The sequence below is a fragment of the Streptomyces sp. NBC_00239 genome (genome assembly GCF_036194065.1).
Classification (GTDB): domain Bacteria; phylum Actinomycetota; class Actinomycetes; order Streptomycetales; family Streptomycetaceae; genus Streptomyces.
This window is the reverse complement of record NZ_CP108095.1, coordinates 627,871-684,924: the sequence shown is the minus strand read 5'-3', so window position 1 is coordinate 684,924 and position 57,054 is coordinate 627,871. Positions and strand designations below refer to the sequence as shown.

The window sequence follows — 57,054 nt, the reverse complement described above, 5'->3', positions numbered from 1 at the left end:
GTCCCGTGACGCCCACACCGGACCGGCCACCGACTCCGACGCCTCGGGCCGCGCGGAGGACCGCCGCACCGGGTGCACCTCCGCCAGACAGACGTGCGTGTGCGTTCCGATCAGCCCGGTGTCGGCGTGCAGCCTGCCGATGCTCCGCACCGAGACCGCAACCAGCCCCGACTCCTCCTCCAGTTCCCGGGCGGCCGCGGCCTCCGGGGCCTCCCCCGGGGCACAGCCGCCACGGGGGAACTCCAGGGACACCGCCCCCACCGGATACCGGTACATGGGCAGGAGAGCCATCCCCTGTGGTCCCACGGGTACGACGACGACCCCCTGCTGGCTCCACTGCCACCGCAGGTACCGGCCCTCGGTCCCGCCGGGGAAGACGACCTCGTCGTCGTACAGGTGGCCGAAGCGATTGGCGTAGACCTCGACGGCGCGGTCCTGTCGGATCGGTGCCGGCGTGCCGGGTGCCGGGTGTTCGATGGGCATGGCTCTCCTGGAAGTCGTCCGGGCGGGCGGACGGGCGATCCCCGTCCGCCCGCTGCGCATGTGGTGCCGCCGCCCGCGCTCTCACGGGCTGTCGTGCCAGATCATGGTGCCTGGTGCGTGAGGGACTCCAACTGCGTCACCCATGTGACGCGCTCGTGGGAGAACTCGGCCAGCTCGGTGCAGAGTTCGGCCAGTGCCCGGAGCGAGCGCAGCCGCGTCTCCCGGTGGAGCGATCCCTTGCCCGGGAGCCCTCCGAGCAGCACCGCGGCTTCCCGCAGTACCAGATAGGCCTCACGGTACGCACCCGCCCTGATCAGGCCGCGGGCGTGCCGGTAGAGCGCGGTCGGCAGCCTGTCGAGGTAGCGCTCCGGCTGGCGTTCGGCGAGGTCCCTCACGAGCACGACCGCCTCGCCCCCCGTGTGCACCGCCTCACCGACCATTCCCGTGCGCTGCCGGCATTCCGCGAGCACTTCGAGACAGGTGAGGAGGACGTCCTGCTGGCGCACGCCCGGCAACGCCGCCCGGCACAGGTCCACGCTCCGGTGCGCCTCGTCCGCGGCCGCGTGGACCTGACCGTCCGTCAGTCGCAGCAGGGCGAGCGTGCTGAGCGCGGCCGCGGTGTTCAAGAGGAACACCTGGCGTGCGGCGGCGACCTGGCCGGTTCCGGGCGGCGTCTGCCCGAGCAGCTGCTCGTACAACGTGACCGCCGTCCTGCTCTCGGCGAGTGCGGCCGCGGTGCTGCCGGCACGGTGCAGCAGCAGGCTCAGGTTGTTGAGCGCCGTCGCGTACTCGGCCAGGTGCCGTCCGGTCCGCTGGACGAGGTCACGGCTGAGGTCGACCGCCTCGCGGGCGGCCCCCAGAGCGGTGTCGCGGCTGCCGACGTCGTCGTTGCGGAGGCTGTACCGGACGAGCCTGCGCAGCCGCAGGAGCTGCCGGTCCTCGGTGAAGTCGGCGTCTGCCGAGGCCAGCAGGCGGCCGAGGACCGCCACGGCGACCCCCGACAGGCCGGAAGGATAGTCCGGGAGGTGGCCGTCCACCGACTCGAGGAGTTCCCGGCCGGCGTCCGCCACGAACGGCAGGGCGAGCGAGGCGAGCGGCTCGGCGTGGGGGACCAGCCCACCGGTGATCGTCAGGGCGGGCAGCAGCACGTCCGGCCGCGCGGCGATCGCCTCTCGCAGGGCGCTGTCCAGTGCCCCGTGCGACGGGTGGGACTCGATCCGGCCCACGGCCGTGCAGCCGCGGGCACGGGCCAGGGTTTCCATCGTGTCCGCCGCTGCCGAAATCCGCACGGCCTGGGAACCGGAGGTGCTCGCGTCCAGGAGCTCCCCGAGGTATGCCGAGGCCCGGCCCGAACTCTCCGGCCGGTGCAGCACCCGGCGCACCAGGATCTCGCCGATCCGGTCCGGCTCCAGCGGAGCGACGCGGCCGTCCGGGGCGGGGTACAGCGCCCGGAGGCATGCGTGGACCCCGACCATGTGGACGGGCGGCATGCCGGGAAAGGCGGCGGCGTGGACACGGTGGAGCAGGTCGACGAGCGCGGGGCCGGCGAGCCCCTGGGCCAGGGTGGGGACGAGCAACAGCCCCTCGGACAGACGCGCACCGGTCGGGCCCGCCAACGCCGCCTGCCCCGGAAGTTCCGCGGCGACCAGGGCGTGCCAGCCGCGCAGTTCGTGGTCGCAGACGCGCTCCAGCGGGTCTCCCCGGTCGGGCCAGGTGTGCCCCTCGCGCAGGGTGAGTACGGCGTCCAGGGCGAGCGCGAGCACGTCCAGAACGGAGTCCTGCCACTCGGCGCGTGCTCCCAGGCGTCCCGGTGGGGAAAGCCATCCGCAGCCGAGGCGGTCGGCGAACACGGCGAACGCCCGCCGGGCCAGGGAAGCGTTGCCTTCCGTGTCGATGGTTCTGGGCAGGGCGACCACACTGGTCTCGGGCAGTACCGGGTCGTCGACCCGGCTGCGCAGGGCCTCGAAGAGCGGTTCGTCGGAACGTGCGAGGAGGAGCAGCCGCAGGCGCATGCGTTCGGGGCCGTACCGGTCCACGTGCTCCAGCAGCGCGACGATCTCCTCGATCCTGGCCTGGGCGTAGTCGAACACGACGAGCGCACTCAGCCCGACGTCCAGGGCCTCGCCCAGCTCCTCCAGCCACTGCCGACGCACGGGAGCGTCCTTCTGGACGAACCCGGCGATCCACCCCCGCCCCGTGAGGGCGCCGCACACCTCCGCGGCGAGCCTCGTCTTGCCGGCCCCACCCGGTGCGTGGAGCAGACGGAGCCGGTGCTCCGCGTCGCCCTCGCACCACGCCAGCAGATCCGCCAGCTCGGGGCGGTCCACGAAGGGCATGGTGCCGTGCGCGAGCAATTGGGCCGGGGTCGCCTGCGCGGCAGTGCCGCGCGGGTTCCGCCGGGCCCCGCGCGACGCCCCGAAGAGCACGCTCTGCCGACGGGCGCGGCCGAGGGCCGCGTCACACCATGGCGTACCCGGCACGTGAGCTCGGCCGTTGCGTTCGGCGAGGTCGGGGAAGTGCTCTCGGACGGCTCCCACCGGAACCAGCCAGCCGCCCTGGGGGCTGCGCTCGTCGCGGGATGCCTTGAGGACGCCGCAGACCCGGCCGGTGCGCAGGTCCAGCACCGGACCCCCGCTGAAGCCCTGGACGACGACGTCCCATTGCAGCCGCACGAAACGACTGCTCTGTCCGGCGACGACCAGGTGCAGGGTGTCGGGCTGCTCACCCGGCTCCAGGGTGTGCCTGCTGAAGCCGTGCACCACCACCTCGTGGCCGGGAAGCGGGGTCTCGTCGCCGAGCCAGACCCCGATGCCGGGCGCAGGGGTCCGCAGGCGCAGACACGCGAGGTCGGGGAAGCCGTGCACGGCTCCGGTGCCACGGCTCTCCGGCGCGGTCGCGATCACCTCGGCCTCGAGCGTCTCCGCACCGGTCAGCACCTGCGCGGAGGTCTGCCCGTGGACGACGTGTGCACACGTCAGCACCGTGTCCCCGGACACGAGGAACCCGGTGCCGAACCCCCCGCCCTCCGTGCGCACCATGACCACCTGCTCGCCGATCAGCCGGATCAGCTCACGCCTCCGCTCCGGCTCCTCGTCGGTCCCCATACCCCCACCCGCGTTGTGACGACGTGAGGACCCATGGCCGCCGGGCACTTGGGGCCGCGATCGTGCCCGCCCCCACCCGCCCGGCAGGCCGGTCCCCGTACTCGTCCGACCCTGCCCAACTCCGCCGCGTCCGAACCGGCACGCACTGCGCCGCGGGGCGAGAAGAGAGGACGCGGCGCACCCGGCACGACGAAAGGGCCCGGATCCTTGAGGATCCGGGCCCTTCCGGTGAGTAGCGGGGACAGGATTTGAACCTGCGACCTCTGGGTTATGAGCCCAGCGAGCTACCGAGCTGCTCCACCCCGCGTCGGTGAACCCAACCTTACGGCACTGCGGGACCGCCCGTGACCAGCCGCGGTCCGCTAGGGCGCCCTGCCGGCCTCTTCGCCTCCCCACGAACGTATTGGGAGCGCTCCCAATCGGGCGCGATCCGGCGTATCCTGTCCGGCGTCGACGGGAAGGGCCCCGCCCCGTCCCGCCCGATCGGCCGCGACCGGACCGGTGCGGAACGAGGTGTCGCACGAGGGGAGTCCGAGCGTCGTGAGCGGACCGCGGAACGGCAGACCCACCCTGGACGAGGTCGCGGCCCTGGCCGGCGTCGGCCGGGGCACGGTCTCCCGGGCGATCAACGGCTCGCCGGGGGTGAGCGCGCGGGCCCGGGCCGCCGTCGCCCGAGCCGTGAGCGACCTGGGGTACGTACCCAACCAGGCGGCCAGGGCGCTGGCCGGCAGCCGGACCGACGCGGTCGCGCTCGTCATCCCGGAGACCGAGGCCAGGCTGTTCGCGGAGCCGTACTTCCTCGGCCTGATCCGCGGCGTCAGCGCCGAACTCGCCATGTCCGACAAGCAGTTGTTGCTCACGCTGGTGCGGAGCGACCAGGAGCGGCAGCGCTTCGAGCAGTACCTGGCCGCCCGCCGGGTCGACGGCGTGCTCCTGGCATCCGTCCACGGCGACGATCCGCTGCCCGATCGGATCAGGGAGCTCGGGTTGCCCGTGGTCATGAACGGCCGACGCTCGGAGGCGGAACCCGTCGCCTACGTCGACTCCGACAACATCGGTGCGGGGCGGTCCGCCGTCGCCCACCTGGTGGGGCGCGGCCGGACGAGGATCGCGACCATCAGCGGGCCGTCGGACATGTACGTGGCCCGCGCCCGGCTGGGCGGCTACTTCGCGGGCCTCGCCGAGGGCGGGCTCGCGCTCGACCAAGCTCTCGTGGCCACCGGGGACTTCACCGAGGAGGGCGGCAGGGCGGCGATGCGCGAACTGCTGGAGCGCAGCCCCGACGTGGACGCGGTGTTCGCCGCCTCCGACGTGATGGCCGCGGGCGCGCTCGGCGTGTTGCGCGAGGCCGGGCGGCGGGTGCCCGACGACGTCGCCGTCGTCGGGGTCGACGACTCGACGGTTGCCCGCCTGGCGGACCCGCCGCTGACGAGCGTGCGCCAGCCGATCGAGGAGATGGGGCGCACGATGACCCGGCTGCTGTTGCGGAAGATCGCGCGGACGTCCGGGGAGGACGGCTCCGCGGCGGCGCGGGAGCCGCGCCGGATCCTTCCGACGGAACTGATCGTGCGCGACTCCTCGTGAGGACCGGGCCGGCGTGAGGGCCGGCTCGCGTGAGGACCGGGCCGCGTGAGGACCGGGCCCGCGTGAGGATGGGGCGGAGGCGTGGTCGGCGGTGTCGTGGGCGGTGTCGTCGGGGGAGTGGTCGGGTCGGTGGCGCCGTGGCAGGTGACGCCCTTCAGCTTGAACGTCGCGGGCACGGCGTTCGTGCCGCTGCGCGAGCCGTTGAAGCCGAAGGACGTCGAACCGCCCGTGGCCAGCGACCCGTTGTACGAGACGCTTCTGGAGGTCACGTCCTTGCCCTGCGGCTCACCTGGTGGATGCCTTTCAGTTCAGGGAGCGCAGGCGGTCGCGCAGCCCGATGCCGAATGAGGTGGGGGTGCCGTCGTACGAGGTGATCAGAGCGGGACCGGAGTTGCAGTTCCAGGTGTTCCAGGTCCAGCCCAGATACGAGAGGGCCCGGGCGTCGAACCAGTTCATGACGCGGTCGATGAACCCGTGTCCGCAGGTGTTCTCGCCGATCTCGCCGGCCACCAGGGGGACCCGGGCGGCAATCGGGGCGAGGGTCGAGTCCCAACAGGCTTCGTTGGAACAGGCGTTGAAGTTGTAGACGTGCCAGGCCGCGGCCAGATTGCCCGTCGGGTCGGTGGGGGAGTGGGTGAGCCACTGGCTCAGGTCGTTGGAGTACGCGATGCCGGGGACCAGCACGAGGTTGCGGGCGCCGGTCGCGCGGACGGCGTCCACCAGGTCCTGCATGCCGGCGACCTCGTAGCCGATGCCCTGGCACGTGCCGCCGTCGCGCCAGCAGGCCCAGGCCTGGCCGGTGGTGGATGTCGCGCGGTCGGGATACGGCTCGTTGAACAGATCGAAGACGACCCGCCGGTCGTTCTTGAAGGTGTTCGCCACCGAGGTCCAGAACTGCGGGGCGTACCGGGCGTCGGGCATCGGTTTCTGGCAGGAGGCGTGGACGTCGGCGCACCCCGAGGAATTGCCGGTGTACTGGCCGTACGTCCAGTGCAGTTCGACGACCGGGGTCATGCCCCGGGCGAGGACCCGGCCGACCAGGCCCTTGACGGCTTCGGCGTAAGCGGCGCCCCGGTACTCGGGTTTGATGTTGTCGAGGCCGAGCCAGCACTCCTCGTTGAGGGGGATGCGGACGGTGTTGGCCTTCCAGTCCGCGATGGCACGCACCGAGGCGTCGTCGACGGGGCCGTCGAAGATGCCGTTTCCCTGGACGCACATGAACTCGCCGCCGGAGCGGTTGACTCCGAGCAGGCGGCGGGTCGCGCCGTTCTGGTCGGTGAGGCGGTTTCCGATGACGCTCAGTTCGGGCGCTCCGGGGACCGGGTCGGTGGGATCGGTCGGCCCGGTGGGTGTGGGCGTGGGTGTGGACGTGGGCGTGGGCGTGGGTGTGGGTGCGGGTGCGGTGGGTGTGGGGTCGGGGCCCGGGCCGGTGTCGCAGGGCGTTCCGTTGAGGGTGAAGCCGCGGGGTGCCGTGTTGGCGCCCGACCACGAGGCGATGAAACCGGCCGTCACGCTCGCGCCGGTGCCGAGCGTGGCGTTCCAGCTCTCGTTGGCGGCCGTGACGGCCGCCCCGGTCTGGGACCACTTGGCGCCCCAGCCCTGGGCGACGGTCTGACCCGCGGGGAAGTCGAAGCCGAGGCTCCAGCCGGTCAGCGCGGCACCGTTGTTGGTGACGGTGAGCGCACCCTGGAATCCGCCGGCCCACTGGCCGGCGACCGAGTACTGCACCGTGCACGAGGGCGCGGCGGCTCCTGAGGCCGTACCCATGGCGGCGAACGCACTGCTCGCCAGGACGAGCGCTGCCCCTGAGAGCAGCGCGAAAAGACGCGGGGGATGTCGCATGAGCGACTCCTTGCAGCGAGGGCGCGCTCTCACGGCGCGCCGACTGACGGAATCGCTCCCACTGGTTGGGCCCGACCGTAGCGGCAACCGGCGCCAAGGAAAAGAGGAGTTGGCGGATTCGGTCGTGGTATGCCTTCAACTCTTCGCGCATCTTGACGCGGGTCCGTCCCGTCTGCACAGTGGGAGCGCTCCCACTGGTTCAAGGATCGTGCTCAAGCTCTTCGCACGCCGCACGCCGCACGCCGCACGCCGCACGCCGCACGCCGCCGACCGAATCGAACGCGAGCGGGAACGTTTTAGCACGTCAAATTGGCCGTCGGGGCCCGGATGGTCCTGAGTTTCGAACGCGGAAGGCCGGAATCCTCCTCGCATGGGTGATCATTTGTGGGCCGCTCGGCCCTAATCCGACCGCCGCCGCTCGTCACGGTGCGTGAACGGTCGCTAAGGGTGGGCCATGACATACGCATCCCCCGTCCCTTCGCCCGGCCCCGGACGCCGTGCGGTCCTCGGCACCGCCGTCGGCGCGGCACTGGCCGGCACCGCCGCTCTGCCGGCCGCGAAGGCGGCCGTCGCCCGCGCCGCTCTCCCCGGCGCGGACCTGCCCGACGAGGTCGAGTACCTCGTGATCGGATCGGGCCCGGGAGGCGGCAGCGTCGCCGCGAACCTCGCCGAAGCCGGACACTCGGTCCTGGTCCTGGAAGCGGGCCCGCCCCAGGGCAACCAGACGTACTACGAGGTCCCTTCGTTCAACCTCAAGGCCGCCCGCGATCCCGAGGTCAGCTGGGACATGTGGGTGCGCCACTACACCGACGACGCCGCACACGGCAGCCAGTGGGTCCCGGGCAGGGGCGTCCTCTACCCGCGTGCCGCGACCCTCGGCGGCTGCACCGCACACAACGCCATGATCCTCATGTACCCCGAGCACTCGGACTGGGCGTACATCCGGGACCTGACCGGGGACCGGGGATGGGACCCGCAGACCATGTGGGACGTGCACTGGAAGAAGGTGCTGTCCTGGCAACACGTCGAACGGTCGAGCCCGTTGCTGGCCCTGCGCGACCCGTTCCTCGACGCCATGGCGCTGGGAGCGAACACCGAGCCGCTGCCCGCGGGGGCGGTGGCCTCCCCGTTCGACCCCGACGTGAACTCCAAGGCGAACGTCGACCGCAGCGCCCAAGGCGTGTTCGCGACCCCGATGACCGCGCTCGCCGGGCGTCGCCACGCCGTCCGAGAGCGCCTGCTCGACGTCCAGGCCCGCCATCCCACCCGCCTGACCCTGGCCACCGACGCCCTCGCCGAACGGATCGTGTGCGAGGACGCGGGCGGGGCCCTGCGGGCCACCGCGGTGGAGTTCCTGGTCGGCCGGCACCTCTACGGCGCGTTCGCGGACGCCCGACCGCTCGGCGAGGCCGAGCGCGCGTCCCTGCGCCGCACCGTGCGCGTCACCCGTGAAGTGGTGGTCGCGGGCGGCGCCTTCAACACCCCCCAGCTGCTGATGCTGTCGGGGATCGGCCCCCGCGACCACCTCACGGCCCGTGGCATCACACCCGTCCTCGACCTGCCCGGTGTGGGCGGCAACCTGCAGGACCGGTACGAGGTCTCCGTGGTCTCCGAGCTCCGGCACGACCTCGCGGCCATCGCCGCGTGCGAGTTCCGCGACCGGGACGATCCCTGCCTGACGGAGTGGCGCGACCCGCTGAGGCGGCGTGCCGCCCCGTACGCCTCCAACGGGATCGCCACCGGGATCAAGCGGCGGTACTCGCGCGGCTCGGCCCACCCGGAGCTGTTCGTCTTCGCCGCACCCGGCAACTTCGCCGGATACGTACCGGGCTTCGACACCAAGGCGGTCAAGGACAAGCGGCACGTCAGCTGGCTGGTCCTCAAGGGCTACGCGGCCAACCGCTCCGGGACCGTACGACTGGCCTCGGCCGACGCGACGGTCCAGCCGGACATCAACTTCCGCTCCATGGACGACGGCCGGGCCGGCGACGAGGACGTGGCGGCGATGATCGAAGCGGTCCGTTCGATCCGCAGCATGAACCGCAAGGTCGGCCTCGCCGATCCGATGACCGAGGTCGTCCCCGGCCCCCGCGTCGCGACGGACGCCCAGCTCGCCGCCTGGATCCGGCGTGAGGCCTGGGGCCACCACGCCTCGTGCACCACGGCCATCGGTCCGGCCGGCCGCGCCGGTTCGGTCCTGGACAGCCGGCTGCGCGTGCACGGCACGTCGAACCTCCGGGTCGTCGACGCCTCCGCCTTCCCCCGCATCCCGGGCCTGTTCCTGATGGCCTCCGTCCTCCTCCTGGCGGAGAAGGCCAGCCAGGACATCCTGACCGGCACCGCCTGAACCCGCCACCGCTCCGATCGAACCGGGGTACACGCTGCGGTGCGGTCGGTCACCGAGCGAAGGTCCCCTCCTGTCGGCATGCGGCGGACGCTCTCCCGGAGCACCCTGGTCGTGGAGCTGCCCGTCTCCTGACCGGTGGCCGGCAGGGAAGGACCGTCAGCCATGTTCGCGAGACTGAGCACCTACCAGGGATCACCCGTTCCTGCAGGGGGAGACATGACCGCGAATTCGGAAGCAGTGGTCGGTCAAGTCCGGGAGCTTCCGGGCTTCCGGGGCGTCTACTACCTGATCGACCGGGCTTCCGGCACGGCCGTATCGCTGACCCTGTGGGAGGACGAGCAGGCCATGCGGGCGAGCGAGGACCACGCCGCCCGCATCCGGGAGGAATCCGCACGGCGCGAAGGCCAGCAGATCGTCTCGGTCGAACACTTCGAGGTGGGGTTCAGCCACCTGGAGCCGTGACGGCGAAAGCGCGGCCGTCGGCTCCTTCCGGCACGGCCGGTCGTTGATGACGTCCCGGTCGGCCGACGCGCCGCGGCTGACGGGCGGCGGCCGACCGGGACATCGGGCTAGGGGTCGGGTCGGGTCGGGCTCAGGCGAGGTCGAACCGGTCGAGGTTCATCACCTTGTCCCACGCCCTGACGAAGTCGCGCACGAACTTCTCGCCCCCGTCCTTGGCGGCGTAGACCTCCGCGACGGCCCGGAGCTGGGAGTGCGCGCCGAAGACGAGGTCGACGGCGGTGGCGGTCCACTTGACCTCACCCGTGGCGCGGTCCCGGCCCTCGAAGACGTTCTCGGCCGAGGCCGACGCCTTCCACTCCGTGCCCATGTCGAGCAGGTTGACGAAGAAGTCGTTGGTCAGCGCCTGCGGCCGGTCGGTGAGGACGCCGTGCCGGGACTTCCCGTAGCCGGTGTCCAGGGCCCGCATGCCGCCGATCAGGACCGTCATCTCGGGCGCGGTCAGCGTCAGCAGGTTGGCCCGGTCGAGCAGGAGCGTCTCCGGCGACATCTTCTCGCCCGCCCGGAGGTAGTTGCGGAACCCGTCCGCCCGCGGTTCGAGTACCGCGAACGACTCCACGTCGGTCTGCTCCTGGGAGGCGTCCGTGCGCCCCGGCGCGAACGGCACCGTGATCGCGTGCCCGGCGTCCTTCGCGGCCTGCTCGACGGCCGCGCACCCGCCCAGGACGATCAGATCGGCGAGCGAAACCTTCGTGCCGCCGGCCTGCGACCCGTTGAAGTCCTGCCGGATCCGGTCGAGGACCTCCAGCGTCCCGGCCACTTCCGGCCCGTCGTTGACGGCCCAGTCCTTCTGCGGCGCGAGCCGGATCCGTGCCCCGTTGGCCCCGCCGCGCATGTCGGTGCCGCGGAAGCTCGCCGCCGCCGCCCACGCGGTGGTCACCAGCTGCGAGACGGGCAGCCCCGAGGCGAGGATCCGGTCCTTGAGGGCGGCGACGTCCGCGTCCGAGACGAGCGCGTGATCGACGTCGGGGACGGGGTCCTGCCACAGCTGAGGCTCGGGGATCCACGGGCCGAGGTAGCGCGAGATCGGCCCCATGTCGCGGTGCAACAGCTTGTACCACGCCTTGGCGAAGGCGTCCGCGAGCTTGTCCGGGTTCGCGTGGAAGTCCCTCGCGATGGGCCCGTAGACCGGATCCACCTTCAGCGCGAGGTCCGTCGTCAGCATCATGGGAGCGTGCCTCTTCGACGGATCGTGGGCGTCGGGCACGGTGCCCTCGGCCGCGGGATCCGTGGGAGTCCACTGCTGCGCCCCGGCCGGGCTCGTCGTCAGCTTCCAGTCGTAGCGGAACAGGTTGTCCAGGTAGCCGTTGTCCCACTTCGTCGGCTCGGAGGTCCACGCGCCCTCAAGCCCACTGGTGAGCGTGTCGGCGCCGCTTCCGGTGCCGTACGTGTTCCGCCATCCGAGGCCCTGCTGCTCGATCGGGCAGCCCTCGGGTTCCGGACCGATGTACTCGGAATCGACGGCGCCGTGGCATTTTCCGAACGTGTGACCGCCGATGATGAGCGCGGCCGTCTCCTCGTCGTTCATCGCCATGCGCCCGAACGTCTCGCGAATGTCCTTGGCCGCGGCCAAGGGGTCCGGATTGCCGTTGGGCCCCTCCGGATTGACGTAGATCAGGCCCATCTGGACTGCACCGAAAGGACCGGTGAGTTCCCTGTCGCCGCTGTAGCGCTCGTCTCCGAGCCAGGTGTCCTCGGGCCCCCAGAAGATTTCCTCCGGCTCCCAGATGTCCTCCCGACCGAAACCGAACCCGAACGTCTTGAAGCCCATGGATTCCATGGCGCAGTTTCCGGCGAAGACGAGAAGGTCGGCCCAGGAGATCTTCCGCCCGTACTTCTCCTTGACCGGCCACAGCAAACGGCGCGCCTTGTCGAGGCTCGCGTTGTCCGGCCAGCTGTTCAGCGGGGCGAAGCGCTGGGCGCCGGAGCCGCCACCGCCCCGGCCGTCGGCGATGCGGTACGTACCGGCCGCATGCCAGCTCATCCGGATGAAGAGCGGCCCGTAATGGCCGTAGTCGGCGGGCCACCAGTCCTGCGACGCCGTCATCACGGCGAAGACGTCCCGTTTCAGCGCATCGACGTCGAGGCCGGCGAATTCCGCCGCGTAGTCGAAGTCCTCATCCATCGGATTTGACCGCGGCGAGTGTTGATGGAGGACCTGGAGGTCGAGCTGATTCGGCCACCAGTCGCGATTGCTCCTGGGGCGAGTCGGCGCGACGGTCGGGGAGGGGATCGCTGGGTTCTCACTTTCGCTGCCGGACACGTCCGTCCTTCTTCCTGTCGCGGTGCTTCCGTCTTTTGGACGCTGGGGGCGCCGATAAACGCGCGTGCATCGGCGTCCGTATGGTCGCGCACCGCGGACGCCACTGCTACGCGAACACGCAGAGGTCAACGTCGTTCGGGTCCTGACCGAATGATCGATCCCTCTCCCGGCCCCCTGGTCCGGTCCCCTGGTCCGGCAGGCGGAGCCCTGAGACGGGTGAGTGGGAGCGGAGCCTCGTGACGTGTGAGTAATGCACACCCCATCGGTGACAGCCGTGACTGTCGCCGGATCCGCCGGGCGTGACACCTTCGAGTCTGCCGCCGACCGAGGGAGCAGGTGTGAACAAGGGGTACGCAGCATTCTGCGACGCCGACCGCTGGTTCTACGACGCGCCGTACCGGCGGGCGGGGCAGAGCTACCCGGAGGCCCTCGCCCCCGTCCCGTCCGGGTGGCGCTCGCACCGGGTCGGCGACTGGCTCGCACTGCGTCCCGCCGACGCCGAACTGCCCGCCCAGGGATGGAAGATCCACGTCTCGGCCACGCTCGACAACGCCGAGCAGCTGCTGACGACGGTGTACGCGTACTGCACCGCCCGGCGCATCGCCTTCAAGTTCATACCGAGCCGGTACCTGCTGCACCTGCGCAACGCCAAGTACGCCGACCGGGCCGCGAGCGGGAAGTTCATCACCGTGTACCCGGCCGACGAGCAGCAGTGCCGCCGCATCGCGGAAGACCTCGACGCCGCGCTGGCGGGGGCGGCCGGCCCGTACATCCTCAGCGACCTGCGATGGGGCGCCGGCCCCGTCCACCTGCGCTACGGCAGCTTCACCCTCCGGCACTGCTACGACGAGCACGGCGAGCTGGTCCCGGCGATCGAGACGCCGGACGGACGGCTCGTACCGGAGCGGCGCGGACCCGTCTTCCAGCCGCCCGAGTGGCTCGACCTGCCCGGATTCCTGGAGCCGCACCTCGCGGCGCGCTCCGCGGTCAACCTGACCGACGTCCCCTTCACGGTGGAGCGGGCGCTGCACTTCTCCAACGGCGGTGGCGTCTACGTCGGCAAGGACCGCCGCACCGGCGAGACCGTGGTCCTGAAGGAGGCCCGGCCGCACGCCGGGCTGGCGGCCGACGGCGCCGACGCCGTGACCCGGCTGCACCGCGAACAGGCGGCACTCGAAAGGCTGGCGGGCCTGGACTGCGTGCCCGCGGTGCGCGGCACGTTCGCCGTCGGCGACCACCGCTTCCTGGTACTCGAACACCTCGCCGGCAAGCCGCTCAACACCTACTTCGCCCGCCGCCACCCGCTGATCGAAGCGGACCCCGACCCCGCGGACCTCGCCTCGTACGCCCAGTGGGCCCTCACGATCCACCGGAAGGTCACCGAGGCCGTCGACGCCGTGCACGCCCGCGGCGTGGTCTTCAACGACCTGCACCTCTTCAACATCATGGTGGCGGAGGACGAGACGGGCGAACCGACCGTCGCACTGCTCGACTTCGAAGCAGCCGCGCACGTCGACGAAGGCCTGCGGCAGACCGTGGCCAACCCGGCCTTCGTCGCCCCGGCCGAGCGGCGCGGGTTCTCCGTGGACCGCTACGCCCTGGCCTGCCTGCGGCTCGCCCTGTTCCTCCCGCTGACCAGCCTGCTCGTCATGGACCGGGCCAAGGCCGTGCATCTGGCCGCCATCGCGGCCGAACAGTTCCCCGTACCGCGGCGGTTCTTCGACGAGGCCGTCGAGGAGATCCTGTCCGGAGTCCCGCAGGACGCACCGGGCGACCGCACGCCTCCGGCGGACGAGCCGTACCTGCCCGTCGAACCACGGCAATGGCCGGCCGCCCGTACGTCGATGTCCGCGGCGCTGCGCGCGAGCGCCACACCGGACCGCGAGGACCGCTTCGTCCCGGGCGACATCGCCCAGTTCGCGACCACCGGGGGAGGCATCGGCTTCGGCTACGGGATCTGCGGCGTACTCCACGCCCTGGCCGAAACCGGCGCCGGACCCTGGCCCGAGGCCGAGGAATGGCTGCTCGAACGGACCGGAGAACCGGCCTCGGGCACTCCGCTCGGCTTCTACGACGGCCTGGCCGGCACGGCCTGGACGCTGCACCGCCTCGGACACCACGACCGAGCCCTCGCCCTCGCCGACCGGCTGCTGCACCAGCCGTGGGAGAGCGCGGGCCCCGACCTGCACAGCGGACTCGCCGGCATCGGCCTGGCCCTGGACGCGCTCGGCACAGCGAGCGGCGACAGCACGCTGCACGCCGCGGCCCTGCGCTGCGCCGAACTGGTCGCCGCCCCCGAGCGGCAGCCCGCCCGCGCGGGACTGCTCCACGGCAACTCGGGCCCCGCCCTGCTCCTCGTGAGACTGTACGAGCGCACCGGCGACAAGGAACTCCTGGCCCAGGCCTCGCACGCGCTCCACCGCGACCTCGACCGCTGCGTCACCAGCGCCTACGGCACCCTCCAGGTGAACGAGGGCTGGCGCACGATGCCCTACCTCGGCGAGGGCAGCGTCGGCATCGGCATGGTGCTCGACGACTGGCTGGAGCACGGTCCGGACGACCGCTTCGAACAGGCCCGGCGCGAGATCGTACGGGCGGCGCAGGCCACCTTCTACGCCCAGCCCGGGCTGCTGCGCGGCGCCGCCGGGATGATCCTCCACCTGGCCCGGACCACCACACCCGGCCCCGGCACCGGGCCCGCGGCCATCGCCCGCCAGATCGACGCACTGGCCCGGCACGCCGTGCCCTACCAGGGGCATCTGGCCTTCCCCGGCGAGCAGATGATGCGGCTGTCCATGGACCTCGCCACGGGCACGGCCGGCGCTCTCCTCGCCCTCGGCAGCGCGGCGCCCGGCGGGCGCGCGCACCTGCCGTTCCTCCCGCCGCTGCGCGAGCGCGCGGCGGCCCCAGAGCCGGTCCCGTCCGGGGCCGTGACCCATCGCACCACTCGACAGAAGAAGAGGAATCAGACATGACGCTTCTTGACCTCCAGTCGATGGAGACCCCGAAGGAAGAGATCACCGAGGGCGCGATGTACGGCGGTGGCGGCGGCAGCCGGGCCAGCCTGCTGCTCTGCGGTGACAGCAGCCTGAGCATCACGACCTGTAACTGATCTAGGTCACCTCGGGCCCGGGCGCTCAGGCGCCCGGGCCCGCACCCCATCCCTGGAGGCATCCGCCGATGAGTCACCCCGAGGCGGCCGCCGACCCGGCGCGGGCAACGGCCGTGGCGCGCACCGCCGACCGGGCCCTGGTGGCGGCGGCCCGGCACAGCGCCGGGCGGACCGCCGCCGTCCTCGGATGCGCGGTGGCCGCCGCCGCGGCGGCGCTCGCCGAACCCGCGCTCCTCGGCCACACCCTGGACCTGCTGCTGCGCCGGGACCCGTCCGGCCCCGCCTGGACCCTGCTGTGCGCCGCGGTCATCGCGGCCGAAGTGGCGCTGGACGCGGCCGCCGCCCAGCTGACCGGAGTGGTGGACGGCCGCTCCACCGCCCTGCTGCGCAGGCTCGGGCTGTCCCGGCTGCTGCGGACGGCCCCGCACCACGCGGCCCGTCACGCCCCGGGCGAGACCGCCGCACGGCTGACCGCGCACGCCGCCGAGGCCGGGAAGGTGCCGGCCGCCGTCGCGCACGCCCTCGCCGCACTGCTGCCGCCCCTCGGTGCGGTCGCCGCGCTCTTCCTCATCGACCTGTGGACGGCGCTCGCCTTCCTCGCGGGCGTTCCGCTGCTGCTGCTCCTGCTCAGGGCCTTCGCCCGCGACACCCGCACCATCGTCGGCCGCTACCAACAGGTCCAGCTCGCGACCGCCGGCCGCCTCGTCGAGGCCCTGGCCGGGGCGCGCACGATCGCCGCCGCCGGTACCGCGGAGCGCGAACGCGCCCGGATCCTGGCCCGGTTGCCGGAGCTGGCGGCCGTGGGCAGGCGCATGTGGCAGGTCTACGGCGGCACCACGGCCCGGTCCGCCGTCCTCATGCCGACGCTCCTCTACGCGGTCCTCGCCGTCGGCGGCATCCGCCTGTCGGCCGGGGCCATCGGGGTCGGCGAACTCCTCGCCGTCGTGAGGTACGCGGGACTCGCGGCCGGAATCGGCGCCGTCACCGGCGGGCTGGCGGCCGTGGTGCGCGGCCGGGCCGCCGCCGGCCGCACCGCCGCCCTCATGGGACTGCCCGTACTCGCCCACGGCGCCGCGGAGTTCCCCGACGGCGGCCCCGGCACCCTGGAACTGCGCGGCGTGCGGGTGGTGCGCGGCGGATCGGCGGTGCTGCGGGACATCAGCCTGGTGATTCCCGGAGGCTCCACGGTGGCGGTGGTGGGGCGGTCCGGCGCCGGAAAGACGCTGTTCGCCGCCGCGGCAGGCCGGCTCACCGACCCGGACGCGGGCCAGGTGCTGCTGGACGGCGTGTCCCTGCGGGACGTGACCGCGCTGGCCCTGCGCCGCGAGGTCGGGTACGCCTTCGACCGGCCCGTGCTCTTCGGGGACACGGTCGACGACGCGATCGGCTTCGGCGCGGGCCCCGACCCCGGCCCGGACGCGGTACGTGCCGCGTCCCGTGCGGCCGGCGCCGACGTGTTCGTACGCCGCCTCCCCCACGGGTACGCGACCCGTCTCACCGACGCCCCCATGTCCGGGGGCGAGCTCCAACGCCTCGGTCTGGCCCGGGCGTTCTGCCGCGCCGGCCGACTGCTCGTGCTGGACGACGCCACTTCCAGCCTCGACACCGTCACCGCCCGCGAGGTCGAGCGGGCGCTCACCCACGAGGTCCGGCCCGGCACCCGGATCGTGGTCGCGCACCGCCTCTCGTCCGCGGCCCGCGCCGATCTCGTCGTATGGCTGGAGGACGGGCGGATACGGGCGGCCGGCGCCCACGACGAGCTGTGGCGGCACGACCCCGCCTACCGGGCGGTGTTCGCCGCGGACGCCCTGCCGGGAGCCGAAGACGCCCTCACCGGAACCGATGACGCCCTGACGGGAACCGAAGGCGTCCTGACGGGAGCCGAAGCGGAAGCCTCGGCCGGGACGGCCGACGCCCCGGCCGCGGACGATCGCGGAACGCCCCCAGGGAAACAGGAGGCGGCCCGGTGACCGAGGGCGAGACCTGGCGCCGGGTGGCCCCCGAGGCCCGGCGGTTCCTGCGCGGGCACAAGGGCGCCGTGGGACGCCTCGCGGCGTGGTCGCTCCTCGAATCCGCGCACACGTTCCTCGGCGGCTACGCGGTGGCCCGGGCCCTCGACGACGGTTTCCTCGCCGGCCGTACCGCCACCGGTCTCGCCTGGCTGACCGCCGCCGCGGTGGGCGCGCTGCTCGGCGGGTTCGCGCTGCGCGGCGTGTTCGCGGGACTCGCCGGCCTCGTGGAGCCGCTCCGGGACGGCCTGGTCCGGCGGGCCGTGCGGCAGGCACTGGACAGCGCGGTCGCCGCCCCGGCGCACGCCCCCGACACGGGGGCGGTGTCACGGCTGACCCAGCAGACGGAGATGGCCAGGGACTCGTTCGCGGGGCTGTTGCTGACGACCCGCTCGTTCGTGTTCACCGCCGTGGGCGCCTTCGCGGGCATGGCCGCCCTCGCCCCCGTCCTGCTGCTGATCGTGGTGCCCCCGCTGATGCTGGGCACGCTCGCCTTCCTGGCCACGCTCCGCCCCATGGCCTCCGTACAGCGCCGCTGCCTGGACACCGACGAAGCGCTGTCGGGCCGGGTGGGGGCGGTGGCGGAGGGCCTGCGCGACATCGTCGCCTGCGGGGGCGGGACGCAGGCGCGGGCGCGGGTGGAGCCCCTGATCGCCGCCCAGGAACGGTGGTCGCGCACGCTCGCGCGCTGGGCCGCCCTGCGCACCCTGTCCCTGGGCGCGGCCGGCCGGCTGCCGGTGATCGCACTGCTCGCCGCGACGCCCTGGCTGCTCGGTCGCGGCATCACCGCCGGCGCGCTCGCCGGCGGCTTCCTGTACGTGGTGCAGGCGCTGCTGCCCGCCGTCGACTCGCTGATGACGGCCTTGGGGTCGGCCGGCACCCGCCTGCTGGTGGTCGTCGAGCGCTTCTGCCGGCCGTTGCCGCCCGGCCCGGACGGGAGCCGGGCGACGGAGCCGCATGCGCTCGTCCAAGCGGGCCGACAGGACGCCGCGGCCGAGCTGCGGGGGGCCACCTTCGCCTACGGCCCCGGCGCGGTTCCCGTGATCGACGCCCTCGACCTGGTGGTGCGGCCGGGGGAGCACCTCGCCGTCGTCGGGCCCAGCGGCATCGGCAAGTCCACGCTCACCGCCCTGCTCGCCGGGATGCTGTCACCCGACGCGGGCGCCGTCCTCGTCGCCGGCACGGCCGCCCGCCGCACGAACGGTCCCACCGGACCGGACCCGCGACGGACCCTGCTGCCGCAGCAGGCCTACGTGTTCACCGGCACCGTGCGGGAGAACCTGACCCACCTGTCCCCGTCCCCGGGCGCCGGCACGCCGGGGGACGCCGAGGTGCGGCGGGCCGTCCGCGCCCTGGCGATGGAAGACCTCGTGGAGCGGCTCGGCGGCCTGGACGGCGAGGTGTCCCCCCGGCTGCTGTCCCGAGGAGAGAGCCAGCTCCTCGCGCTCGCCGCCGCCTACCTCTCGTCGGCACCGCTGCTGCTGCTCGACGAGGCCACCTGCCACCTGGACCCGCGAGCGGAGGAGCGTGCCGAACGGGCCCTCGCCGCCCGTCCCGGCACCCTCGTCGTCGTCGCCCACCGCGTGTCCTCGGCGGCCCGCGCCGACCGGGTCCTCGTCCTCGACGGGACCCGCGCCGTGTGCGGCACGCACGAGGAACTCACGACCCGGTCGGCCCTGTACCGCGACCTGGTGGGGAAGTGGAACCGGTCCGCGGACGGATGACGCGTCGCGCGCGCCGTCCGCGGCGGCGACCGCGGATCACACCCAGCCCGCCCGCCGGGAAATCCGGATCGCGTCGATGAGGTTGCGCGCGCCGGTCTTGCGGGTCGCGGCGGCCATGTAGTTGCGCACCGTTCCGCTCGCCAGGTGCAGGGCGCGGGCGATCTCGACGGTGGAGTCGCCCTCCGCGGCCCGTGCCAGCACGCTCAGTTCTCGCGGGCTGAGCGGTACCGGGTCGGCCTCCATGAAGGCGGTGGCCAGCGAGGCGTCGATGAACCGTTCTCCGGCGGCGACCTTCCGCACGGCCCGCACGAGGCGCCCCGGCGAGCCGGCCTTGTCGACGTACCCGCGGGCCTCGGCCCGGAAGGCCCGGTGCAGGGAACCGGGCGCGCCGGTCGACGCGAGCACCAGGACCGAGGACGGGGACCCGAGGACCTGGCGGTCCGGGCCCGCGCTGCCGGCCAGCACGGCCGTCGTCCCCGGACAGTCGAGGTCGACGACCGTCACGTCCGGTCGTAAGGACTCCGCCTGGCGGGCCGCGGTCCGCCAGCCCGCCGAGGTGACTTCGAACGACCCTTCGGATCTCAGCAGGGAGGCCAGTGCCGACCGGACCAGACGGGCGCTGTGCAGGACCAGGACCTTCGTCATCGTGCGCTCTCCTCGGTAGACGAACGAACAGCACCACGCGGCTGCCCCGGGCAGGGGATGATGGAACGTCACTTCGGGGGGCGCGCAGGGGCGCACGCGAAACTTGGCCGAGACCCCGGTAAATTCCGCTTTCGTTGGCGGGTAACCGCCTTGAAGAGCCGACGCGGCGGGACAACGCACGGTCGACCGTGCGGACGCGACCGGTCAGCGCAGCCCCGCGCCCGCCACCACGACGAGCGCCACATCGGCGCCCGCGATCACGAGCGTCGCGTGGAACGGAACCCGGCCCGCCGGCCGAGCGGCCGCGAACAGCCCCGCGCCGGTCGTGACCGCCAGCAGCCCCCAGCCGTACGGGCTCACCCGCCCCGGCGGTCCGGCCACGAGCGCCAGGGCAGAGCCGAGGACGAGGAACGCGGCCAGCGCCCCCGAACGGCGGGCCCCGAGCCGCTGCGGCAGCCCGCGAACCCCGGTGGCCAGGTCGTCCCCGATGTCGGGCAATACGTTGGCGACGTGCGCCCCCGCGCCGAGCAGGGCGGCGCCGGCCATCAGCCACAGCGGCGGCCACGGCGCGCCGGGCAGGGCGAGCGTGACGAACGCGGGCAGCAGGCCGAAGGCCAGGCAGTAGGGGAGCCACGAGGCCGCGGTGGCCTTCAGCCTGAGGTTGTACGCCCAGGCCGCCGCCACCCCGCACAGGTGCGCGGCCCCCGCGAGCGGCCCGCAGGCCAGCGAGAGCACCGTGCACAGCAGCAGCGCCCCGAGCGCGGCGGCGGTCACCGCGCCGGGCCGTACGAGGCCCGCGACCAGCGGCTTGTCAGACCGGCGCGTCGCGGTGTCGCGGTGCATGTCGACCCGGTCGTTGCACCAGCCCACCGAGAGCTGGCCGGCCGCCACCGCGCCGCCGGTGAGGGCCGCTCCGGCGGGGCCCCGGCCCACCGCCACGGCCAGCGCGATCGCCAACAGGGTCACCGCGGCGGCCGGAACCGGATGGCAGGCCGCCAGCAGCCCCGCCACGGCCCGCCCGCGCCGGCCGAACCGGGGGGCGATGGTCTCCTTCGTCGCGACGGACACGGCGCCACCCTAGGTCCGGCGGCGCGCCCGGCAGGCACCATTCCTCAAGCGGCGCCGGTTGTTCCCTATGTTGGGCCAATGACGCGTGTCCTGTCAGTGAGCAGCGTGTTCCCGCCCCACCGCCACCCGCAGTCGGAGATCACCGAAGCCCTCGCCCGCTGCCTGCCGCCGGGTTCGGACACCGGCCCGCTGCGCCGCATCCACGCCTCTGTCCGGGTCGACCACCGCAACCTGGCGCTGCCGCTGGACGGTTACGGGCCGTCGAGCGACTTCGGCGCCACGAACGCCGTCTTCGTCGAGACGGCTCTGGAACTCGGCGCGCACGCCGTCGCGGCGGCCCTCACCGAAGCCGGCTGCGCGCCGCACGACGTCGACCTCATCATGTCGACCACGGTCACGGGCCTCGCGACGCCCTCACTGGAGGCCCGGCTCGCCCACCGGGCAGGGCTGCGCCCCGACGTGAAGCGGATGCCGCTCTTCGGTCTCGGCTGTGCGGCGGGCGCCGCCGGCCTCGGCCACCTCCACGACCACCTGACCGGTCGACCCGGCCACGCCGCGCTCCTGCTGTCCACTGAGCTGTGCTCGCTCACCCTCCAGCCCACGGACACCTCGATGGCGAACCTGGTCGCGGGCGCCCTGTTCGGCGACGGCGCGGGAGCCCTGCTGGCGGTGGGGCCCGGGCACCCCCTGCACGACACGGGCACCGGACCGTCGGTGGTGGCCTCGCGCAGCCGGCTGTATCCGGGCACCGAGGGGCTCCTCGGATGGGACATCGGCCAGTGGGGCTTCCGGATGGTGCTGGGCCGCGAACTCCCGGAGCTGGTACGGCTGCACGTGGCCGAGGAGATCGAGACGTTCCTCGCCGGGCACGACCTCAAGCCCCTCGACGTCGACGCGTGGATCTGCCATCCGGGCGGGCCGAGGATCCTGGACGTGCTCGCGCAGTCCCTGGGCCTTCCCGACGCGGCGTTCGCGGCGAGCCGCCGCTCGCTGGCCGACGCGGGGAACCTCTCCTCCGCCTCGGTCCTGCACATCCTCGGCGGGATCCAGGCCGCCGGACCGCCCGCGCCCGGCTCGGTGGGGCTGATGGTCGCCTTCGGGCCGGGGTTCGCCTCCGAACTCGTCCTGCTGAGGTGGTGACTCCCATGTCCCTCTCCGTCTCCCTGTACCTGGTGTTGGTGGGCCTCGTCGCGGTCGAGCGGCTCGTGGAACTGGCCGTCGCCCGCCGCAATGCGGTCTGGAGCCTGGCCCGGGGCGGTCGGGAGTACGGCCGCGGTCACTACCCCGCCATGGTGGTGCTGCACACCGCGCTGCTCGTGGCCTGCGCGGTGGAACCCTGGGCCGCCGGCCGCCCGTTCCTGCCGCTGCTGGGCTGGACCGCGCTCGCCCTGGCGCTGGCCGCCCAGGGCCTGCGCTGGTGGTGCGTCGCGGCGCTCGGCCCGCGCTGGAACACCCGGGTGCTCGTCGTGCCCGGGCTGCCCCTGGTCACGGGCGGGCCGTACCGCTTCGTACGGCACCCGAACTACGTCGCGGTGGTCGTGGAGGGCGCCGCGCTGCCGCTGGTGCACTCGGCCTGGGTGACCGCGGCCTGCTTCACCGCGCTGAACGCGCTGCTGCTGCGCGTACGCGTCCGCTGCGAGGACGCCGCCCTGGCCGACGCGCCGGCCGACGGAGCCCCGGCCCGTGACGTCCCGCCCCACGGCACCGTCGCGCCGGCGCCGGCCGGACCCGCGTCGTGATCGACCTGCTGATCGTGGGCGGAGGGCCCGCCGGGCTGGCGACGGCCATCCGCGGCGCGCTGGCCGGCCTGGAGACCGTGGTGCTGGAACCCCGCCCCACGCCCGTCGACAAGGCGTGCGGCGAGGGCTTGATGCCGGGCGGGGTACGCCGCCTGCGGGAGCTGGGCGTGACGGTGCCCGGCCGGCCGTTCCACGGCATCCGCTACCTCGACGGCGTCACCGGCCGGAAGGCCGAGGGCCTCTTCCGCGCCGGCCCCGGCCTCGGCATCCCGCGCACCGACCTCCAGGCCGCCCTGGCCGAACGGGCGGCGCGGCTGGGCGTACGGGTGGTGCCGCGCCGCGTGACGGAGGTCCGGCAGGACGAACACGCGGTCACGGCGGCCGGGCTGACCGCCCGCCACCTGGTCGCGGCGGACGGCCTGCACTCCCCGCTCCGGCGCGCGCTCGGCCTGTCGGCGCCGCCCGCCCCGGGCCGGCCGGCGCGCTACGGCCTGCGCCGCCACTACACCGCCGAGCCCTGGAGCGACCTGGTGGAGGTGTACTGGTCCGCGCACGGCGAGGCGTACGTGACGCCGCTGGCGCCCGACCGGATCGGGGTGGCCGTACTGACCTCGGAGCGAGCCCCCTTCGACGTACAGCTCGCCCGGTTCCCGCAGCTGACCGCGCGGTTGCCGGCCGTGCCCGGCGGCGCGGTGCGCGGTGCGGGACCGCTGCGACAGGGGTCCCGCAGCCGGGTGGCGGGGCGGGTGCTGTTCGTCGGGGACGCCGCCGGATACGTCGACGCTCTGACCGGCGAGGGCCTCACGCTGGCCCTGACCGCGGCCGAGGCCCTCGTGCGGTGCGTGGCGGCGGGGCGGCCGCAGGCGTACGAGCAGGCCTGGCGGGACCTCTCCCGCGGCTACCGCACGCTCACCGGCTCCCTGCTCTGGGCCCGGGAACAGCGACGCCTCGCCGGACGGATCGTCCCCCTGGCCGCCCGCCTGCCCGCCCTGTTCACCCGTGCCGTCAACCTGCTCGCGTAGGGTGACGCGCCGTCACGGCGCGGTTCCGGCGCGACGCAGCGTGACGCCGGTGGAGCGTGCCCGGCCTGTGTCCGGACCCCCCGCCTACGGGTCCCGCGGTGTCAGCTGTAGTAGGTGTCGAAGGAGGCGACCCAAAGAGCCGACAGCGGCAGGACGGACAACTGGACGACCGCCGTGGTCCAGCACCGCGCGAGGAGCGCGGCGGAGGCGCTCCACCAGGCCGTCGTGCGCAGCAGGCTCACCGCGTCCGCCTGGTAGCCCCGGCCGCCGGGATCCATCATGCCGGGGTAGCCCATCCACTCTTCGGTGAAGATGCCGTCCGCGCCGAGCACGATGACCGCCGACACGAGCCACACGTCGGCCACCAGCACCGCCACGGCGAGGGCCCGGTCGAAGCGGAGGTACGCGGGGGCCGGGAGCAGCAGGCGTGCGAAGGGATGCCCGTGGCTGCGCAGCCATTGCTGCCCCCGGCTGCGCCACAGCACCGAGGACGCGTACCCCAGCCCACCCAGGGCGGCGACCCAGCCGACGATGGAGAACAGCCCGAAGAACAAGATCACGACGCCCATGCCCGACCAGATGCCCCGACTCCCCGGAGCGGTTCCCTCCGCCCCGACGGGCTCCCGGAACCCTCCGGCCGCGTCGGCGCGGTGGGGAACCGTCAGTTCCCGTTCGGCGACGGTCCGCAAGACGCCGCACGCCCGTGGCGCGGGGGTCCGCGGGGACGGTCGGTTCGGACGGGGGCGTCCCGCGCCCCGTAGAATACGGACCGCGGGTCCGCTTCGCTGGTACGGGCCCGCGGTCGCTTCGCCCAGGGGAGGAACCGGCGTGTCCGTGCCCGAACGCAAGCTGCGCAAGGACGCCGCGCGCAACCGGCGGGCGGTCCTCGAAGCCGCCGACGCCCTCTTCGCCCGCTGCGAGAGCCCCCGGGACCTCACCATGGCGGACATCGCGGCAGCGGCGGGCGTCGGCAAGGGGACGCTCTTCCGTGCCTTCGGCGACCGCGCCGGGCTGCTGCGCGCGCTGTACGAGGCGCGGCTCGAACCCGTCAGGCAGGCCGTGCTCGCGGGCCCGCCGCCGCTGGGGCCCGCCACCCCGCCGCAGCAGCGCGCAGCGGCCCTGCTCGACTCCGTCCTCTGCTTCAAGATCGACAACCGCCGGCTCGCGCTGGCCCTGGAGGAGAGCGGCGGCGGCCCCTACCGGGCCGAGCACTACGAGCGGTGGCACGGTCTGCTGCGGGCCGTCCTGGCGGAGATCCCCGGCCTGACCGACGGCGACTTCACCGCCCATGCCCTGCTCGCCGCCACCCGTGCCGACCTCGTCGAGCGGCTGACCGGTCAGGAGGGCGTACCGCGCGAGCGGCTGCGGGCCGAACTGGCGGGCTACGTCGCCAAAGTCGCCGCCGCCCGCCCGGGACCGGCCCCCGAGGCCTGACCGGCGCCCCGCGGGGCGGCCGGCTGTCCGGTGCTCCGGCTCCGGCCGCATCGCCGCCACGGGATGCGGGCCGGCCGGGACGGGGGGAGTGGCCGGGCCGGGGCCCCGCCGGTAGGGGACGCGGCGGGGCTCGGTCAGTCGGCTGCCAGGACTTCCACGCCCAGCGCCTCGAGCTGCTCGACGACCGCGTCGTGCGGGTCGGCATCGGTGATCAGGCCGGTGACCTTCGACCACGGCAGGACGCGGAACCGCGAAGCCGTGCCGATCTTCTCGGAGGAGGCGAGGACGTACGTGTCCGCGGCCCGCGCGGACAACGCGCGCTTCATCGCCGCCTCCTCGGCGTCCCCGGTGGTCAGTCCCGCCTCGGGGTGCACGCCGGTGACGCCGAGCAGGCAGAGGTCGGCGGAGACGTTCTGCGCCGCCTCGACCGCGGCGGCCCCGCAGGCCACCGCCGAATGCTTGAAGACGCGCCCCCCGAGCAGGAAGAGCTCCGCCCGCGGATGGTCGAGCATGGCCGCGGCGATCGTCGGACTGTGGGTGATCACCGTGCAGTCGAGATCCCGGGGGAGCGCACGGGCGACGGCGAGGGCGGTGGTGCCGCCGTCGAGGATCAGCGCACTGCCCGGCCGTACGAGGGCGGCGGCCACCGAAGCGACCTTCTGCTTGCCGTCCGGGGCGACCGTCTGGCGGGCCGCATAGTCGACCACCGCGGGCGAAACGGGCAGCGCGCCGCCGTAGACCCGCTGGCACAGCCCCTCGGCGGCGAGATCGCGCAGGTCCCGCCGGACGCTGTCCTCGGAGATCCCCAGTGCGGCGGCGACGTCCTTGGCGACGATCTTGCCCTGGCGGGCGAGCAGACCGAGCAGGTGGTCGCGCCGTTCAGCAGCCAGCATGCACGTTCTCTCCTGTTCTTGCACGTTCCTGCATGTACTGTAGCGGGCGTGACCGAGACCCCGCACCGCATCCAGCAGGAAGGCCGGGGCGCATGACGGCCCGCCCCGGCATCGACACCCCCGACCACCGCGGCCGCACCGGGCTCGACCGGGCCGGACGCGACCTGGACCGCAACCCCGGCGTCGTGGTCCGCGACGTCGAACTCACCTCCCAGGGCTGGCACGTCCTGCGGCGCACCACCTTCGACTACCGCCGCCGCGACGGACGCTGGGAGACCCAGCAGCGCGAGACGTACGACCGCGGCAACGGCGCCGTCGTCCTGCCCTACGACACCGCACGCGGCCGCGTGCTGCTCACCCGCCAGTTCCGCTACCCGGCCTACGTCAACGGCCACCCCGACGGCATGCTCGTCGAAGCGGCCGCAGGACTGCTCGACGCGGACGACCCGCAGACCGCCATCCGACGCGAGAGCGCCGAAGAGCTCGGCGTCACCCTCGGCCCCCTCACCCGCGTCCTCGACGCCTACATGAGCCCCGGCTCCGTCACCGAACGCCTCCACTTCTTCGCCGCCCCCTACACCCCGGCCGACCGGACCGGAAGCGGTGGCGGGCTCGCCGAGGAGGGCGAGGACATCGAGGTTCTCGAAATGCCGTTCGCCGAGGCCCTCGCCATGACCCGCGACGGGCGCATCACCGACGGCAAGACCGTCCTGCTCCTGCAATGGGCGGCCCTGGACGGCCCCTTCGCCCCCGCCGCGGGCAGCCGCTGACCGCGCCGCCCCTACCGGGTCCCGTCGCGCTGATCGGGGAAGTCCCCGTAGTGGGCGGCCATCGCGGCGGCACGGTCGCGCAAGGAGGCGCGCAACGACTGCGGGGCCAGGGCCTCCGCGTCCGTGCCGAGCTGCCACAGCGCCCATTCGGCGTGCCGGGCGTCCTGGAACGTCACCTCCAGCCGCAGCCGGCCGTCCGCGTCGGGTTCCTCCGTGCGGACCGCCAGCGCGCTGTCCAGCAGTTCCTCCCGCCGCGCCGGGTTCACCCGTACCAGCACGGCGATGTGGTCGTCGGCGAGGAACCGCGCGGACCGGTCCCGCCAGATCCGGTCCAGATCGACCCGGTTCGGCCGCTGTGCCGCCTCGGGGAGTTCCTCGGCGGCCAGCACCCGCGACAGCCGGTAGGTGCGGTCCGCGCCGTCCCTCGTGGCCAGCAGATAGCCCCGGTCCCGTACGGTGACCAGGCCGATCGGATCCACCGTGCGCCACGTCGGGGCCTGGCCCGTGGCCGCGTAGTGGATCCGCAGCTTGTGCCCGGCGAGCACCGCACGCCTGACCTCGATCATCGCGCTGTCGGGTACGTCCTCCACGGCCGGACGGCGTGAGAGCAGGTCCGACTCGGGGTCGACCAAGAACCGCTGGGCCGCGTCGCTCGCGGAGGCCCGGTGGCCTTCGGGCAGCGCGTCGACCACCTTCCGCATGGCCGAGGCGAGTGCCGAGCGGAGACCGAACACCTGCTCGCCGCGCCCCGATCCGGCGGCCAGCAAGGCGATGGCCTCGTCGTGGTTCAGCCCGATGAGCTCGGTCTGGAAACCGGGCAGGAGCGTGAAACCGCCGTGCCTGCCGCGTTCGGCGTAGACCGGGACGCCGGCCGCGGACAGTGCCTCGATGTCGCGCAGCACGGTGCGGGTCGACACCTCCAGCTCGCGGGCCAGCGTGTCCGCTGTCAGCCGCCCGCGCCGGCGCAGCAGCAGCACCAGTGAAACCAACCGGTCGGCACGCATGGCGAAAACTCTAACGGAATACATGACAGGAGGTGTCGTGATGTGTTGGCAGGGTCGTTGACGCGACGTCACAGCCGGCGGTTGCCGAGCCGAGGGACGGACGTACTACCGATGAATCGAATGGAGCTGACGTGGCAGTGGAACGAACAGCGGTCAACCCGGTGACGTGGTCGAAGGAGCTGGGATTCAACCAGGGCGAGGTCGTCTCCGGGCCCACACGGACCCTGTACATCTCCGGTCAGACCGCGATGAGCGGCGACGGCAAGCCCCGGCACGACGGGGACCTCGCGGCTCAGTTGGAGCTCAGCATCGACAACCTGGAGGCCGTGCTCGGCGAGGCCGGCATGTCTCTGGCCAACCTGGTCCGGCTCAACGTCTACACGACCGACGTCGACCTGCTCTTCCGGCACTACGGCGTACTGGCGGCCCGGCTCGGCGCCGCAGGCGTGGCGCCGACCTCGACGATGCTCGGCGTGACCCGGCTGGCGATCCCCGGCCAACTGGTGGAGCTGGAAGGCACCGCCGTCGCCTGACGCGCCCGTCGCTCCCTGCTCCCCGTGCCGGCCGAACCGGCACGAGGAGCAGGCGGCAGCCGACGGCGGGCGAGGGCTGACGGTGGGGAGGCCGATTGCCGAGACGGTGTCGTCGACTTGGCGCACGGCCCGGGCCGGGCGCTCACCTGCGGGAGCGGAGGGAGGGGGACGCCGAGGCGGCGATGAGCACGATCAATACGGGTACGGCCAGGCCGAGGGTGAGGCCGTAGGCGTCGGCGACGGCGCCGATCAGCGCGGGGCCGGTGAAGAACCCCAGGTAGCCGAGGATCGAGACAGTGGCGATCGCCCGCGTCGGAGACCGCCCCGGCGCCGAGCCGGTCGCGGCGAGGATCAGCGGCAGCGTGTAGGAAATGCCGAAGCCGAACAGGGCCAGTCCGAGCAGACCCGCCACCGTGCTGCCGGCGGGCAGGGCCGCGCCCAGGCAGACTCCTGCCGTGAGCGTGCCGGCCAGGAACGGCCGGATCGGCCCGAACCGGGCAACGAGCCGGTCGCCGACCAGGCGGCCCAGGAACATCGCCCCGGCGAAGACCGCGAAACCGGCCGCGGCCAGGGCGGCGGTGGCCCCCGTCTCGTCACGGAGGTAGACAGCGGCCCAGTCGTTGGCGGCGCCCTCGGCCAGAGCCACGCAGAAGGCCAGCAGACCCAGGACGACGAGTCTGGCCGTCGGGCGGGCGCCCGCGCCGCGCACGGTCCGTGCTCCGGGCGGTGCCGGGCGTTCCGCCGTCCATGCCGTCCGTTCCCCCCTTCCTGTTTCCGTCGGCGGTTCCCCCGCCCCCGCCGGGCGGACCGGGTCGGCCGGGGAGAGCGGGTCGGTCGGCTGCGGCAGCAGCCGCCGGGTGCCGCAGGCCGCCGCAGCGGCCACGAGCACGCTGACGACGGCGAAGTGCGCGGCGAGCGGCACCCCGTTGTGCTCGGCGACCGCGCCGATCAGCGAACCGCTGATCATCCCGAGGCTGTGGCGTGCGTGAATGCCGGACAGAAGGGCCCGCCCGGTCGTCCGCTCGACCGCCACCCCATGGGCGTTCATCGCCACGTCCACCACGCTGTTGGCCAAGGCGAAGGCCGCCACGGCGACCGTCAGCCCGGTGAGGTCGCCTGCGGTCAGGAGGCCGGACAGGGACACGGCGAACAGCGGCACCGTGACGCGCAGCGTCCGGCGGCTGCCGAAGACCGTCGTGACCAGGCCGCCGAGCAGCAGGCCGAGCACCGCACCGAGATTCAGTCCGCAGAAGGCGACCGCCAGGCCGGCGTCGTCCAGCTCGAGTTGGTCCTTGACCGTCGGGATCCTCGCGGCCCAGCTCGCGAACAGCGTGCCGGTGAGGAAGAACACCAGCCGCACCGACCGCAGGGCTCCGCGATGAGTCGCGTGCAGTCCGGAGACGGGCGAGAAGGTCGTCAGCGGCATGGCTTCCCCTGGTGTGTCTGTCCGTGGGTGATCCCGGGTGCTGGACCACCCTCAGGCGTCGTGGTCCGGGGAGAAGCCCGGCCACCACGTGCCGATGCTCCGCAGGGTGGCGCCGAAGGCCCGTCGGGCCTCGGCGTGCGCGTCGGTGTCGCTCACGCCCGAACGGCGTTGCGGCGCCCGGGCGTTGCGCAGTGCCTCGGCCAGGCTGTCTTCGGCGGCCTGGAGCGTGAGCGCGATGTCGTCGGTGGACGTCGCGGCAGAGATCATGTGCACCCCGCGGTACTCCATCAGTACCCCGCGCCGCAGCAGCCCGGCGTAGAACGCCTCGCCGATCCCGTCATCCGTGAAGAGCACGCGGAACATCGACGGCCACGAGAACGCGACGGCGGGGACCGAGGACCGTTCGAAGATCCCGTTGAATCCGTCGATCAGTGCCGCGCCCACCGCGTGCATCGCCCCGATGGGATCGTCCGAGCGGAAGGCGCGCAGGCTCGCCGCTGCGGCCGCGAACGGGGTGACCTCCCGCTGGTAGGTGTAGCCGAGGTAGGCGGCCTCCGCGCCGTCGAAGATCTCGCCGGAGCCGACCACCGCGGACAGTGCCATGCCGTTGGCGAGCCCCTTGCTCAACGTGATCAGGTCGGGCCGGATCCCGGCGGCCGCCGCGTAGCCTCCCAGGCGGTAGCGGAACCCGCTCATCACCTCGTCCAGTACCAGCAGGCACCCGTGGCCGCGCACCAGTTGGGCGAGTTCCACGTGGAACGAGTGCGGGAAGAAGTTGACCTCCGGCGTGACGAACACGCAGGCGACCTCCCGCCACCGCTCGGCGAGCAGCTCGGCCAGCCTGTCCAGGTCGTAGCCGAAATCCACGGTTTCCGCGTCGCGGCCCGGCAACCCGCCGAAGGCCGACTGGAGATGCCAGTCGTGCCACCCGTGGAACCCGCTGGTCAGCACCAGCCGCCGCCCGGTGTGCACCCGGCAGATCCGTGCGGCTGCGGTGGTCGCGCACGAGCCGGTCCGGAAGAACCGGACCCGGTCGGCGAACGGGAAGAAGGACAGCAGCAGTTCGGCCGTCTCGATGCGGGCCGCCGACAGGGTGCTCGGCACGATTCCGCCTCTGCGGAGGGTGTCGATCGCGGCTTCCACGACGGCCGGGTGCCCGATGCCCAGGGGCGCGGCGCCGCTGCACGAGGTGTAGTCGATGTAGCGGTTGCCGTCGGCGTCCCAGATGTGGCAGCCCTCGGCCCGGTCGGCCACCACGGGGAAGCGCTTCTCCAGGTCCCAGCGCGGGCTCGCGGTCACCGCCCGGGCGCGGACGATCAGTTCGGACATGTTCGACATGGCTGGATCACTTCCAACGGGTGGGAGCGTGCGGGTGGGACGGGGCGGCGAGGCCGCTGCCGGCGGACGGCCGCCGGCCGGCCAGCCGGCGTGCGATGCGCAGCGCGTTGGCCTGGATGGTGAGGACGGGATTGACTCCGCCGGCGAACGGGAACACGCCGGCGTCGGCCACGTAGACGTTGTCGAGGTCGTGCAGCCGGCCGTCCGGTGTGGTCACCGAGGTGCGCGGATCGCCTCCGGCACGGCACGTGCCGTGGAGATGCCGGCTGCCGCGCTGGAATCCGGTCGGCTCGAACCGGACCTGCCCGACGTTCGCCGCGTGCAGGATGTCGGCGGCGCGCTCGGCGAGGAACCGGAGGCGCTGGGAGTCCCTGGGGTGGATGCGGTAGTCCATCACCACCCGGGGCACGCCGAACTCGTCGCGCGTACGGGCGAGGACCACTCGGTTGCGTTCCATCGGCTGGTCGCCCGCCAGGACGTGCAGCCGCAGGGAGCCCGCGTCTCCGCCGAACACCGGGTTGGCCTGGTAGATGATGCCTCCGAGCATCCCGGGGACGTCGGTGTGCAGGTAGTAGTCGGTGAACGCGACGGTGGAGTGCGGTCCGCCCGGAGCGGGGCCCGTGACGCCGTCGACCTGGCCGCCGACGTAGCCGCTCAGCTTGACCGACAGCCCGGCACCCAGCAGCCCGGAGCTGTTGCCCAGACCGTTCGGCGCCCAGCGCGTCGACGACGCCAGCAGGAGCCTCGCCGTCTGCACGGCGTTGGCCGTCAGGACGAAGCGGTGGGCCCGGGTCGTCCTGCGGCGGGCGGTGGCGGTGTCGATCCACTCGACCGCGTCGACCCGGTCGGGCCGGTCGCCGGTCAACGCGACCGCCCGGGCGCCGGTGCGTACGGTCAGGGCGGTGCGGGCGCCTTCCAGCACGCGGTGTACGACGTCGCCCTTCGCTCCCACCGGGCAGGCGTACTCGGTACAGCCGCTGCACTTCGTGCAGGCCGGACGCCCGTCGTAGGGGCGGGAGTTGATCGCGAGCGGAGTGGGGAAGGGATGGAGTCCCAACCGCGTCCCGGCGTCCGCGATCAGCCGTGCGCGATCGTCGTGGTCGTGCGGCGGCAGCCGGGCCGGGGCGGACGGCGGTTGCCACGGGTCCCCGGTGTCGGAGCGCGCCACGCCGAGCCGGCGTTCGATCTCGTCGTAGCAGGTGCGAAGGTCTTCGTACTCCAGTGGCCACTGCGCGGGCAGCGCGTCCCGGCTGAGGTACGGATGCGCCCGGAAGTCCAGTTCGCGGTAGCGGAACGCGATGGCGGCGAAGAACATCGTGCCGCCGCCGAGCGCGCGTGCCGCCCACGGATTGGCCGTCCGCGCCGGATCGCCGGTGGCCAGTGCCCGTTCCCAGGTCCTCTCGGCCGTGCGCAGATGGGTGCCGGGGGTCACCGGATGGCCTTCTTCGAGGAGCAGCACGCGGTGTCCGGCACCCGCCAGCTCGGTGGCGGCGACCACACCGCTGGCGCCCCCGCCGATCACGCAGTAGTCGTAAAGATCACGTACGGCATCGGCCGCGGGAAGCGGGCCGTTGTGCTGCCTTTTGTGCGGCCTTGTGTGGTGCTTCTTGTGGTGGCTCACGAGATCTCCTCGATGGCTGGATCCTGCGAGGCGGCGCGCTCCGGTACGGACGGACGGCCGGAGCGAGGGCCCGTGCCGTCCCGGGAGGTGCGGCTTCGATGTGCCTCATGCTCGTCCGGCCGGCGTCCCGGGAGCCTGAGGCTGCGGTCCCGGTCCGGTCACGCCCGGGGCGTCGCCGGCCGGCGGGCGAAGCGGTCGCCTCGGGCCACCAACTGGGCCTCCGGACAGGGGAGTCGACCCCGAGGGGGGCTCCTCCGCTGTCGGTGGCACGGCATACCCTGCACGGACGGAAGTGGGGAACCGTTCACGCACCGATGCGTGTTCCCGGTCACACGGCAGGACGTGTCCGGGCGGGCCTCCACGGCTCGATCCTCAGGGGGGATCTTGACTTCACCACACCGCGGACGCCTGCGCGCCCTGGCCGCCGGGGGCGTACTCGCCCTGGCCGCCGGCTCCCTCGCCGCCGCCCCGAGCACCGCCGCCCCGCGGCACCCCGCACCCGGCTCCACCGTCGCGCGGCCCGTGACCGCCCTGGCGCCGGAGCCGGCCTCCGATGCCGCGCCGCGCCGCGCCGGCGGGCACCCGACCGTCGTCATGCCCCGCCTCGCCGCACCGTCGTCGCGGGTGGCCGCTGCGGCCAAGCCGCGGCACGACCTCGACGGCGACGGCCGCAGCGACATGATCACGATGGAATACGACCAGGTCACGGCCGTCTACCTGTCGTCGCTCCAGACCTGGGTCGAGTACACGATCGACAAGGTCGACCCCGATTCCTCGTTCAAGGACCTGCTGCCGGTGGGAGATGTGGGTGGGACGACCCAGCCCGAGCTGCTCTCCCTGACCTTCGACGGCGTCCTCACGCTCTACGAGGCCGGTGTGAAGAGCACGTCCGCGCCCAAGTGGTCGGGCAGCGGCTGGCAGACCTACAACCGCGTCATGGCCACCGGCGACCTGACCGGCGACCGCCGCCCCGACCTGCTGGCCCGCGACCACACCGGCGGCCTGTGGCTGTACACGGGCACCGGAAGCGTCAGCAAGCCCTTCAACTCGCGGGTCAAGGTCGGCTCCGGCTGGAGCATCTACGACCAGATCGTCGGCGCCAACGACGTCGACGGCGACGGCCTCGGCGACGTCATGGCCCGCAACCTCGCCGGCGAGCTGTACTTCTACAAGGGCGCCGGCAGCGCCACCGCCCCGCTCAAGCCCCGCGTCAAGGTCGGCACCGGCTGGAACGCGTACAACATGATCACCGGCTCGGACGACGGCAACGGCGACGGCCGCAGCGACCTGCTCGCCCGCAAGTACGACGGCGTGCAGTACTGGTTCAAGTCGATCGGCGGCGGCAAGTTCGGTGGTCCCGAGTACTTCGGCGACGGCTACGAAGAAAACAGGTTCATCGTCGGCGCGGGCACCACGCAGCTCTACGGCAAGGGTCAGAACCTCATGACCCAGTCCGCGGACAACGTCATGGCGAAGTGGTACGCCCTGGCCAACGGCGACTACCTGTCGCCGCCGATCAACGTCGGCAAGGAGACGCCCGGCTCCCGCAACGCGTACGCCACCGCGCTCAACAGCCACAACCACGCCGCCTACGTGCAGAACATCGGCAGCGACCTGTACATCCGCGGCCAGAAGGTCAGCTCGTCGTGGAACTACAACATGATGGTCGGCCCCGGCGACCTCACCGGTGACGGCAAGGGCGACCTGCTCAGCCGCGACTCCGGCGGCACCCTGTGGCTGCACCCCGGCGACGGCATGCTGTACACCAAGCTCGGCGCGCGCATCAAGATCGGCACCGGCTGGAACACGTACAACTCCCTCGTCGGCTCCGGCGACTACTCCGGCGACGGGCGCCCCGACCTGCTCGCCCGGGACACCACCGGCCGGCTCTTCCTCTACAAGGGCACCGGGACGTCCACCGCGCCCTTCGCCGCCCGGGAACAGATCGCCAGCAACTGGAACATCTACGACGCGCTGGTCGTGCCGGGTGACATCAACGGTGACAGCAAGGGCGACGTGCTCGCCCGCCTCCCCGACGGCGTGATGTACCTGTACACCTCGACGGGCAACGCCGGCACCGCGACCTTCGCCCCCCGGGTGAAGTTCGGCACCGGCTGGAACATCTACAAGAGCATGATCTGACCTCCCGCGGCCGCCCGGCCGCGACGAGCGACGACGCCTGCCGCGCCGGCCCGTTTCGGCCGGCGCGGCAGGCCCTTGCGGCCGTCGGGCTCAGTTGGGCAGCTGCTTCACCGGGCTGTCGAGGTCGCCGGTGACGACCAGTGCGTAGTCCTGCGGACCGGCGAGGAGGTTGCGGGCGAAGACCTGGATCAGGTAGTTGCCCGCGGGCGGCGAGTCGAGCCGGACGACCTCGACGTTGTTGGTGCAGTCGCTCCGCAGGAGCAGACCGGGCAGTCCCGCGTTCCCGGCGTGCTTGGTGCCGTCGGGTGCCTGCACGATCACGCTGAGGTCGTTCTGGAGGCCGCGGCCGGGCAGGTCCGTGTACGCCAGACACAGCCTGAAGGGTCCCGCCGCTCCCACCGTCACCTGGAACCGCTTGCGTTCCCCCGTGCGTTGGAACTGCTTGGCCGGCTTCTGCCACGTGTCGACGAATTCGAGCCCGAAGTCGGCCGTGCCGTCGTGGGGGAGGGTGGTCGGCATGTGGATGGCGCCGAACCCCTGGTGGTAGTGCGGGTCGTTGGCCGACGAGTCGGCTCCCGAGAGGGTGCGGGCCCCGTTGATCAGTGTCGCCTTGACGAGGGCGGCGCTGGGTTCCGCCGCCCGCTTGTCGACGTAGTACTGCCGCACGAGCGCGGCGCAGCCCGCCACGAGCGGGGTGGCCATGCTGGTGCCGCCCATGTAGGCGTACCGGGGGTTCTGGTGCAGTCCCCAGAAGTGGTTCGCGGGGGCGAGGGAGGACCTGGCGGAGAGGATGTCGGTGCCCGGCGCCACCAGGTCCGGCTTGCCGCGGAAGTCGTCGCAGGGGCCCCGGCTGCTGAACGCGGCGAGGCACTCGGGGTCTCCGGAGACGCGCTCGGCGCCGATGGGCGGGTCCGGGAAGTCGTTCGGCCACGCGCTGCCGTAGGTGCGCTCGGAGAGGCCGCCGCTGGTCCGGTCGCTGCGGGCGGCGCCCACGGTGAGGGCGTTCTTGCAGGACCCGGGCGAACCGATGGACGCCCAGTCCACGAAGCCCTTGTCCGAGTTGATGCGGACGCCCGCGGTTCCCTCGTTGCCGGCGGCCATGATGACGAGCATGTCGCGCCGCTTCTGCACGAACGAGTCGACGTCGTCGGAGTCGACGGTGTACGCGGATTCGGTCGCCGCGCCCCAGCTGTTGCTGTGGATGCGCGCACCGGCCTGGTAGGCGGGCTCGAAGAGGCCGTCGGACAGGGAGAGGGGCAGCCCGCCGAGCTGCCCCGCGGCGTCCATCACCGACTGGAAGTAGAGGCGTGCCTCGGGGGCCGCGCCGCGGATCTTGCCCTGGGAGGCGGAGCCGTCACCCAGCACCGAGCCCGCGACGTGGGTGCCGTGGCCGGCGGGATCGTCGCTGTCGCCGGGACGGCCGAGCGCGACGACTTCCACGATCCGGCCCTGGAAGTCGGGATGCCCCTGGTCGAGGCCGGTGTCGGCCACCGCGACGATCTGCCCCTTGCCGGTGAACGGAACGCCGTCGGAGGCTCCGTTGGAGGTGACGCCCATCAGGCGGATCGCCTGGTCGTTGAACAGCTTCGGAGGGACGTACTCGACCATGTCGAGCACCTCGGGGAGCTGGGGAATCTCCGTTTCCAGCGGCGACCCTTCGGGGAGCTTCAGCCGGATGCGGTGGGCGGCGGCGGCGATGAGCCGTACGTCGGTGGAGTCGGCGTGCTCGTCCAGCCAGGCCATGACCGTGTCCCGGGCGGCCGGATCCGTCAGCCGCAGGTCCCAGATGCGGCCGTCGGGGGCCGTCCTGGATTCCGTCGCGGTGGGCGGGGCGGGGGCGTGGCCGGCCCGCAGCCGGGCGGGGGCCGAGAGCTGGGGCCCGTAACGCTCCACGGACACCACGAAGTCGAGGTTGCTGAGCTGGCCGGCCTGCGATTCGCTGGCGACCGCGACGTACGCGTTGACCGGCACGCTGCGCTGGAGTTCGACGCCGGTGGCGTTGATCTCCTCCCGGAACTCCTCCAGCAGCGGCTGGCCGAGCTGGACGAGCCAGGAGGCGCGGTCACCGGGCGCGACGGGCAGCGGTTCCGTGTTCTCGAGCCCCTCGGGCAGGGCGGACCTGCCGGTCACCCGGGCGCGGGCCATGGCCGATGTCTCGGCGCTGCTGACGGAGTCCAGCGAGTCGACGGTGAGGCCCGCGCCCTCGAGATCCGCGACGGCGCTCTCGGCGATGTCCCCGATGACGTAGCTGTCGGTCCGGGTGGCGTTGCCGAGCATGCTCAGCGCCGCCTGTTCTTCGCTCTCGTGCATGAAATAGGCGATCACTCGCATGGCGGCTCCGATTCCAGGGCGCACTCGCACACCTGAGAGGGGGAAGGTGAGTGAAGGAGAACGGCGCGGATCCACGCGGAGGACGAAACGGCTGCCACGGCCACCGCGCACCCACCGTCACCATAACTGCGGAGAGTGACGGGATGTCGCGGGACACGCCGCACGGAAGGCGTCCTCGCCGGCCGGGCTCCGGCCCCGACTCCGGCCCGACTCCGGCCCGGCCCCGGACGGTGCCTCGGACTGCGGCTCGGGGGGCGCGGACCTACGCTGATCGGGTGACCGGTTCGCCGGAGGGAAACCGCAGGGAGGTGGCCCGATGTCCGTGTCACGGGCAGTGGCTGTGGCCGTGGCGGCGCGCGCTGCGGCCGCCGGCGCCGTCGGTGTGCTCCTCCTGACGGCCGTCGGCGCGGGCGCTGCCGGAGCGGACGACAACGGCATCGCCGACAAGAGCGCCCAAGCCATCGCGGACGCCTCCCGTGCGGCGATGTCCGCGACCACGTCGATGCACATGGTGGCCGAGGTCACCGACCCGACCGGCACCACCGCCCTGGACCTCCGCTTCGACGTGCAGGGCAACTGCGTCGGCACCGTCACACCGGCCGGCGGCTCCGGCCACGCCGACATCATCAAGCGCGGCACGGACGTGTGGATGAAACTCGACGACGCCCTGCTGCGCGCCCAAGTGCCCGGCGGCGCGGCCGAGGACGCCATCGCACTCATCAACGGCCGCTACCTGCACGGCACCACCGGCAGCGTGATGCTGCGCGACTTCGCCGAGTTCTGCGACCTGGACACCTACAAGAAGGACTTCGCCTCGAAGCCGGTCGGCGAACGGCTGGCCAAGGGCTCCCGGACCACCGTCGACGGGCGTCCGGCCATCACGGTCACCAGCCGGCACGACGGCGAGACCACCACCTTCCAGGTGTCCACCGAGGACAAGCCGTACCTGCTGCGGCTCCAGGGCGCCGGAACGGGCGACGACGACCGGAAGCAGGCCGTGTTCTCCGACTTCGACGAGCCCGTCCGGGCCGTCCCGCCGAAGCCCGCCGACTCGGTCGACCTCTCGAAGCTGCAGTGACGCGTCGGAGGGGCGGAGACGGGCGGGTACGGCGGCGGGGGCGGCTGGCCGGGGCGGTCGGGGCGGGGGTCAGGCCGCGAGTTCCGGGGTGCGGGCCGCGATCTTGCGCCGGTCGGCGAGCCGCGCCGCCAGCAGGCAGAACACCGGCGTGAACACGAGCTCGGCCACGAGGGCCTCCCAGGGGGCGTCGGCCGCGGTGCTCTGGTCGGAGAGCTCCCCGAAGACGGCGGAGAGCGAGAAGGCGATCAGGTTGTTGACCGTGTGGGCGGCGATGACGGCCTCCAGGCCGCCGGTACGGATGGTGAGCCAGCCCCACCAGGCCGCCGAATAGCACAGCAGCAGGAACCCCGACAACTGCCCGAAGCCGTGGGCGAGGGCGAACAGCACCGAGGCCACGGCGACCCCGGGCCAGGGTGATCGCAGGAACCCGCCGAAGAGCTGGGCCAGCCAGCCGCGGAAGACGAATTCCTCGGCCGCCGCCTGGAAGGGCACGAGCGCCCACAGCACGGCCAGGCTCAACAGCAGTGCGGGCCAGCCGGGAAAGTCCCCGGCCACCGCCTCGGAGCCGTCCTGGAACAGGCTCCAGACGACCAGTACGAGGTTCTGGAGGACGAGGACGGCCGCCGCCAGGCCGAAGCACCGGCCCAGCCACCCCCACCGCAGCCGTCCGGTGACGGACGCGAGCGTGCCGGCGGGCCGTCCGCCGCACGCGCGGACCGCGATCAGCACGGCCGGGGTCCACAGGGCGAGGGCCACCAGCATGACGGCGTTGTCGAGCAGCGGGTCGGCGAAGAAGCGCTCGCTGTCGTCCGGGGCGGAATCGAGCCCGAGGACCGCACCGATGACGGCGGACCCGCCGAGCGCCAACACCAGCCCGGCGACCATGAGCGCGACGGCGAGGAAGAACTCACCGACCCGCGCCCCACCGCGCTGCCGCCCGTTGCGCCCCTGCTCGTGGTACGCGGCCCCCGGCGGCGCGGCCACCGGCCCGGGCGCCGGTACGGGCAGCCCCCACCCGTACGGCGGGGCGGGCGGCGGCGGCCCGGGCAGGACGGGTCCGTACGGGCCCTGCTGCGGGACGGGCCACCGGCCCTGCTCCCGCCCCTGCTCCGGTCCCGCCTCCGGACGGGCGGGCCGGGTCGCATCCTGCGACGGAGGCGCCCAGGGGTTGTGGGCGTGCTGCGGAGGGCCCGGTATCGGCTCGGACATCATCGGCTGCTTTCTCGGGTCACGCGTGCGCGCGGCGTGGACGGTCCCCCCGAGTCTGCCAAGCCCCGCTCCGACGACGAAGCCCGCCGCCTCGGGCGATGCCCGGGATCAACGCCCGGGATCAACGCCCCTCGTGCCGGCGCGCGGCCTGGTCGCGGAGGGTGTGGACGAGTGTGGTGACGTGGGGGCGGTCGGCGCGGGGGATGGCGGCGACGCCGATGTGCCGGACCGGACCCGGCGCCCTGATCGGGACGGTGCACAGGCCCGGGATCTCCGGGGCGAGCGCGATGGAGGGGACCAGGGAGACTCCCATGCCCGCGGCGACGAGCGAGCGGGCGAAGAAGTAGTCGGTGGTGCTCCCGCGCACGTCCGGATCGAAGCCGGCGCGCTCGGCGTAGCGGCGCAGGTACGCCTCGGACTTCAGGCAGCCGAGCACCCACGGTTCGGCCGCCAGCTCCGTGAGGTCGAGTTCCTCGCGGCCGGCGAACCGGTGCCGGTGCGGCAGGACGACGTGCAGGGGGTCTTCCAGCAGCGGCGTCCACTCCAGGCTGGAGCCGGGGCCCGGCCCCGCGGGCAGCGGGCCGTCGAAGTGGTAGGCGAGGGCGAGGTCCACGGCGCCCTGGCGCACGAGTGGCAGGGTGTCCTCGGGTTCGCCCTCTCTGATGTGGAGCACGGTGCCGGGATGGACCGCCGTGAGCCGGGTGAGCGCGGCGGGCAGCAGGAGCCTGCCGCCGCTGGTGAAGGTGGCGACGGTGAGTTGGGTGCGGCCGGTGCTGAGCCGGGCGACCTGCTGTCGTGCGTGTTCGAGCTCCGCCGCGACGGACTCGGCGGCGCCGACCATGATCCGCCCGGCCGCCGTGAGGGTGACGCCGCGCGTGCTGCGGGCGACGACCCGGGCGCCGAGGCTGCGCTCCAGGGCGGCCATCTGCTGGGAGACGGCCGAGGGCGTGAGACGCAGCGCCGCGGCAGCCCGGTTGAAGCTGCCGTGCTCCGCCACCGCTCGCAGGACACGGAGCCGCTGCACATCGATCAACAGTTTTCCTTAACACGCAACCAGTAGGTCGGGACTTCTGCTGATGACCCTAGGTGCCCAGGATGGGGGCATGCAAAGGATCTGCGTCATCGGCGGTAGCCGCTACTTCGGAAGGCTCCTGGTGGAGCGCCTGCACGGCGCGGGGCATGAGGTGACCGTGATCAACCGCGGCTCCGGCCTGCCGCCCGCCGGCGTGGAGCACCTCGTGGTGGACCGGAACGACGAGACCGCCCTGACGGCCGCCCTCGGCTCCCGCACCTTCGACGTCGTGGTGGACCAGGTCTGCTACACCCCGGTGCAGGCCGCCGTCGCCGCCCGCGCCTTCGACGGCCGCACCGGGCGCTACGTCATGACCTCCACGATCGAGGTGTACGACCCCGCGACCGCCGCGCTCCCGGCCGTCCCTCCGGGCACGCCGGTGCCGGAGGACCACGTGGACCCGGCCGCCTGGCCGGTCGCCCTGGACCTGCCCTGGCACGACGACGCGTACCGGGAGGCGCATTACGCCGAGGGCAAGCGCCAGGCGGAGGCGGTCCTCGCCCGCGCCGGCGGGTTCGCGTTCGCCAGTGTGCGCAGCGCCCACGTGCTCGGCGGCGGCGCGCGGGAGTTCACCGGCCGACTGGCGCACTACGCCGGGCGCATCGCCCGGGGCGAAGCGATCGCCGTGCACGCCGACGCGCTGCCCACGGTCTTCATCCACTACGAGGAACTGGCGGACCTGCTGCTGTGGGCGGCCACCTCCCGCTTCACCGGCCCGGTCAACGCCTGCTCCGACGGCCCGCTCGACGTCGTCCAATTCACCGCGGTCGTCGCCGGACAGGCCGGCCGGGAGGCCGTCCACCGGACCGTCCCAGCCGGCGAGGAGGCGTCGGCGTTCTCCTTCGACCGCCACTACGCCATGAGCAACGCCCGCGCGAAGGAACTGGGCTTCTCCTTCCTGCACACCACCGACTGGCTCCCCGGCGCCGTCGCCGAAACCCTCACCGCCGACGGCGCGAGCGCGGCCGCTCCCGGGGCGCCGCCGGGGACAGGCCGAAGGTCACCGCGACGTGGGCGCCGCCCAGCGGGCCGCGGGTGATGCGGACACCGCCCCGCGCGGCGAGCGCGGCCCGGCGCGCGATGTCCAGGCCGAGCCCGGTGGAGCCCGTACTGCCGCCGCGGGCGACGGCTCCGTCCGGGTCGGCGATGCCGGGGCCGGCGTCGTCGACTGCCAGTTCCACGGTGTGCGCGGTACGGCTCACCGAGATCGACAGGGCCGCGCCCCACGCGGTGTGGCGGAAGACGTTGCCCACGAGCGCGTCCACGACGGCGGTGATGTCCGATTCCGGGAGGCAGACGGGTGTCGGCTCGTCGGTGACGTGCACCGCGCAGGGGCGCCCCTGCTGGCCGGCGAGCACGGACCAGAACGCGGCCCGGGTCCGTACGACGTCGGCGAGCTCGCAGCGCTCCGCGTCGCCGGGCGGCCCGTCGTGCGCCTCGTCACCGCGCAGCACCCGCCCCATGGGACCCACGGCCAGCGGGGTGCGGGCCTCGGCGATGATCGCGCCCAGTTCCTTCTCCAGCTCGGCGACCGCCGCGTGGATGCGGCCGGTTTCGGGGCCCGGGGCGATCCGCTCCACGGCCAGGTGCAGCGCGGTGAGCGGCGTCCGGAGGCGGTGGGACAGGTCGGCGACCAGTTCGCGTTCCACCGCGAGCAGGTCGGACATCCGGTCGGCCATCGTGTTGAACGCCGTACCGGCCTCCTTGAGCTCGGGCGGACCCTTCGGCTGCACCCGGGAGTCCAGGTTCCCCGCGCCGAGTCGGCGCGACGCCTCGGCCAGCCGCTTCGCGGCGGTGACCACCGCGGACCCCAGCCGGTCCGCCACGAGGACGGAGCCCGCGAGCAGGACGACGGCGAGACCGGCCATGACGCTCCAGGAGAGGGACACGCCGCGTGTCAGGTCGTCGTCGGGCACGAAGTTCTCCACCACCGCGACGCGGTCCTGGGGGAGGACCACCGGCTGCAGGTAGATCCATCCGCCGGGTACGTCCCGCGAGATGGACTCGCGTTCACCCGAGGCCCGGCCCAGCAGGTCGGGCGGCGCGTGCCCGGGCCCTCCGACGGTACGGCGGTCCGGCAGGTGGATGACCAGGTGTTCGGCCGCCCGCAGGCCGGCGCCGGCCTCGCGCAGCTCGGCCGGGTCGGTGGTGAGGGTGAGGATCGGCGCCATCGCCGCGGCGCTCTGCTCGGCCGCGGTGACGCTCTGCTCGCGGGCGAGCGACATCACCAGCAGGCCCAGGGGGATGAGGAACGACAGGGCGACCATCGAGGTGACCGCGAGGGCCACCCCCGCCAGGGAACGCCTCACCGCGGCGCCCCGCGTTCGTCGCCGGCTCTTCGGGGCCCTCGGGTCACGGGAACAGCGCTCCAACGGGGTCGGCCGCGCGGCGGCGGCACGGGCGGGGTGGCGGCGCAGCAGCGGGTGCCGCGGGCAGCCCCCCGGGTCCGGCACGGGATGCGGCGCGGCCGGCCGCCACCGTCCGGCCGCCGCCACCGTCCGGCCGTGGGCGACGAACCGTCAGCCGGTGGTGAAGGACAGGTGGTCCGCGGTGGTGTGGACGGTCACGACCCGGTCGGCCACGGGGATCGTACACCCCTCCGTCGCACTACAGCTCGCATAGCTGACCAGCAGTTCCGCCCGGCCCGACGCGGTCGCCCGGACCGGCAGCGTGGCCGTCACGGGTCCGTCGGGATACACCGGCACGGCGCCGTTCACACCGGGCACCTTGATCGTCTTGACGGGTGCGTCCACGGTCAGCTTCCCCGCGGCGGCGACGGAGTCAGCGGGGCGGACCCGGGTGGGGCGGCCCACCCCCTCGACGCCCTGGGCGGGGAGATCGGTGGGGTACAGGTGGAAGCCGGCCTCGTCGGGAGTGAAGGTGGCGACCACGGTGCCCGCCGAGGACTCCCAGTCGGAGACGGTCAGCCGGACGGTGACACCGTTCTCGTTGAACTGCGTGACCGCGGCGGCGCGCTGCGGCTCCGGATCCGGCTCCTCCCCGCAGCCGGTGACCGCGGTGACCGCCAGCAGCGCGGCCGCGGCCCAGGCCCGGCGGGTCCGGGCGGCCCGGGCGGTCCGGCGTCTGCTCGTGCGGCCGACCGCGGCGGCCGGGAGCCCCTCGGGTGCGTGTCGTCTCATGGTGTGCTGTCGTCCTTCTTTCGTACGGTGTGATGCTCGGGTGGTGCGCGGGCGCGGGGGCGCCGTTCCTTGGCGAGCGGTCGGCGGCGCCGGGTTCACAGCGCTCGGCTCACGGCTCACAGCGCCGGGCCCGTGTCGGCGAGCCGCAGCTGGAGGGCGTACACCAGGTCGGACCACAGTCCGGTCGCCAGCAGGATCCCCACCAGCACCAGCAGGGCGCCGCCGGCCCGCATGACGGCGCGGTGGTGGCTGCGGACCCAGCGGAACGCGCCCAGCGCCCGCCGGAACGCGAGGGCGGTGAGCAGGAACGGAGCACCGAGCCCGACGCAGTAGCAGACCATCAGCAGGGCGCCCCGTCCGGCGCTCGCCTCGTTCCAGGCCAGCGCCTGCACGGCGGCCAGGGTCGGCCCGATGCACGGGGTCCAGCCCACGCCGAACACGAGGCCCAGCAGCGGGGCGCCCAGCAGCCCGAAGGCGGGCCGGTGCCGGCTGCGCAGCTCACGCTGGGTGAAGCCGGGCAGCCACCCCGCGAAGGCCAGGCCCATGGCCACGGTGAACAGCCCGAGCACCAGCGAGATCGTGTCCTGGTGGGCGATCAGGTTCCGTCCGACGTACCCGAACAGGGCGCCGCCGGACACCAGGACGGTGCTGAAGCCGAGGACGAACAGCGCGGCCCCGGCGAGCATCCGGCCCCGGCGCCCGCCCCCGGCCCCGGCGAGGTCGGCCACCGACAGGCTGGTGACGTAGCTGAGGTAGCCCGGCACCAGGGGCAGGACGCACGGAGAGAGGAACGACACCAGGCCCGCGGCCACGGCCACCGGCACGGCCAGCAGCAGGGTGCCCGACACGGCGCCGGAGTCCAGGCCCGCCGCGAGGGCCGGCCACGCGTGGCCGGTCATGTCCGCTCCCCGGCGACACGGGCCACCAGCGGCTCCAGCTGCGCCCGGGTGACCGGGCCGGAGAGGGCCGCGGCGATCCGGCCCCGCCGGTCCACGACCAGGGTCGAGGGGATGGCCTGCGGGTTGAGCAGCGCCGGCGGGTAGGCCAGGAGCAGTTTCCCGGCGGGGTCGTGGATGCTCGCGTAGTGCAGGCCGTACGTCTTCTCGAACTGCCGGGCGGGCCCGGTCGAGCGGTCGCGGACGTTGATGCCCAGCACCCGGACGCCGCGCGGTGCGAGGGCGCCGCGCAGCGCCTCCAGCTCCCGGGCCTCGGCCCGGCAGGGGGCGCACCAGGAGCCCCACACGTTGAGCACCACGACCTTGCCGCGGTACGCGTCGAGCCCGAGCTCCCGGCCGGAGAGGTCCCGGCCCGCGGTGCGGGGGGCCGCCGGGCGCTGCGCTGCCGGGACGACGCTGGGGCTCGAGCCCGAGCCGTCGCCCGGACGGGGGTCGGCTTCGGTCCCGGCCGTCGCGGCCCCGGTGGTTGCAGCCCCGGTGGTTGCGCCGCAGCCCACGGCCGCCAGGGACAGGAGGAGCAGGGCGGCCGCGGCCGGTCCGCGGCGCCTCCGGTGGTGCGCCCCGCGGTGCGCCCGGTGGTGCGCGGCCATCAGGCCCACTGCCGCAGGAACGCGCCCAGGCCGTCGGCGGTGAGGCTGGGGTTGCCGGTCGAATGCGTCTCGGTCAGGACCCTGCCGTTGCCGTCCAGGACGACCAGCACCGGCATCTTGTACGCGCCTTCGCCGGAGCAGTAGCCGCGCAGCAGGTCGAAGTTGTCGGAGTTCTGGCTGCCGATGTCGACCTTGACCACGTGGTAGGAGGCGTCGAGCTGCTTGCCCACCGCGCTGCTGCCGAAGACCTTGTCCGCGGCCTTGCAGTTGCCGCACCAGTTGGCGCCGAAGTCGATGAGCACCTTCTTCCCGTCGGCCTTGGCCGCGGCGACGGCCGCCTTGACGGCCTGCCGGGCGCCGCCGGACGGGTATCCGGTGGTGAAGCCCGAGTCGCCGGACCCCGAACCGCCGCCGGTCTTCGTGGGGGTGACGACCGGCTTCGTGGTCGGTTCGGCGGGGCGCGGTGCCGCCTCGGGCTCGGAGGTGTCCTTGCCGCCGGTCGCGGGAGCCGTGGAGGCGGCCGGCCGGGCCGCGGGTACGGCGGCCTCCACCGCTGCGGAAGCAGACGCGGAGGGCGTGGCGGACGCGGACGCAGGGGCGGAGGCCGACGCGGAGGCGCGGCCGGCCGTGGGAAGGGCGGCGGCCCCGGTCCGGGCGGCGGCCGCGTCCGGGGCCGTGGCGGCGGAAAGGCTCTGCGCGTCCTCGCCCTTCGCGTCGGAGCCGCCGCAGGCCGTGGCCAGGGCAGCGGTCGCGACGGTGAGGGAGACGGCCGAGAAACGGACGAGGCCCGATATGCGGGAGGTGCGTGCGCGCCGGTGTGCGGCCATGGCGAATCAACCCCTTGAGTCGGTACGGGATCTCCGCGGCCTGGAGACGGCCGGTGCGGAGCGGGCCGGAACGCCCTTCCGGCGGCATGCCCGCCGGAGGGAGAGATCCGTTCTGACCGAGCGTGAGCCTAGGGGCCGTCAGGGCCCCCGGAGCCGTCCTGACGGGTCCCCTCAGGGACGCTTAAGGAACTGCTCAGGTTGGCGGCCGTCAGGGATCGCCGTGCAGGTCGTGCGGGGTGGGGGCGGGGCGGGGACCGGGCGGAAGGGGCCGGTTCGGAAGGGCTCGCGGCGGCCGGGCTTCTCCGGAGGAGGAGCGCAGGGGGTGTGCCCGGAACGGCTCACACTCGGGTTTCGCGGACGCTGGCCCTCGCCGTCGGCACGACGGTCGCCGTGATCTGCGAGCGGTGGTCGTCGCTGGTGAAGACGACCACCAGGGTGTCCGGACCGGTCTGCTGCGTACCGGTCCGGAATCCCGGGGCGGGTACCGCGGAGACGAAGCACACGCGGGTCCGCCCGTACTGGACGGTGACCTTCCCGCCCTGCGACGGGACGGTGTGCAGTCCCGGACCGCCGCTGCACTGCGGCGACGGCCGGGGCGCGGGCGTGGTGGCGGCCGGCAGCCGGCTGGGCGTGGGCGAAGGCGTCCGCGGAGCCGGGGACGCCTGCACCGAAGGGCGGGCGGGGGACGCGGTCGGCGTCCGCGGCGGGTCCGCCACGGCCGAGGCCGGGGCTCCCACGAGCACCGACGGGGAGGGGTACACCGCCTGGACCGACCGCGCGGAGGGCGGTGTCGGGCGGGTCAGGCCGATCACGAAGTACACGGTGAGCATGACCGCGGTGACGCTGGCCGTGGTGCACGACAGCCATATGAGGAGGTAGCGCGTGAGGCGGGGCACGGCATCAGTGTGTCCGACGGCCGACGGGCCCACCGCGCTGGCCCCCCACGGCCTCTCGCCCTGCCCGGGGCCGCCCGAGTCGGGCCGGCCGCCGGCGGCCGGAGCGCGGCCCGCGGCCGGGTGGGGGCCGAGCCGGCGGGCCGTGGTCATCCGCCGTCGCGGTGTGAGCTTCGGCACGGAAGCGGTGCCTCCGCCCGGCCGGGAGCGGGGGACCGGGCGACTGCGCCGGGACGGCACGAGCGGTGCCCCGAGGGAGACCTGAAGGGGTTTCGGCAACCCGAGGAGCGCCTCGCCACCTCCTGTGCGGTTCCCGCGGCCGGTGTTCCGGCGCCCGTGGCCCGCCTACGATCCGGTCGTGACGGGCGGCGGGCCGCATTCCGCCGCGCTCCTGCCGGGGTGCTGCTCGTCCGCCAGGGTGCTGCGCTCCTCCCGGGGGTGCGTGCCCGCCCGCGCCCGACCCTGCCCACCCCTGGAGGTTCCGAGATGAGTCCCCGTGTCGCCGCCCGCAGCCGAGGCGGGCACCGTGCTCCCCGGCCCCCGCGCGTCAAGGTGGCCGTGGCGGCCGCGGGAGTCCTCGCTCTCGCTGCGGCCTTCGTGGCGGGCGCCGAGCTGACCGGCTCCCCGGCCGGCACGGCAGGTACCACCGTCGCCCTCGACGGCGGTACGCCGAGCGCGACCGCCCTCGCCGCCTCGTCCTCCGCTCCCGCTCCCGCACCGGCGACGTCCGCTCCGGCCGCCCCGACGGCCTCCGCCACCCCCACGCCGTCGGCCACGAAGCCCCCGTCCACCCCCGCGAAGACTCCGAAGGCCACCCCGTCCCGCGCCGCCAGGCCGTCGCCGGCCGCCGCAGCCAGGTCCGCCACCAGGAGGCCGGCGGCGCCGAAGCCCGCCGCCCCGCGGCCCGCGGGAGGCGGCCAGGCCCAGGAGGTCGTCCGCCTGGTGAACGTCGAGCGTGCGGCGGCGGGCTGCAGCGCCCTCACCGTGGACTCGGACCTGACCGAAGCCGCCCAGCGCTACAGCGACACCATGGCCGCCACCGGGAACTTCTCCCACACCGGCGCGGACGGCTCCCAGCCGCGGGACCGCATCGAGGCGGCCGGATACGACTGGTCCGGGTACGGCGAGAACATAGCGATGGGCCAGGCCGACGCGGCCGCGGTGGTCGACGCCTGGATGGACAGCCCCGGCCACCGCGAGAACATCCTCAACTGCCGCTTCACCGAGATCGGCGTCGGCGTCAGCACCGCCGGCGGCCCCTGGTGGACCCAGGACTTCGGCACGCCTGCCTGATCCGAAGCGGCCTGCGCGCGGCTGCCGCCACCCCGTTGACCTGTTGTTTCCCGTAGCCGGGCGCCCCGCGGCGCACCCGGGAACGTACCGGCCGGGCCGTGGCAGGGCGACTGTAGGGTGTCCGCCATGCCGTGCGTACTCGTGGTCGAAGACGACCCCAGCATCCGTGCCTCCCTCATGGACATCCTCTCGGAGCACGGCCACACGGTGCGCAGCACGGGAGACGGATTCGGGGCCCTGCGCGAGGTGACTCAGGGCGCGCTGGACGCCGTCGTGCTCGACCTCGGCCTGCCCGACCTGGACGGGGGAGACGCCCTCCGCATGATCCGGGGCATATCGAACGTGCCGGTGGTGGTGGCCACCGCCCGCGACGACGAGAACGAGATCGTCAAACTGCTGAACGCGGGCGCCGACGACTACCTGGTCAAACCGTTCTCCGGGGCCCAGCTCGTCGCCCGCCTCGCGGCGGTCCTCCGACGCACCGCCCCCTGCCCGGCCGCCGGACAGGCCGCGGCCGCCGACCCGATGCGCCCGGTCACGGTCGGGGAGCTCACCGTGGACCCGCTGGCCCGCTCGGCCCACCTGGCGGGTCGTGAACTGCCCCTCACCCGGCGGGAGTTCGACCTCCTGGCCTTCCTGGCCCGGCACGCCGGCACGGTGGTGTCCCGGCGCCGGCTGCTCGCCGACGTGTGGCGGGAGGCCTACATCGAGGACCAGACCATCGACGTGCACGTCTCCGCGCTGCGCCGCAAACTCGGCGAACGGGCCTCCGCGCCGCGCTACCTGCGCACCGTGCGGGGCGTCGGCATCAAGCTGGTGGCGCCGCACTGACGACGGACGGCGGCCCCTGCCATCCGTGATCGGATGGCGGGGACCGCCGTACCGCCGTCGTGGGTCAGGCCCCGGCGGGCCGGCTCACTTGGACTGCGTGGAGACGCTCACGCCGCTGAAGTCCTGCGCGGCGGCGAGGCTGAAGTAGACCCAGCCGGACGGCGGGTCGGCGATCGTCAGGGTCTCGCCGTTGCCGGCGTTGGTGGACTTCGCCCGGTAGTTGCCGGTGGTGGCCCAGCTGCCGCCGCCGTAGTACAGGTCGGCGTTGCCGGTGCCGCCGCTGCTGGTGATGGTCAGCTCCTTGAGCCCGGCCGGCAGGTACACGAAGTGGTAGCTGTAGTTGCCGGCGGCGGCCGCGAGGTTGTCCCGGCGGCAGTTCTTGTCGAACTGGCGGGGGTCGCTGATGGTGCACAGCGGGGTGGACGGGGCCTCCGGCAGGGGTCCGCAGTCGTCGGTCGCGCAGGCGGTCGTCAGCCAGGTGGCGAAGCCGGCGTCGTAGCCGGTGCCGATGGTCTGCTTCAGGAAGGTGCGGGCACCGTTCCAGTCACCGGAGCGGTACTTGCCGAGGACGGTCTGGACGTCGGCGGGGTGCGCCTGGAGCATGTAGCGGACCGCGAGGAAGCCCCAGCGGTAGACCCGGCTCGAGTTGACCTCGGGGTCCTCGTCCTGGCCGTACACGGTGTCGAACAGCTCGCTGAGCCTGTACGTCTTCTTGTCGGCCTCGGCGATCGCGTCGGCGTTGCGCTGGTTGCGGTAGCCGAACGAGATGTTCTCGGCGATGCCCTCGACCCACCAGATGGTCGGCGTGGTCAGGCTCGCGTCGAAGTCGCCGTACATGTTGTAGCGGCCGTCGAGGTAGTGGGTGTACTCGTGGTTGAGGTTCCAGATCTGGAAGTCCGGGCGCAGCCAGTGGGCCTCGTGGGCGATGAAGCGGGCCTGGTTGCCGGCGGCGGCCGGGTTGCCCTCCTCGTACATGCCGCCGTTGTCGACGTCGATGTTGTAGATGGCCCAGGCGTACAGCGAGTACTGGGTGTAGTCGTCGAAGACGACGACCTCCAGGTTGGTGTTCACGTCACCGGGGATCGCGCCCTTGTCGCCGATGACCCGGTGGAAGTAGGCGTCCTGGTTGACCAGGCTGGTGCAGGTGCCGGCCAGCTGTCCGGGGGACATGTCCTGGGCGCGGATCTTCAGGTCCGGGGTGCACGTGTGCTGGATCGGCAGGATCGCCGGGAGCACGCGGTCGCCCAGGTCGCAGATGGCGTAGGCCGCGCAGTTGTTCCTGTCGTACTGGCGCGTGTACCAGCCCAGGTTCATGGTGATCGGCGCGGTGGGGCCGACGTTCGGGTAGCGGTTGATCAGGTCCTTCAGCAGCGGCCGGACCCGGTCCTTGAGCTCGGGGACGTCGAGGGCGTAGCCGAGGAAGCGGCCGACGTTGCTGACCACGTCAAGGCGGTTCAGCTGCGCGCTGTTGCGGGTGATGAAGCCGGCCCAGGTGGTGAGGATGGCGGGGTCGGCCTTGAGGGCGGCCCGCCAGCCGCGGTCGTCGTTCTTGGCCTTGAAGCCGTTCTCGACGACCCACTCGACGTGCTGCATGGCGAGGTTCATCTGGGCGGGCCAGGTGCCGTCGTAGCTGCCGAGCATCCACTTGACGACGCCGGCGTACCGGCCGGCCGCGTGGGTGCTGTCGATCAGCGTGACGACCTCGTTGAGGATCTCGCCGTTGGCGTCGGTGACGTCCTTGCTGCGCGGGGAGGCGAAGAAGGCGTCCAGCGCGCCGCGGGCCGCGCCGTCCAGCGCGGTGCCGTAGTCGCCGACGACGTCCGCGTTGTTGTCCTGCACGTAGTAGCCGGCGCGCAGGAACAGCACCAGCTGCCCGATGGCGGCGCTGTTGCCGCCCGAGTAGGTGGCGGAGGCGTCGCGCAGCGCGTTGGCGACGGTCACCATCTGGGGTTCGCGGAAGGCCTTGCGGGCGTTGTCACCGGTGAGGTTGAACAGCGGGTACGTACAGGTGATCCGGGGGAGGGCCTTGAGCTGCTGGACCAGTGCGCTGCCCGAGGCGTTGATCACGCCGGAGAGGTCGCCGCACTCGTCGGCGGCGGCCGCCGTGGACTGCTTGGAGCCCTTGGTGGGCTTGACGGGCTTGACGGCGGGGGCGGGCGCCGGGGCGGACTCCTCGGCACTGTCCTGCGAGGAGATCCGGAAACGGGAGCCGTTGCTCATCGCATCGGGCGACTTGGGGACCGGGATCGACCGCGGCGCCGAGGCCGCGGCTGCTCGTGCGTTCGAGCCCGCCGGGGCAGGGGCCGTGGCGCCGGCGGAGGCGGCCTGGCTCGGTGGCGTGAACAGGCCGAGCGTGATGAAGACGGCCGCGCCGAGCGCCGGAAGTCTCTGCGCGTTGGCCTTCGATATCCGGAACGGATGCATCTGTGGGGGCCTCCGGGGCCGTTGTGCCGCGTGCTGGGGACACGAAGCGTTGACGTGTGACATGTAAAATTTCACATGTCGCAGCATGCTGGAAGTCTTTCGGCCACATTTCCGGCCCACTGAAGCTGAAACGTTGTCAACTTCCGGCCCGGGGCGTGCTGCTGAGGCCCGCGGCCGGCCTCGACGCCGCCATCGCACTCCCCTGAACGACGCGGAAAAAGAGTCTCCGCGTGCCGTCACACTCTCCGCGCCCGGTCCGTCAGTGCTGTGAAGGCGCCGATCAGGCCGACCGAAGGAGAGCAGCAGCCATGACGCACAGCACCCCCATCTCGCGGATGCCGAACCCGGGCGAGTTCGTTCCGGAGCTGAACGACATCAGCGCGGCGCTCTTCCGCGCCACCGGGAACCGTTCCGTGCCGCGCGCCACGATGAGCCTGGTGCACCTGCGTGCCGGGCAGATCGTCGGCAACACCTACCTGACCGTTCTCAACACCGCTTTCCTGCGCAAGGCGGGGGAGTCCGAGGAGCGCATCACCGCGGTCTCCTCCTGGCAGGACGCCCCGTACTTCACCGACGCCGAACGCGCCGCGCTCGCCCTGGTGGAGGCGACCCTCCAGCCGGCCCCGCACGGCCGGGAGCGGGTCGGGGACGAGCTGTACGCGGAGGTGGCGAAGCACTACGACGACAAGGCGCTCGCCACCCTCACGATCGCGATCGGCCAGATCAACTTCTTCATCGCGGTGGCCGTCATCGGCAAGCCCCAGCCGGTCACCTCCCTCGCCGACGAGCAGTGGGACTGACCCGACATCCGCCTGCGGCCCGCCCGCCCGAACCGATCCGGGGGCTCAACCGGACGGCGTGCCGGCGGGCCGCACGCCGAACCACTGCTCGGCGCCGTACTCCTCGAACCGCTCCACCTCGGTGAACCCCAGCTTCACCGCGAGGCGCATCGAGCGGTCGTTGGCCGTCTGGGTGCAGAGCACCACCGGCTCGCCGGGCAGCGCGGCGGCGCACCAGTCGAGCGCCGCCGCGCACGCTTCGGCGGCGTACCCGCGTCCCCACGCGTGCGGCAGGAGCATGTAGCCGAGTTCGACCTCCCCCACATCCGGAAGGACGTGCCCCGGACGCTCCGCGTCGCGCCGATCGAGCGAGACCGTGCCGATCATCGCTCCGTCGAGATCGATCACGAAGACGCCGGGGCGCCGGCCGGGCACCTCGGGCACCGCGCGTTCGAGTTCGGCACGAGGCCGAGGGCCTCCGAGGTACGTGTGCACGTCCGGCGAGGAGAACAGCTCGATGAACGCCGCGCGGTCCCGGGCCTCGGACTCGCGGAGCACGAGCCGTTCGGTCCTTATCGGGGCAGTCGGCCAGGTGACGTGTCCGAGTTCAGTCATGGCTGCAACCTATCGGGTGCCCGTTCGCAGCCGGCCGTCTGCCAGGCTCGCGGAATCGTCGCGACGACGGCGTGTGAGCCCGGGGTGGCGGGCGCGGCGGTGTTTGCTGGCGGCAGGAGGCCGGCCCGCGCCGTGGGCCGCCCGCGCCAGGAGGAGCCGGCACATGAAGTTCGCGCAGATCATCGATTTCGAGACCGAGCGCATCGACGAGGTGCGCGAGCTTCTGCGCGCGTACGAGGAGCAGGCCCGCTCGCAGGGCCGGACGGGTGCCCCCGCCGCCCGTTCCCTGCTCAAGGACCGGGCCAACCCCAACCGCTACCTGGCCGTGGTCGAGTTCGACTCGTACGAGACGGCCATGGCCAACAGCGACGCGCCCGAGACCGGCGAACTGGCCCGGCAGCTCTCGGCGCTCATGACCCGGCCGACGGTCTACACCGACTGCGACATCCAGGACCAGGAGCGCCTCGGCTGACCCGCGCCGGGCCGGACGAACCGGGGGACCACCCACTCATGAGGAGTATGCCTTGGGCATGATCCACATCGAGCTGTTCGCCACCCTCGACCTCGTCGGGCAGGCGCCCGGCGGCCCCGACGAGGACCCGGCGGGTTTCCCGTTCGGCGGCTGGCAGGCGCCCCTGCTGGACGAGGCGGCAGGGGAGCAGATCGGCGCCGCGTACGAGGGCACGGACGCCCTCCTCCTGGGCCGGCGGACGTACGACATCTTCGCCGCCTACTGGCCGCACCAGGAGGGCGGCGAGGACAACGAGATCGCCACGCTCTTCAACGGCGTCCCGAAGTACGTGGCCTCCCGCGGCACGCCCGACCTCTCGTGGGCCGGGTCCACGCACCTCGGCCCGGATCTGGCGCGCGCGGTGCGCGAGGTCCGTGACCGGCACGAGCACGTGAAGGTCGTCGGGAGTCTGAACCTGGTGCAGAGCCTCCTGCGCGAGAAGCTCTTCGACCGCCTCGACCTCTGGGTGTACCCGATCGTGCTCGGCACCGGGAAGAAGGTGTTCGACCAGGGCGCGGTTCCCACGAACCTCACGCTCCTCGAACCGCCGGCGGCCGGCCCGAAGGGCGCGGTGTACCTGCGCTACGGGCTCGCCGACGGCACGCCCGCGACCGGGGACATGAGCGCGCCCGATCGCGGTACCGGGCGCGCGGACTGAAGCGCGCCCCGAGACGCCGGGGCCGTCCGGCCCCGCGCAAGACGTGCGGGGGGCCGATGTCGCGCACGGTGGCGTGCGCGACATCGGCCCACCCCGCCCCGCCCCTCGCTCGAACGGGACGGAGGGGCCTTCGGCGCGTCCGAACACCTGTGGCACGGCCTGGACACGGGAGATTACGCTCGCACTCGTTCACCGCAGCGGCACGTCGGGACGGGTGCCGAACGCCCTGCCCAGCCGCTCGCCGCTCCCACGCTAAGGAAGTCGCATGTCCAAGCATTTCGACGTCGTCGTACTCGGAGCCGGCCCCGGCGGCTACGTCGCCGCCATCCGCGCCGCCCAACTGGGCAAGCAGGTCGCGGTGGTCGAGGAGAAGTACTGGGGCGGCGTCTGCCTGAACGTCGGCTGCATCCCGACCAAGGCGCTGCTGCGCAACGCCGAGCTCGCGCACATCTTCCAGCACGAGGCCAAGACCTTCGGCATCAAGGTCGACGGCACCGTCTCCTTCGACTACGGCGAGGCGTACCGGCGCAGCCGCACGGTGGCGGACGGCCGGGTCAAGGGCGTCCACTACCTGATGAAGAAGAACGGGATCACCGAGTTCGACGGCCGGGGCAACTTCGTCGACGCGCACACCCTCCAGGTGAACCTGGCCGACGGCACCTCGGAGGCGATCACCTTCGACCACTGCATCATCGCCACCGGGGCCACCCCGCGTCTGCTGCCCGGCACCGCACGCAGCGAGCGCGTCGTGACGTACGAGGAGCAGATCCTCGCCGAGGACGTGCCGCAGTCGATCGTGATCGCCGGCGCCGGAGCCATCGGCATCGAGTTCGCGTACGTGCTGCACAACTACGGGGTGAAGGTCACCATCGTCGAGTTCCTGGACCGCGTCGCCCCCCTGGAGGACGAGGACGTCTCCAAGGAACTCGCCAAGCAGTACCGCAAGCTCGGCATCGACGTGCTCACCTCCACCCGCGTCGAGTCGATCGACGAGTCCGGCCCGCAGGTCCGTGTCACCGTCACCGGCGCGGACGGCGTACAGAAGGTCCTGGAGGCCGACAAGGTCCTGCAGGCCATCGGCTTCGCACCGAACGTCGCCGGCTACGGCCTGGAGAACACCGGGGTCGCTCTCACCGAGCGGGGTGCGATCGACGTCGACGGTCGCTGCCGCACCTCCGTGCCGCACATCCACGCCATCGGCGACGTCACGGCGAAGCTGATGCTCGCCCACACCGCCGAGGCCATGGGCGTCATCGCCGCCGAGACCATCGCCGGCGCCGAGACGATGGAACTCGACTACCCGATGATCCCGCGCGCCACCTACTGCCAGCCGCAGATCGCGAGCTTCGGCTGGACCGAGAAGCAGGCCCGCGAGAAGGGCTTCGACGTCAAGGTCGCGAAGTTCCCGTTCACCGCGAACGGCAAGGCGCACGGCCTCGGCGACCCCACCGGCTTCGTGAAGATCATCGCCGATGCGAAGTACGGCGAGATCATCGGCGCCCACCTCATCGGCCCGGACGTGACCGAGCTGCTGCCCGAACTGACCCTGGCCCAGCAGTGGGACCTCACGGTCCACGAGGTGGCCCGCAACGTCCACGCGCACCCCACACTGGGCGAGGCCGTGAAGGAAGCGATCCACGGCATCGCCGGACACATGATCAATTTCTGATTCCCTTCCCGAACCCCGCTCTTCCGGGGCCGGCCGCGCTCCCGCCGCACGGTGCGAGCGCAACCGGCCGGCCCCGCTTCGCCCGGTGGTCAGTGGGAGCGGAGCCGGAAGGAGAGCCAGGTGGCAGCGCCTGCTGCACCTCGACCTGCACCCGGAGAACGTCATCCTCACGGACCGCGGTCCGAGGGCCATCGACTGGACCACCGCCCGCGTCGGCCGCCCCGAGGTCGATGTGGCCATGACCTTCGTCATCCTCCGCGGCATCGTGCTGCGACCGCACGAGCGGCTGCTGATCCGGGGCTTCCTGCGGGCCGTGGCCCGCTCCTGCGGGACCGACCCGCGCACGGGCATGCCGGTCGCCACCGAGCGGCGGCTGGGGGATCCCCACCTCACTGAAACCGAGGCCGGCCTGGTCCGCGGTCCGCAGCGCCGCTACGCCTGAGCCGGTTGCGCGGGCGCCCTCAAAAAAACCCATTCCTTGATCAGGAACCCCATTCGAACGTGGGTGTTGTGACGGGTGTACGTGTTCGCTACGATCGCAACCCTCAACAACCGTAAGTCCGCCTATTACAGGGGGCATTGTGGGTGCGTTCGCGTCGGCAATTCCCTCCGGGCGGGATAGTTGATGGGCGAGGCCGAGGAGAAGTTAAGACCCTCCGGCCCTGAATTATCGAAAGCACCGCCCTCGTCTCCGTTCCGAATACGTGATTTCTCGCTCTTCTGGGCGGCGGGCGCCGTCGACGGTCTCGGCACCTGCGCGTCCTCCCTCTTTCTTCCGCTGATCCTGCTGGGCGCCGGACATTCGGCCGGGCTCGCCGGACTCGTCGCGTCGGTCGCACTGGTCAGCGGACTGGTGGTCTCACCGGTCGCGGGCGTGTTCGCCGACCGGTGGCCGCGCAAGCCGATGATGTACACGGCGGCCCTGGTCGCGGCGGGCGCCATGGGATCGGTGTTCGCGGCCGTGGCCCTCGGTCACGTCGTCCTCGTCCACGTGCTGGCCGCGGCCGTGGTCGAGCAGGCGGCAAGCGCCGCCTACGGCGCGGCGGCCTCCGGGACCATCCGGCGGCTGGTGCCGCCCGACGGGTACGCCCGGGCGATCGGATATCTACAGGCCCGCGACCAGGCGGTGCAGATCGTCGGGCCGACCCTGGGCGGCGTGCTGTACCAGCTGGCGCGGTGGGTGCCACTGCTCGCGGACGCGGCCTCGTTCCTGCTGGTGGCGGTGTTGACCAAGGCGATCCGCGCGGACCTGACACCCGAACGGGAGGGTCCGGCCGCCTCCTTCACCCGTGACCTCGCCGAAGGGCTGCGCTTCGTGTGCGCCGAGCCCTTCCTGCGCTTCGTGGTGGTGTGGACCGCAGGGATCAACGCACTGCTCGGCGCGCTGTACTTCCACGCGGTGTTCGCCTCCCACGCGCAGGGCGCCAGCCCCTCCTCGATCGGGCTCATCCTCACCCTGGCGGGCGTCGGGGGCCTGCTGGGCTCGCTCGCCGCGCCGTGGCTCGTACGGCGGGTGCCGGCCGCGCGGATCGTGACGGCCGCCTCGTGGGCCATGG

At 73.2% G+C, this 57,054-nt stretch carries 47 protein-coding genes, 1 tRNA gene and 1 pseudogene (2 of these 49 cut by a window edge); 24 read left to right on the top strand and 25 right to left on the bottom strand.

Annotated features, from left to right (window positions below):
* From OG764_RS03085 to OG764_RS03075, 3 genes are all read right to left on the bottom strand, one after another.
* On the bottom strand, positions 1-483 hold the 5' portion of the coding sequence (locus tag OG764_RS03085) for an NUDIX domain-containing protein (protein ID WP_328966810.1). 168 nt of this gene lie to the left of the window's left edge; 483 of the gene's 651 nt are visible here — the first part of the coding sequence; the start codon lies at positions 481-483; the stop codon falls past the left edge of the window.
* A gap of 101 nt (positions 484-584) precedes the next feature.
* Positions 585-3,587, bottom strand: a complete 3,003-nt coding sequence (locus tag OG764_RS03080) for a trypsin-like serine peptidase (RefSeq protein ID WP_328966809.1) — start codon at positions 3,585-3,587, stop codon at positions 585-587.
* Positions 3,588-3,820: 233 nt separating this feature from the next.
* Positions 3,821-3,894: transfer RNA gene (locus tag OG764_RS03075), tRNA-Met, on the bottom strand.
* 233 nt (positions 3,895-4,127) lie between these two features.
* Here OG764_RS03075 and OG764_RS03070 point away from each other — a divergent pair.
* Complete coding sequence (locus OG764_RS03070) at positions 4,128-5,171, top strand: LacI family DNA-binding transcriptional regulator (RefSeq protein WP_328966808.1); 1,044 nt, start codon at positions 4,128-4,130, stop codon at positions 5,169-5,171.
* A gap of 71 nt (positions 5,172-5,242) precedes the next feature.
* Here OG764_RS03070 and OG764_RS03065 read toward each other — a convergent pair.
* Together OG764_RS03065 and OG764_RS03060 are read right to left on the bottom strand one after the other, a co-directional pair.
* Positions 5,243-5,431, bottom strand: a pseudogene (locus tag OG764_RS03065) (cellulose binding domain-containing protein); the annotation flags it as partial.
* 43 nt (positions 5,432-5,474) lie between these two features.
* Positions 5,475-7,013 carry a cellulase family glycosylhydrolase gene (locus OG764_RS03060; protein WP_328966807.1) on the bottom strand — a complete coding sequence of 513 codons (1,539 nt, stop codon included), beginning with the start codon at positions 7,011-7,013 and terminating at the stop codon, positions 5,475-5,477.
* Between the two features lie 454 nt (positions 7,014-7,467).
* On the opposite strand from OG764_RS03060, the gene OG764_RS03055 reads away from it, so the two are divergent.
* Positions 7,468-9,360, top strand: coding sequence for a GMC family oxidoreductase (locus OG764_RS03055; protein ID WP_328966806.1), 1,893 nt, complete (start codon positions 7,468-7,470; stop codon positions 9,358-9,360).
* 216 nt (positions 9,361-9,576) lie between these two features.
* On the top strand, positions 9,577-9,822 hold the full coding sequence (locus tag OG764_RS03050) for a hypothetical protein (protein ID WP_328966805.1): 246 nt from the start codon (positions 9,577-9,579) through the stop codon (positions 9,820-9,822).
* A gap of 130 nt (positions 9,823-9,952) precedes the next feature.
* Here the strand turns inward: OG764_RS03050 and katG are convergent, their stop codons facing one another.
* Positions 9,953-12,142, bottom strand: coding sequence for a catalase/peroxidase HPI (gene katG, locus OG764_RS03045; protein ID WP_328966804.1), 2,190 nt, complete (start codon positions 12,140-12,142; stop codon positions 9,953-9,955).
* 338 nt (positions 12,143-12,480) lie between these two features.
* On the opposite strand from katG, the gene lanKC reads away from it, so the two are divergent.
* The 4 genes from lanKC (at position 12,481) to OG764_RS03025 (ending at position 18,987) form a co-directional block, all read left to right on the top strand.
* Positions 12,481-15,117, top strand: a complete 2,637-nt coding sequence (lanKC, locus tag OG764_RS03040) for a class III lanthionine synthetase LanKC (RefSeq protein ID WP_328966803.1) — start codon at positions 12,481-12,483, stop codon at positions 15,115-15,117.
* Positions 15,114-15,254 carry a SapB/AmfS family lanthipeptide gene (locus tag OG764_RS03035; protein ID WP_328966802.1) on the top strand — a complete coding sequence of 47 codons (141 nt, stop codon included), beginning with the start codon at positions 15,114-15,116 and terminating at the stop codon, positions 15,252-15,254. Before lanKC ends, OG764_RS03035 begins: the two co-directional genes overlap by 4 nt.
* Before the next feature lie 68 nt (positions 15,255-15,322).
* Positions 15,323-17,224 carry an ABC transporter ATP-binding protein gene (locus tag OG764_RS03030; protein WP_328966801.1) on the top strand — a complete coding sequence of 634 codons (1,902 nt, stop codon included), beginning with the start codon at positions 15,323-15,325 and terminating at the stop codon, positions 17,222-17,224.
* Positions 17,221-18,987 (top strand): ABC transporter ATP-binding protein, encoded by a 1,767-nt coding sequence (locus OG764_RS03025; RefSeq protein ID WP_328966800.1) that lies wholly within the window; start codon positions 17,221-17,223, stop codon positions 18,985-18,987. The genes OG764_RS03030 and OG764_RS03025 overlap by 4 nt, the downstream gene beginning before the upstream one ends.
* Before the next feature lie 36 nt (positions 18,988-19,023).
* Here the strand turns inward: OG764_RS03025 and OG764_RS03020 are convergent, their stop codons facing one another.
* Entirely contained in the window at positions 19,024-19,632 is a 609-nt protein-coding gene (locus OG764_RS03020) for a response regulator transcription factor (RefSeq protein ID WP_328966799.1), read from the bottom strand.
* A gap of 204 nt (positions 19,633-19,836) precedes the next feature.
* Positions 19,837-20,700 carry a UbiA family prenyltransferase gene (locus tag OG764_RS03015; protein ID WP_328966798.1) on the bottom strand — a complete coding sequence of 288 codons (864 nt, stop codon included), beginning with the start codon at positions 20,698-20,700 and terminating at the stop codon, positions 19,837-19,839.
* 78 nt (positions 20,701-20,778) lie between these two features.
* Between OG764_RS03015 and OG764_RS03010 the strand changes: the two genes are divergently transcribed.
* From OG764_RS03010 to OG764_RS03000, 3 genes are read left to right on the top strand one after another with little or no spacing between them, the layout of a single operon-like run.
* A complete protein-coding gene (locus OG764_RS03010) occupies positions 20,779-21,840 on the top strand; it encodes a type III polyketide synthase (RefSeq protein ID WP_328966797.1) in 1,062 nt (353 codons plus the stop codon).
* Positions 21,841-21,845: 5 nt separating this feature from the next.
* Positions 21,846-22,439 carry an isoprenylcysteine carboxyl methyltransferase family protein gene (locus OG764_RS03005; protein ID WP_328966796.1) on the top strand — a complete coding sequence of 198 codons (594 nt, stop codon included), beginning with the start codon at positions 21,846-21,848 and terminating at the stop codon, positions 22,437-22,439.
* Complete coding sequence (locus OG764_RS03000; protein ID WP_328966795.1) at positions 22,436-23,461, top strand: NAD(P)/FAD-dependent oxidoreductase; 1,026 nt, start codon at positions 22,436-22,438, stop codon at positions 23,459-23,461. The genes OG764_RS03005 and OG764_RS03000 overlap by 4 nt, the downstream gene beginning before the upstream one ends.
* A 101-nt stretch (positions 23,462-23,562) precedes the next feature.
* Here the strand turns inward: OG764_RS03000 and OG764_RS02995 are convergent, their stop codons facing one another.
* On the bottom strand, positions 23,563-24,030 hold the full coding sequence (locus OG764_RS02995; RefSeq protein WP_328966794.1) for a hypothetical protein: 468 nt from the start codon (positions 24,028-24,030) through the stop codon (positions 23,563-23,565).
* Positions 24,031-24,295: 265 nt separating this feature from the next.
* On the opposite strand from OG764_RS02995, the gene OG764_RS02990 reads away from it, so the two are divergent.
* Positions 24,296-24,895: a TetR/AcrR family transcriptional regulator gene (locus tag OG764_RS02990; RefSeq protein ID WP_328972859.1), complete on the top strand. Its 600-nt coding sequence runs from the start codon at positions 24,296-24,298 to the stop codon at positions 24,893-24,895.
* Between the two features lie 134 nt (positions 24,896-25,029).
* On the opposite strand, the gene OG764_RS02985 is transcribed toward OG764_RS02990, so the two are convergent.
* Complete coding sequence (locus OG764_RS02985) at positions 25,030-25,788, bottom strand: DeoR/GlpR family DNA-binding transcription regulator (protein WP_328966793.1); 759 nt, start codon at positions 25,786-25,788, stop codon at positions 25,030-25,032.
* A gap of 92 nt (positions 25,789-25,880) precedes the next feature.
* Here OG764_RS02985 and OG764_RS02980 point away from each other — a divergent pair, with 92 nt between their 5' ends.
* Positions 25,881-26,558, top strand: coding sequence for an NUDIX domain-containing protein (locus OG764_RS02980; protein WP_328966792.1), 678 nt, complete (start codon positions 25,881-25,883; stop codon positions 26,556-26,558).
* An 11-nt stretch (positions 26,559-26,569) separates the two neighbouring features.
* On the opposite strand, the gene OG764_RS02975 is transcribed toward OG764_RS02980, so the two are convergent.
* Positions 26,570-27,562, bottom strand: coding sequence for a helix-turn-helix transcriptional regulator (locus OG764_RS02975; protein ID WP_328966791.1), 993 nt, complete (start codon positions 27,560-27,562; stop codon positions 26,570-26,572).
* Between the two features lie 137 nt (positions 27,563-27,699).
* Here OG764_RS02975 and OG764_RS02970 point away from each other — a divergent pair, with 137 nt between their 5' ends.
* Positions 27,700-28,095 (top strand): RidA family protein, encoded by a 396-nt coding sequence (locus OG764_RS02970; protein ID WP_328972858.1) that lies wholly within the window; start codon positions 27,700-27,702, stop codon positions 28,093-28,095.
* A 142-nt stretch (positions 28,096-28,237) separates the two neighbouring features.
* On the opposite strand, the gene OG764_RS02965 is transcribed toward OG764_RS02970, so the two are convergent.
* From OG764_RS02965 to OG764_RS02955, 3 genes are read right to left on the bottom strand one after another with little or no spacing between them, the layout of a single operon-like run.
* The gene (locus OG764_RS02965) at positions 28,238-29,521 is read right to left on the bottom strand and encodes an MFS transporter (protein ID WP_328966790.1); all 1,284 of its coding nucleotides are present in this window, start codon (positions 29,519-29,521) and stop codon (positions 28,238-28,240) included.
* Positions 29,522-29,572: 51 nt separating this feature from the next.
* Complete coding sequence (locus OG764_RS02960) at positions 29,573-30,859, bottom strand: aminotransferase class III-fold pyridoxal phosphate-dependent enzyme (protein WP_328966789.1); 1,287 nt, start codon at positions 30,857-30,859, stop codon at positions 29,573-29,575.
* Positions 30,860-30,866: 7 nt separating this feature from the next.
* The gene (locus tag OG764_RS02955; protein WP_328966788.1) at positions 30,867-32,480 is read right to left on the bottom strand and encodes a GMC family oxidoreductase; all 1,614 of its coding nucleotides are present in this window, start codon (positions 32,478-32,480) and stop codon (positions 30,867-30,869) included.
* A 384-nt stretch (positions 32,481-32,864) separates the two neighbouring features.
* Here OG764_RS02955 and OG764_RS02950 point away from each other — a divergent pair, with 384 nt between their 5' ends.
* Positions 32,865-34,622 (top strand): FG-GAP repeat domain-containing protein, encoded by a 1,758-nt coding sequence (locus OG764_RS02950; RefSeq protein WP_328966787.1) that lies wholly within the window; start codon positions 32,865-32,867, stop codon positions 34,620-34,622.
* Between the two features lie 90 nt (positions 34,623-34,712).
* On the opposite strand, the gene OG764_RS02945 is transcribed toward OG764_RS02950, so the two are convergent.
* Positions 34,713-36,953 (bottom strand): S8 family serine peptidase, encoded by a 2,241-nt coding sequence (locus OG764_RS02945; protein ID WP_328966786.1) that lies wholly within the window; start codon positions 36,951-36,953, stop codon positions 34,713-34,715.
* 316 nt (positions 36,954-37,269) lie between these two features.
* On the opposite strand from OG764_RS02945, the gene OG764_RS02940 reads away from it, so the two are divergent.
* Positions 37,270-38,031, top strand: a complete 762-nt coding sequence (locus OG764_RS02940; protein WP_328966785.1) for a hypothetical protein — start codon at positions 37,270-37,272, stop codon at positions 38,029-38,031.
* A 69-nt stretch (positions 38,032-38,100) separates the two neighbouring features.
* Here the strand turns inward: OG764_RS02940 and OG764_RS02935 are convergent, their stop codons facing one another.
* Both OG764_RS02935 and OG764_RS02930 read right to left on the bottom strand, forming a co-directional pair.
* Positions 38,101-39,240: a CPBP family intramembrane glutamic endopeptidase gene (locus tag OG764_RS02935; RefSeq protein WP_328966784.1), complete on the bottom strand. Its 1,140-nt coding sequence runs from the start codon at positions 39,238-39,240 to the stop codon at positions 38,101-38,103.
* 121 nt (positions 39,241-39,361) lie between these two features.
* Positions 39,362-40,273 carry a LysR family transcriptional regulator gene (locus OG764_RS02930; RefSeq protein WP_328966783.1) on the bottom strand — a complete coding sequence of 304 codons (912 nt, stop codon included), beginning with the start codon at positions 40,271-40,273 and terminating at the stop codon, positions 39,362-39,364.
* A 70-nt stretch (positions 40,274-40,343) separates the two neighbouring features.
* On the opposite strand from OG764_RS02930, the gene OG764_RS02925 reads away from it, so the two are divergent.
* The gene (locus tag OG764_RS02925; RefSeq protein ID WP_328966782.1) at positions 40,344-41,351 is read left to right on the top strand and encodes an NAD-dependent epimerase/dehydratase family protein; all 1,008 of its coding nucleotides are present in this window, start codon (positions 40,344-40,346) and stop codon (positions 41,349-41,351) included.
* Here OG764_RS02925 and OG764_RS02920 read toward each other — a convergent pair.
* From OG764_RS02920 to OG764_RS02895, 6 genes are all read right to left on the bottom strand, one after another.
* Entirely contained in the window at positions 41,254-42,621 is a 1,368-nt protein-coding gene (locus OG764_RS02920) for a sensor histidine kinase (RefSeq protein WP_328966781.1), read from the bottom strand. The two genes, OG764_RS02925 and OG764_RS02920, sit on opposite strands and share 98 nt — an antisense overlap.
* A 210-nt stretch (positions 42,622-42,831) precedes the next feature.
* A complete protein-coding gene (locus OG764_RS02915) occupies positions 42,832-43,452 on the bottom strand; it encodes a hypothetical protein (protein WP_328966780.1) in 621 nt (206 codons plus the stop codon).
* Positions 43,453-43,568: 116 nt separating this feature from the next.
* Positions 43,569-44,351, bottom strand: coding sequence for a cytochrome c biogenesis CcdA family protein (locus tag OG764_RS02910; protein ID WP_328966779.1), 783 nt, complete (start codon positions 44,349-44,351; stop codon positions 43,569-43,571).
* Positions 44,348-44,998: a TlpA family protein disulfide reductase gene (locus OG764_RS02905; protein ID WP_328966778.1), complete on the bottom strand. Its 651-nt coding sequence runs from the start codon at positions 44,996-44,998 to the stop codon at positions 44,348-44,350. Before OG764_RS02905 ends, OG764_RS02910 begins: the two co-directional genes overlap by 4 nt.
* Positions 44,998-45,825 (bottom strand): thioredoxin family protein, encoded by an 828-nt coding sequence (locus OG764_RS02900; protein ID WP_328966777.1) that lies wholly within the window; start codon positions 45,823-45,825, stop codon positions 44,998-45,000. Before OG764_RS02900 ends, OG764_RS02905 begins: the two co-directional genes overlap by 1 nt.
* Positions 45,826-46,163: 338 nt before the next feature.
* Positions 46,164-46,721 carry a hypothetical protein gene (locus tag OG764_RS02895; protein ID WP_328966776.1) on the bottom strand — a complete coding sequence of 186 codons (558 nt, stop codon included), beginning with the start codon at positions 46,719-46,721 and terminating at the stop codon, positions 46,164-46,166.
* A 483-nt stretch (positions 46,722-47,204) separates the two neighbouring features.
* On the opposite strand from OG764_RS02895, the gene OG764_RS02890 reads away from it, so the two are divergent.
* Both OG764_RS02890 and OG764_RS02885 read left to right on the top strand, forming a co-directional pair.
* Entirely contained in the window at positions 47,205-48,011 is an 807-nt protein-coding gene (locus tag OG764_RS02890; RefSeq protein WP_328966775.1) for a CAP domain-containing protein, read from the top strand.
* A 126-nt stretch (positions 48,012-48,137) separates the two neighbouring features.
* Positions 48,138-48,842, top strand: coding sequence for a response regulator transcription factor (locus tag OG764_RS02885; protein ID WP_328966774.1), 705 nt, complete (start codon positions 48,138-48,140; stop codon positions 48,840-48,842).
* 84 nt (positions 48,843-48,926) lie between these two features.
* Here OG764_RS02885 and OG764_RS02880 read toward each other — a convergent pair whose 3' ends face one another.
* Positions 48,927-51,266, bottom strand: a complete 2,340-nt coding sequence (locus OG764_RS02880; protein WP_328966773.1) for a M9 family metallopeptidase — start codon at positions 51,264-51,266, stop codon at positions 48,927-48,929.
* A 308-nt stretch (positions 51,267-51,574) separates the two neighbouring features.
* Here OG764_RS02880 and OG764_RS02875 point away from each other — a divergent pair, with 308 nt between their 5' ends.
* The gene (locus tag OG764_RS02875; RefSeq protein ID WP_328966772.1) at positions 51,575-52,066 is read left to right on the top strand and encodes a carboxymuconolactone decarboxylase family protein; all 492 of its coding nucleotides are present in this window, start codon (positions 51,575-51,577) and stop codon (positions 52,064-52,066) included.
* A 45-nt stretch (positions 52,067-52,111) separates the two neighbouring features.
* Here OG764_RS02875 and OG764_RS02870 read toward each other — a convergent pair whose 3' ends face one another.
* Positions 52,112-52,660 (bottom strand): GNAT family N-acetyltransferase, encoded by a 549-nt coding sequence (locus tag OG764_RS02870; protein ID WP_328966771.1) that lies wholly within the window; start codon positions 52,658-52,660, stop codon positions 52,112-52,114.
* 163 nt (positions 52,661-52,823) lie between these two features.
* On the opposite strand from OG764_RS02870, the gene OG764_RS02865 reads away from it, so the two are divergent.
* From OG764_RS02865 to OG764_RS02845, 5 genes are all read left to right on the top strand, one after another.
* Positions 52,824-53,132, top strand: a complete 309-nt coding sequence (locus tag OG764_RS02865) for a hypothetical protein (RefSeq protein WP_328966770.1) — start codon at positions 52,824-52,826, stop codon at positions 53,130-53,132.
* 52 nt (positions 53,133-53,184) lie between these two features.
* Positions 53,185-53,829 (top strand): dihydrofolate reductase family protein, encoded by a 645-nt coding sequence (locus OG764_RS02860; protein ID WP_328966769.1) that lies wholly within the window; start codon positions 53,185-53,187, stop codon positions 53,827-53,829.
* 265 nt (positions 53,830-54,094) lie between these two features.
* A complete protein-coding gene (gene lpdA, locus OG764_RS02855) occupies positions 54,095-55,498 on the top strand; it encodes a dihydrolipoyl dehydrogenase (RefSeq protein WP_328966768.1) in 1,404 nt (467 codons plus the stop codon).
* Positions 55,499-55,583: 85 nt separating this feature from the next.
* Positions 55,584-55,940 (top strand): phosphotransferase family protein, encoded by a 357-nt coding sequence (locus OG764_RS02850; protein WP_328966767.1) that lies wholly within the window; start codon positions 55,584-55,586, stop codon positions 55,938-55,940.
* A gap of 183 nt (positions 55,941-56,123) precedes the next feature.
* Positions 56,124-57,054, top strand: the 5' portion of a protein-coding gene (locus tag OG764_RS02845) for an MFS transporter (protein ID WP_328966766.1). Its footprint extends 326 nt past the window's final position; the window shows 931 of its 1,257 coding nt (coding positions 1-931); its start codon is at positions 56,124-56,126; its stop codon lies beyond the right edge, outside the window.

What these genes read in the sequence shown, in the direction of transcription:
- OG764_RS03080 (WP_328966809.1), bottom strand. Translation starts at nt 3,587, where the DNA reads ATGGGGACCGACGAGGAGCCGGAGCGGAGGCGTGAGCTGATCCGGCTG.
- OG764_RS03060 (WP_328966807.1), bottom strand. Translation starts at nt 7,013, where the DNA reads ATGCGACATCCCCCGCGTCTTTTCGCGCTGCTCTCAGGGGCAGCGCTC.
- OG764_RS03055 (WP_328966806.1), top strand. Translation starts at nt 7,468, where the DNA reads ATGACATACGCATCCCCCGTCCCTTCGCCCGGCCCCGGACGCCGTGCG.
- OG764_RS03050 (WP_328966805.1), top strand. Translation starts at nt 9,577, where the DNA reads ATGACCGCGAATTCGGAAGCAGTGGTCGGTCAAGTCCGGGAGCTTCCG.
- OG764_RS03035 (WP_328966802.1), top strand. Translation starts at nt 15,114, where the DNA reads ATGACGCTTCTTGACCTCCAGTCGATGGAGACCCCGAAGGAAGAGATC.
- OG764_RS03030 (WP_328966801.1), top strand. Translation starts at nt 15,323, where the DNA reads ATGAGTCACCCCGAGGCGGCCGCCGACCCGGCGCGGGCAACGGCCGTG.
- OG764_RS03020 (WP_328966799.1), bottom strand. Translation starts at nt 19,632, where the DNA reads ATGACGAAGGTCCTGGTCCTGCACAGCGCCCGTCTGGTCCGGTCGGCA.
- OG764_RS03010 (WP_328966797.1), top strand. Translation starts at nt 20,779, where the DNA reads ATGACGCGTGTCCTGTCAGTGAGCAGCGTGTTCCCGCCCCACCGCCAC.
- OG764_RS03005 (WP_328966796.1), top strand. Translation starts at nt 21,846, where the DNA reads ATGTCCCTCTCCGTCTCCCTGTACCTGGTGTTGGTGGGCCTCGTCGCG.
- OG764_RS02995 (WP_328966794.1), bottom strand. Translation starts at nt 24,030, where the DNA reads ATGGGCGTCGTGATCTTGTTCTTCGGGCTGTTCTCCATCGTCGGCTGG.
- OG764_RS02985 (WP_328966793.1), bottom strand. Translation starts at nt 25,788, where the DNA reads ATGCTGGCTGCTGAACGGCGCGACCACCTGCTCGGTCTGCTCGCCCGC.
- OG764_RS02980 (WP_328966792.1), top strand. Translation starts at nt 25,881, where the DNA reads ATGACGGCCCGCCCCGGCATCGACACCCCCGACCACCGCGGCCGCACC.
- OG764_RS02975 (WP_328966791.1), bottom strand. Translation starts at nt 27,562, where the DNA reads ATGCGTGCCGACCGGTTGGTTTCACTGGTGCTGCTGCTGCGCCGGCGC.
- OG764_RS02965 (WP_328966790.1), bottom strand. Translation starts at nt 29,521, where the DNA reads ATGCCGCTGACGACCTTCTCGCCCGTCTCCGGACTGCACGCGACTCAT.
- OG764_RS02960 (WP_328966789.1), bottom strand. Translation starts at nt 30,859, where the DNA reads ATGTCGAACATGTCCGAACTGATCGTCCGCGCCCGGGCGGTGACCGCG.
- OG764_RS02945 (WP_328966786.1), bottom strand. Translation starts at nt 36,953, where the DNA reads ATGCGAGTGATCGCCTATTTCATGCACGAGAGCGAAGAACAGGCGGCG.
- OG764_RS02940 (WP_328966785.1), top strand. Translation starts at nt 37,270, where the DNA reads ATGTCCGTGTCACGGGCAGTGGCTGTGGCCGTGGCGGCGCGCGCTGCG.
- OG764_RS02935 (WP_328966784.1), bottom strand. Translation starts at nt 39,240, where the DNA reads ATGTCCGAGCCGATACCGGGCCCTCCGCAGCACGCCCACAACCCCTGG.
- OG764_RS02925 (WP_328966782.1), top strand. Translation starts at nt 40,344, where the DNA reads ATGCAAAGGATCTGCGTCATCGGCGGTAGCCGCTACTTCGGAAGGCTC.
- OG764_RS02915 (WP_328966780.1), bottom strand. Translation starts at nt 43,452, where the DNA reads ATGAGACGACACGCACCCGAGGGGCTCCCGGCCGCCGCGGTCGGCCGC.
- OG764_RS02910 (WP_328966779.1), bottom strand. Translation starts at nt 44,351, where the DNA reads ATGACCGGCCACGCGTGGCCGGCCCTCGCGGCGGGCCTGGACTCCGGC.
- OG764_RS02905 (WP_328966778.1), bottom strand. Translation starts at nt 44,998, where the DNA reads ATGGCCGCGCACCACCGGGCGCACCGCGGGGCGCACCACCGGAGGCGC.
- OG764_RS02900 (WP_328966777.1), bottom strand. Translation starts at nt 45,825, where the DNA reads ATGGCCGCACACCGGCGCGCACGCACCTCCCGCATATCGGGCCTCGTC.
- OG764_RS02890 (WP_328966775.1), top strand. Translation starts at nt 47,205, where the DNA reads ATGAGTCCCCGTGTCGCCGCCCGCAGCCGAGGCGGGCACCGTGCTCCC.
- OG764_RS02885 (WP_328966774.1), top strand. Translation starts at nt 48,138, where the DNA reads ATGCCGTGCGTACTCGTGGTCGAAGACGACCCCAGCATCCGTGCCTCC.
- OG764_RS02880 (WP_328966773.1), bottom strand. Translation starts at nt 51,266, where the DNA reads ATGCATCCGTTCCGGATATCGAAGGCCAACGCGCAGAGACTTCCGGCG.
- OG764_RS02875 (WP_328966772.1), top strand. Translation starts at nt 51,575, where the DNA reads ATGACGCACAGCACCCCCATCTCGCGGATGCCGAACCCGGGCGAGTTC.
- OG764_RS02870 (WP_328966771.1), bottom strand. Translation starts at nt 52,660, where the DNA reads ATGACTGAACTCGGACACGTCACCTGGCCGACTGCCCCGATAAGGACC.
- OG764_RS02865 (WP_328966770.1), top strand. Translation starts at nt 52,824, where the DNA reads ATGAAGTTCGCGCAGATCATCGATTTCGAGACCGAGCGCATCGACGAG.
- lpdA (WP_328966768.1), top strand. Translation starts at nt 54,095, where the DNA reads ATGTCCAAGCATTTCGACGTCGTCGTACTCGGAGCCGGCCCCGGCGGC.